The organism is Coraliomargarita sinensis, from assembly GCF_003185655.1.
GTDB classification, from domain to species: Bacteria; Verrucomicrobiota; Verrucomicrobiia; order Opitutales; family Coraliomargaritaceae; genus Coraliomargarita_B; species Coraliomargarita_B sinensis.
The window spans coordinates 1-57,409 of sequence record NZ_QHJQ01000004.1; the positions used below are offsets into that span (position 1 = coordinate 1).

A 57,409-nucleotide genomic window follows, 5' to 3' on the forward strand; every position below is an offset into this window, starting at 1 on the left:
CAAAGACGCGCATACGGCTTCAAAAACTTTGATAACTACCGACTCAGAGTCATCGCCCAGTGCGGTTAAATATGAACCAAGAAAATAGAAAGGAAATGCTCCGGTCCCCAAACTTTGGTGTAGACCCAGGCTTCAGTCCCCATACTTTGGTGTAGACCCTGCTTCGCTCCTGCGAAGGCTGGTGGTCAAGGCGGGACTTGAACCCGCACGCCTTTCGGCACAGCATCCTTAATGCTGCGTGTCTACCAATTCCACCACTCGACCAAGCGTGAACTGTGAAAATCACAGGGAAGATGTAGGTGATAGGGAGCAAAATAATGAATTCAACATAAATATTCGAAAAATCTCATCTTATAAAAAAGCTGCTCCCAGTGCTTGTCAGGGACACTATTTTACCCTAGCACAAAACATCCGTTAACCTTTTCTCACGTGCCCTTCTCTATGGGCTCGTTTCCAATAAATTATCATGGCTGAAGAAACAGCATCTCCTTCATCCGGGGCATCCAAGGATGCGCTCGACCTCAACTCACTCTCCGGACTCGATTTCGGGCCGGACTGGGCCGACGGAAAAGCGTCGAAATCCGCCAAGTCCAGAACTCCGGGCGGAGAAGGGCCGCACAAGGGCAAAGGTAAACGAAGCAGTCCACATGCATCGCGCGACAGGCGCGCCGGTGGCCGTCCGCAGAGAGGACGAGCGGATCAAGGTCAAACGCGTGGTGGACAAGGCAAGCGTGGTTTTGGACGGGGAAATTCCCGTCCGGATTTCGAGCCTGTTGTAAAGGTCGACCTCTACCCACAAGACGAGGCTTTTGATGCCCTGGTCAAACGCCTCCGGGCAAGTGCGCGTACTTACCAGCTTTTTGAGATCGCGCATCTTCTGCTGGAAAAACCGGAGCGTTATGTTGTTGTGGTCACTCCGAAACCAAAACGCAACAGCGGTGAAGACGCCAAGCCCCTACTCTATTATTCGGTGCCGGGGCACCTCCCCTTTGAATCTGAAGAAGAGGCGATCAATTATGTACTCAAGGAGCATATTGATCAGTTCTTTGAAATTGAGGAAATTGAAGTCGATCCCCCATCCGGTAATTTCCAAATGGTAAACCGCTGCGGTATTACCGGAGAACTCTTGGGGCCACCGAACTACCACCGCTATCAGGAATTCACTCAGCGTCACTACGCGGCCCGAATCAGCGGTATGTCTTTTGAGCGCTTCCAGTCAAAAATAGAGGCGAGCAAGGAGCAGGAGGATATTGATGCCTGGCTCGAATCGATGAAGAAAGGAGCCAGATATACGGTTAAGGAGCGCCAGGAAAATGAACCGGAGTCATTCGATACTCTCGAGGCGGCCCGCCATTTCCTCATTCACCACCGCAAAGATAAAGTTGTCGGTTCGGGAGAAAGCGTGCGGTTTGCCGGGCGCGACATCGAGCGCATGCCCAGAAGTAATATACGCCGCTCGGTGGAGACATACATCGAACAGCAAAAACACTTCCCCCTCGATTCGGCCAATAACATTCGCGGCAGACTCCGCCGTCATAAATTCGCCGTCTATAAAAAAGGCAGCAAAGGCGTCTCTTACGTTTGTGCGGTTAAAAGAAAATTTCGCGACAGTAAAACCGTGTTCACCGACTCGATAGGTGAGTTGATTGATTTTATCGAAAAGCACCCGGAGATTCCCGCATCAAAGCTTTCCAATGAATACATTGGTATCGATACGGAGAAACAAAAACCGGAAACCCTCAAGATGCAGGAGGCGGACCAAAAGGCCGCGAAAGAGACTGCAAATGAAGATGCCGCGGAGAGCGCAACCGAGCCGGACCAAACACCTGAGTCCGATGCGCCGGAAGCGAAGGAGGCCTCTACCCGGGCAACGCCCAAAGAGAGTTTGAGCGCCGACGAGCAAGAGAAGCTCAACCAACTCATGGTGGACCTCCGTTGGCTGATCACCGAAGGATATGTGACGGAATACGGCGATGGCCGCCTCTTTGCACCTCCGCCGCTTCCGGAACCCAAGAAGAAAACGGACGGGGAAAAAGCAAAGGTAAGTGAAAAGTCTTCTGAAGATCAGTCGGAAGAGCCTACAGTCGCTGAGACAAGTGAAGCGGAAAAGAAAAGCTCGGACATCGATACTTCTGCCTCGACTGATGCTCCGGCGAGCAACGAGCCCGACAAGAAGGAAGACAAACAAGAGCGCGGGGGCAGTGACTCAGTAAGCTGATTTTGGAGGTCGAAGTATCTGGACGGCCGTCTTAAACAAGATGAGCAGATCCAGCCAGATCGACCAACCGCGAATATATTGCAAGTCGTAGTGGACCCGCTCCTCGATAAGCCTGCGGTCGGTAATTTCGCCACGAAATCCTTTTGACTGAGCCAGGCCGGTAATGCCCGGTTTTACAAAATGCCTTGTACGGTAAATATTTACCTGTTGGCTGAACTGGTCGTCGTGTTCCAATAAATGCGGGCGCGGTCCCACCGTACTCATTTGCCCAAGGAGCACATTGATGAATTGGGGAAACTCATCAATGCTGGTTTTGCGCATGATTTGACCGAAAGGAAAGATTCGATCATCCCCCTCCTTCGCTTGCTCCCCCTCACGGGTACGATCCGTCCCCGCATCGCGCATGGAACGAAATTTGTAGATCTTAAAGCGCCGACCGCGTTGCCCTGAGCGTTCCTGCTTGAAAAAAAGTGGCCCGGGGGCTTGCCGCAATTGCATGCACTTCACCAGGAGACAGAGCAACGGCAAGACGAACAGAACGACCGGAAGTGAAACTACGATATCCAGAATACGCTTCATCGCCCGGTTAATCGGGTTTTCCAGTGGTTCCTCCTGTAGAGTGAAAAACGTGTGCCCCCCTAACTGCACAGGAAGAAGCTCCTGATCAAAATACTCTTCCCAGGGGTTAAAAATCAGGATCCGGCAACCGTGTTTCTCGCAGAGCTCAACCACGGGATCGATCCACCAGTCGGAATTACGTGTTTCCAGTAATACGATTTGATCCACCTTGTAGGCTTCCATGATCAATTCCATGTCCATAAACTCACCAATGATCGGCATTTTGAGTTTAAGATCGGTGGCCATTTCGTAAGTAATCAGGCCAAGAATATCGATACCGAAAAACGGCTGGCGCTCGGCCCACTGCTCCAGTCGACGTGCCGACTTGGCGCTGCCTAGAAATATTGTTCGAACGGAATTCCGGCCGCGAAACGCAAAACCGGCGATCCAATCGGGAACATAGCGGTTAATGATAATTAAGCTGAACCAGGCCGACAATATATACGAACCCACGAAAATACGGCTGATCGCTTTATCTTTTGTCGTAAAGACGATCGCAAAGATCAGAAGCGCGATGATTGCGGTTTGGTAATTTGATTTTCTGACCGCTGTAACCCAGAGGAAAGACTGCATCGTGGTTTGTTGAATCTTCTCCTCCTTGAATGGATAAGATAGCAAACCTGCGATAAATACACCCAAGAGATAAAGATGGAGGTTTACCTGCCCTTCGCTAACTCGTTCGAGGACGAAGATACTGTAAAAATGCATCCCCGCAAAGAGAGCCATGATGAAAACCACGACGAACCCGTGGCTCAATAACCTTAACCCTTGTGTGCGATTGCCGATCATCCAGATCTGAAAAAAAGGCCCGGGACGGTTAAATCACAAGTAAATAAGGGTTTGATACGAGGGCCAGACCTGTTCGGGCCTGATATATTTACCGTTGAAAGAAACCGGGGCCTGAATAACTTGCACAATTCATTATGGCCGCGATTAACAAAATAGATGTGCCAGGTGCCACATGCCACTGGCATTGCTTGCGGACGCAAACCAAGCGTGAGCACATTGCGGCCTCGATTCTCTCAAAAAACAAACGCGTGGAGGTATTTTGCCCAAGGATCAGCCAGGTCAAAAAAACCAGGGTGGGCAAAAAACGCTTCATTGAAGCGATGTTTCCGGGCTATATTTTTGCGAAGTTCAACTACAACGAGGAGCACCGTCTGATCATGCACAGTCAGGGGGTGACCAGAATTGTTGAACAAGGTGGCCGTAGAGTTGTACCGGAACAGGTCATTATAGAGCTCAAAGAAGCTCTTCCCGAGGGCATTATCGCGGCACCCGACCCAAGCCTTGAAGAAGGTGCGGAAGTAGAGCTGGTCTCGGGATCGCTGAAAGGACTCAATGGGAAGGTCCTGGCCCAGCTACCCTCAGGAGAGCGTGTACAGCTCCTGCTCGATTTCCTCGGACGGGAGGTTCAAATCGAGGCCAATGCTTCGGATATCATGCTGGCCCAGGACAAGCCTTAGCGGCTGCTCGGAACGATGCAGAAAGACCTTCCGACAGTCCGTATTCTGGGCATCGAATTTTATAACGGCAGCCTCGAAGGCGCTCTCGAAGTGGCGCGTGTCGAAGGCGGCTTGATCCTGGCGCCCTCGGGCCCGGGCTTGGCTGATCTGGGCAAGAATCCGCATTATGACGCCGCCTTGAAGGAAGCAGATCTGAACCTCATCGACAGCGGGTTTCTCGCCCTACTCTGGAATCGCCGGACCGGCCAGAAGTTGCAAAGACACTCGGGGTACAAGTTTATAAAAGCACTTACCGAGGATAAGGACTTTAGAAATTCAGATGACCAGCTTTGGGTCATGCCGAGTTCCGACGAAGCGGCATCGGTCCAGAGTTATCTGGGTGTAGAAGAAAGACGATTGGATGATAAGCATTTCTATGTAGCTCCCTACTACGATAAAGCGGATATTAAAGATCTAAATCTTTTCAAGGCCATACGGCGCAAAAAGCCCAAATACATCATTCTGGCAATTGCGGGAGGAAAGCAGGAAGTCCTCGGGCACTGGCTCCGCGAACAACTCGACTATAAGCCGGCCATTATATGTATTGGTGCGGCGATCGCCTTTCTTACCGGGCACCAAGCCAGCATCCCGTCCTGGGCGGACCGGATTTATATCGGCTGGCTTTTGCGTATTTTGAAAAACCCCAAAGTCTTTCTGCCACGTTATTGGAAGGCACGTAAACTTAAGAGGCTTTTGTCAGAATACGGAACAGAATTTCCCGCATGACCAGAGCTCGGGACGGTCAAGACTTCAACGAGGCTTTTGAACCCCCGGTTCTGCCCTGCTCATGACTAATTGGTTCTTCCAAAAAAAGACCTCAGGAGATAGAAAAAGAACGGAACGAGTACGGATTTGCGCTGGGCCTGCCTTGAATTGAGGAAGTCTGCCTCACCGTCATCGAGTTGAGCGAAGGCGAAATAACCACGAAAAACCCGGTGCATCAGGGCTTTAAAATAATCCCTGGGGAAATAAATCCCACTGACGGCCCGCTGTTCCAAATCCGTCAACTCCTGAACCGCTCTCGTTAACATCAGGTCCTCATCCGGTCCGTATTTCAAGATAGGGGCATCGTCCAGAGCGTCGAGTGTCAGGATCGCCCCGCGGCTGAGTGCATAAACCGGGCCCCAGATAAATTGCTTACCGTTCCAGGTAATATTCCTACCGGAATGGTCGCCCCGGCAAAGCGCCTTCAGGAAACGTTCTGGTTGGTCGATGAAGACGTCATCGTCCAATTTTATGAAGTAATCGAAATCCTCACGCTGGCTCATGTAGCGGATCATGGCGCATGTCTTCTGATCCAGATATTGGTACCCGCCCGGGACTGGCAGCCTGACGGAACCTGAGTCAGCCCCCTCAAAGGTGTCCTGATAAAAGTAGAGGATTTCGCAGCTCTCTTCCAGCGTTCTGAGCCAGCCTCCCTGCATGCGCTCAAGTCGCGCTCGGTTGGCTTCACAGGTGTTGATGCCAACAACAATCCTAATATCGCGAAACTCGTCCATTATCCCAGTCCTCTGGAGCTAGCGCAGAAGGCCGGCACCGGAACTCGATCCGAGGGGCGGCCCGGTGCGGCGCTTGTGTTCATCAAGGCCAACTTCTTTTACTTGCCGAATAACGGCTTTTTCAGGTATGAGCATAATAGATTACATGCACAATTACCGATGACTTTTGGTAATGCGAGCAAATGTGAATTTTCTCTGTGACTACCAAAGCAAAAAATCCAAGCTGCCTCGTATCCCACCCGACTGCCAATAAGGTCTCACGTTATGTTGCGGAAGCGCTTTACGATGCCAATTTACTCCATGGTTATCATAGCTGTCTCGCCGTAGGATTTGATTCGAAGAACCCGCTCTACCGTAAATGCTTCGCTCAAAGGTCCATACACATACCTGACCGGCTCATACAGAGGAAGATTTTCCGGGAATCCGTTCGCTTGCTGAGCGCTAAGCTGGACTTATTCTCTTCTTTGCACAAACGGGAAACCGCTCCCTTTTCGATCTTCCGTATTTATCAGGCTCTCGACCATTCCGTCGCATCCTCGATCAGACAGAGCCGGGAGGGTGAACTGTCGGCGGTTTATGCATTTGAAGACGGAGCACTGGCATCATTCGAAGCTGCTGGAGAAAAAGGCATCAAGCGTATTTACGACATGCCGATCGCCTATTGGGAAGCTGCGGCCAGATTATTAAACGAGGAAAAGGAACGCTATCCTGAGTGGTCTGTGACGATGCCGGGGCTGACGGACAGCCAGGAAAAGCTAGAGCGAAAAACGCGCGAGATCGAACTGGCGGATGCCGTCGTATGTCCGAGCCACTTTGTCATGGACTCGCTCCCCGAACAGATAAAAAGAACGAAAACGTGTGCCATTTCACACTTTGGCTGTCACCCCGACGATAAATGGACCGCGCGCAAAACACCTGAAAACGGGCCATTGCGCTTACTCTTCGTGGGCAGCCTGACCCAGCGTAAAGGATTGGCCGACATTTTTGAAGCGGTACGCCGGCTGAACTCCAGACAAATTGAATTGGTTGTGCTCGGATCCACCGTCGCTTCCATGGAGTTTTACCGCAATCAGGGAGTACCATTTACATATAAGTCACCCAGGTCGAATGAAGGAGTCCTCGAACTCATGAGTGCGTGTGATATCTTCATACTTCCTTCTATCGTGGAAGGCCGTGCCCTTGTCCAACTGGAAGCGCTCGGCGTGGGGCTCCCACTGATCATTACACCCAATACAGGCGGTGAAGATCTGATTGCGGACGACGGCAGCACTGGATTCTCCGTGCCAATACGGTCGCCGGAAGCAATTGCTGAAAAAATCGATTGGTTCCTGGGCAATCGTGATAAAATCGACGCAATGAAATCCGCCTCAAAAAAACGGGCCCAGATGATCACCTGGCCCAAATATCAGCAGACTTTGTTGCAGGTCATCAAAACTATCTTGGGCGAGCCATGAGTCGTGTGAAACGGATTGCATTTGTGTGCGGGCGCTTTGATGGCGGAGGTGTGAGTGATTATACACAGCGCTTGGCCCAAACACTCCATGGAATGGGCTGCGAATGCCTCTGCGTTTCGCTCAATGAGAAACAGGGCGAACAAGTGGCGGACAGGAACGGTGTCCGGATCGTTCGCTACAAGCGTGAGGCGGCACGCGATGCTATCGCTTATTTGAGAGAATGGAATCCGGATTGGATCAGTCTGCAGTTTGTGAGCTTTGCCTTTCACGAGAAGGGGCTTTTTCGCTACCTGATTCCCCTATTTCGCGAGTTGGGGCGGCGCTATAAGATTCACATCATGTTCCACGAGCTTTGGGTCCGGCCCGGTAAAGGCGCCCCGGCCAAGCATGTCCTGCTTGGCTGGCTACAAAAGCGGCTCATTCTCGCCGCGTTGAGGACTTGGCAGCCGAACATAGTGCAGACAAGTAATCCACTCTATCGTTTTATGCTTGGGGATGCCGGCATTCAGGCGGATGAACTGCCCCTCTTCGGAAATATTCCAATCGTAAACACGGATGCTCCCCTGATTGAGCCGGAAAGATCAGAAAGTCTTCGAAGAATTCTCCTGCCCTTTAGCCAATCGAAGAACTGGAACATTCGTGCCACCATGGAGATTCTCAAACAGTGCGCCGACAATGCCGGGGTGACTTTGGAGATCATACAGGTCGGGCTGGATCGTGATGGCGAACGTCATTGGAAATTTATTAAAGAGTTTTGCAGAAGCGCGGGATGGCAGTTTCGCCAACTCGGCCCCTTGAAGGCGGATGATTTGTCACGGTGTATGCTCACCGCTCACTTGGGGATGAACTCCATCCACAAAGAGATGGCGGGACGCAGTGGCGCGGTTGTCAGCATGCGAGAACATGGGTTGACGGTAATTTGCGCTGGCCCTCCCGCCTCAGAAAAAGAGTATCAGTTCAATGACCTGGACAACGGCACACTCAGCTTGTTCGAAGATACCGCCGCTTGTGTCGCAGAACTGAAAAAACCAAGCAAGAAGCCACCGGAGCCCAAACTGCCCCAAGTCGCCGAGCAATTTGTTAGAAGCCTGGAGAATCACACCTGATGGCTGAACCTGCAAATCAACCAATTCCAGATCGAGGAACACGGGTTCTTCGCTTACTGTGCCTGCTGTACCTGTTTCTCCTCGTGGTGGAAGGGGCACTCCGGAAGTGGGTTTTCCCCAGCCTATCCGACGCCCTGCTCTTGGTCAGGGATCCGATCGTGCTCTATGCTTACTTTCAAGCTCTGGTTCGCGGGCGCTTCCCGCATAACAATTTTGTCATATTCGGGTTTGTTCTCATCTCGCTCTGGGTCGCAGTGACTTTGTTCATCGGGCATGGAAATCTAATCGTGGCCGGATTCGGATTCCGAACCAATTTCTTTCATTTTCCGATGGCCTTTATCATGGGCACTGTTTTCTACCGCCGTGATGTCATTGAGCTTGGTAAATGGTGGCTCTTGGGGACCATCGGTATGACAGGCATCATCGCCATGCAGTTTTACATGCCCCAATCGGCGTGGATTAACCAGGGGGTCGGCGGAGTCGAAGGCGCCGGGTTCAGCGGGGCAATGGGCCGCTATCGCCCTCCGGGCACTTTCAGCTTCATCGTCGGTGTGGTTTGGTACTATGTCTTCGCCACTGCTTTTTTGGTCGGGGGCATCACACAGCACAAGAGATATCCAAAATGGCTGATTACCACCTCGGCAATTGCCATCATTATTGCGATTCCCGTCTCGATTAGCCGGTCACTCATTTTAGCCGCCGCATTGACTTTCGTAACAGGCTTACTGGTGTCGGGGCTGCAAAGGAATGCGCTTCGCCGCTATGGGCGGATCTTTGTTTTTGCAGTCATCGGCTTGATCGTGGCGGCACAATTCCCGGTCTTCGACGAGGCCAAGGAGGCCTTTTTCAGCAGATGGGAACACTCTACCCGTGATGACCTGGGAGGCGTCAAGGGCGCCATTGTGGGGCGCATCATTAATGATTTCATCGGCCCCTTTGTCGACGACAACGAAATCCCTATTCTCGGTGTGGGAATCGGCGCCGGCACCCAGGTCGGCAACAAATTACTCCGGGGGAGCCGTGATTTTCAACTCGGTGAGGGCGAGTGGTTCCGGATCACTGCCGAGGGAGGGATTATTTTCGGCAGCTTATACATTTTATGGCGTATCCTCCTGACCTGTACCTTGCTAAAATATTCCATGAGGTCTTATTTGGGTGGCAATGGGCTCGGCCTGATTTTTCTCTCTGCGACTGCATTCAACCTACTTGTCGGACAGATCGGGCAAAGCACGATTCTAGGGTTTACCATTATGGGGATAGGTTTGACGGTAGCATCAATGCGTGAACGAAAGTCGATAAACCTTTCATCCGATGAAGGGCAATCCGACAAAGCACCAGCTTCTCCATGCGAATCATCCTGATAGGTAATTACCCTCCCGATCAACAGTGGAGCATGCGGCGCTTTACCGGGCAATTGAAAGAGGGCGTGGAAGCGCTGGGCGCAAGTGTGGAGGTCTACCTTCCCCCAGTTATCGTTGGTAAACTTGGTGCCCGAGGATACGGGCTTGGAAAATGGCTGGGCTATGTCGACAAGTATTTAATCACACCGACCTTGCTTCGTAGGAAGCTCAGACGTGTGCCCCCAAATACCATCGTACATATTTGCGACCATTCCAACTCAATCTATGTCAAAGCGCTGGGCAAAAGACCCCACCTGATTACCTGCCATGACCTTCTGGCCATTCGGAGCGCTCACGGCGAGATCAGCCAAAACCAGACGAAATGGAGTGGTCGACTGCAGCAAAAAATGATCCTCAAGGGCTTGAAACGTAGTCGTCAGATCGTCTCTGTCTCGGAGGCGACACGCAGGGATGTCGCACGTCTGGTCGGCAATCGAAGCGAATTGCAATATCTGGTCCCCAATTCACTCAACGACGACTTCATCGAAGAGACACAGGCAGGCGGGAAGGACCGGGAGAAAAAAGGACCGCCGCGGAGGAACCTTTTTAATGGCATGCCCTATATCATACATATCGGGGGTGAGAAATGGTATAAAAACCGCAGTGCTGTTCTGGAGATTTTCGCGTCTCTACAGAAGGATGGCAACCAGTTGCAGCTCGTTGTGGTCGGGCCGCGGTTCTCCGATGCAGCACTGGAAAAGTCCGGCTGCCTTCAAATGAAGGAGAAAATTCACTATTTTAGTGGCATCAGCGATCATGACTTACGGGGGCTCTACAGGAATGCGGAACTGCTGCTTTTCCCTTCACTGATCGAAGGCTTCGGATGGCCTATTCTGGAAGCGCAGGCCTGCGGTTGTCCCGTAGCGACTTTTGCCATCGAACCCATGTCCTCCCTGAATGCGTTACCCGAACTAACCGCCGGTGACGGAACAGGCGGGAACGACGATATTATCAAACTTGTGGCGGCTTGCCAAAACCAGTTGGTTTTAAGCCACCGCGAGCGCTCCCCCCAGAAAGACAAAATCAGGCAATTCGCCGCAAAATTTTCCAACCAGGCATCGGCCGAAGCTTACATGGAAATTTACCGGGGCTTGCTTCTGAATGCCGGAGAATCATGAAAATTTTACGGGTGATACACAGTGTCCAAGCGAAATCGGGAGGTCCGGTTGAAGGCTTGAAGCAGGCTGCCAAAGTCATGAGCGAATTGGGGGTCGAGCTTGAAATTGCCTGTCTGGATGCCCCTGAAGCTATCGAACAAGAGCTGGAGGAATTCATCTGGCCACTCCATGCACTGGGGCCCGGCAAGCTGGGCAACTACGCTTATACGAGTAAGATGAAGGCGTGGCTCGAACATAACGTACCTCGCTTTGATGCTGTGATCATTCATGGAAACTGGCAGTACCACGGTCTAGCAGCATCCCGGTCCTGTCGCCGGCATAAGGTCCCCTACTTTATCTATCCGCATGGAATGTTGGATCCCTGGTTCAACGAAACCTACCCTCTGAAGAAAGTGAAAAAGCGGCTGTATTGGAATATTGGCGAACACCCGGTCCTGCACCACGCCAAGGCAGTGTTATTTACCTGCCAGGAAGAATGCCTCCGTGCGCGTCGTTGTTTTGCGCCCTATCATGTGAATGAAAAGGTTATCGGTTATGGCACCAATACTCCTGAATATGATATCGACTCGCTCCAAGCGTCCCGCCCTCATGAAGCACCCTACTTTCTCTTCATGTCACGAATCCAGGAGAAAAAGGGCCTGGACCTGCTGGTCGAGGCCTACTGCAAGCTAAGGAAAGAGTTACCCGACCTGCCGGACCTTGTGATTGCAGGTCCCGAGCAACAACCCGAGTATGCGGAAAACCTCAAAACCAACTATCCGCAAAATAGAATCCACTGGCTCAGTGAGGTCCGGGGTCTGGATAAATGGAAGCTATTGGCGAATGCGGAGGCCCTCGTCCTACCTTCTCATCAGGAGAATTTCGGCATCGTAGTGGCCGAAGCGCTTGCGACAGGAACCCCCGCCCTGATCTCGGACAAGGTAAATATCCATACCGAAGTCGCGCAATATGGCGCCGGATTCGTTGAACCTGACGATCTATCCGGCACAACCCGGCTCCTCAAAAGATGGCATGCCCTCTCCTCGTCAGAAAAAGATAGAATGGCCACCGCTGCAAAAAGCCTTTTTAACAAACACTTCGACATCCGCCAAGCGAGCGAAGATTTGATTCAATACATACAAGAAAGCATTCAGTCCGATGAAAGAGCCCCAGCACGATAGCTTTCAAATCAATCTGGCCGAATGCCGTACGGATTGGCCAGCGAGCACCAAGCTGAAGCGCGGACTCTGGCAGTGCCTCTGCAAGCCGGTTTATCGACTGATCCCTTTTCGTTTGAGCGGCATACGCATTGCCATTCTTCGGGTTTTCGGTGCCAGAATCGGCCACCATTGCAACATACAAAAACGGGTCGACATCCTGATGCCGTGGAACCTGGAGATGGGCGACTATGTGGCCCTCGCGCACGACACCGTGCTTCTTAATTTTGCCAGAATCCGCATCGAATCCATGTCTGTCGTCTCACAGCATTCTCATCTTTGCACCGGCAGCCACGACACTTCGGATCCTCACTTTAAGTTAATCTATGAACCGATCACAATCGAAGCTGAATCATGGATCGCCAGCGGAGCCTTTGTCGGCCCCGGCGTAAGGATCGGACGTGGTTGCGTCATCGCGGCTCGGTCCGTGGTCACGAAAGATCAACCTGCCTGGTCGATCTGCGGCGGTCACCCTTGTAAAAAATTGAAAGAACGAATCGTAAATAATAGCTGATGAAGGAAGCTCACGACGTAATCTGCACGCTATTTGAGGGCGACTACCATTACGGGGTGGCCGCATTGGTCAATTCGCTATCAGCCAAGGGGTACAAGGGAAAAGTTCTTGCGGGCTACAAAGGGGCCCCTCCCCCATGGTTTCAGTCAGATCGTGAGGCCAGAATTGGTGAGCTCAATACGGTCTACACCACGCAGGGAGATTTTGAGCTGCATTTCGTCAAGTTGGACACGGATTATCACCTGACCAACTATAAGCCCGATTTCATGTTAATGGTGGCTAGGTCCATACCGGACTGGAATACGATTTTCTACTTTGACCCCGATATTGTGATTGTGCGGAAGTGGCAATACTTCCGCGATTGGGCGCTGGCCGGGGTTTGCCTGTGCGAAGATGTCAACTCTCCTGTATATGAGCATAATCCAAAGCGGTCAGGCTGGCGCTCTTACTTTTCCAAATACGGAATCGAACTGAAATTCAAGTCACCGGTTTACGTCAATGGCGGCTGCGTCGGTATAACCAAAGAAAATATCAATTTTCTGGAGGAGTGGATCGAAATCCAGCTGGCGATGAGTGATGCGATTGGTGGCCTCTCGGTTTCGGACCTCGGCTTGCCAAAATCAACCGCACCCCGACTAGCTTATGATGTCACACAAATCTTCAAACTGACGGACCAGGACGCCTTGAATGCGACCCTGGAATACACCCGGTCGACGTGCAGTATTCTGGGACCTGAAGGGATGAGTTTTAAACATGGGAGCAACTGGATGACCCACGCCGTAGGCGGCAAGAAGCCCTGGCGAAAAAACTTTCTACTGGATATGTTCAAAGCCAAGCCCCCGACCCGGGCGGATAAGTCGTTCTGGTCTTCGCTTTCGGTGGGGATCCAGCCAACAAGTCATTCACGCCTGGTTCTTAAAAAAGTAACAGTAGCTCTGGCCGCTTTTGTGGGCCGCTTCTACAGGAGAGGTTGATCTCCGTGGAGTAATCCTATTCGCCAGCAGATTTAGTTCGTGCAAAGTCGCCAAAAATCAAACATGCGGACGTCGGTTTTCCCAAAAGCATTGAACTGGTTTAAACTGGTTTCGCTGACCGGTTCGACCCAGCTGGTTGTTCAGGCCATCGGCTTTATCTGCGGCATTCTGGTTGTTCGTCTGCTTCCCTCCAGCGAGTATGCATACTATACTCTGGCGAATACTATGCTGGGGACGATGACGCTCCTCGCGGACGGCGGCATCGCCAACGGTGTGATGGCCCAGGGAGGTAAGGTTTGGAAGGATAAGATGCGACTGGGTACCGTTTTAAGCACAGGAATCGTGTTACGAAAGAAATTTGCCGTTTTCAGTCTGTTGGTTGCGACCCCTGTCCTGTTGTGGTTATTACGAACGAACGATGCATCCTGGCTGATGTCGGTCATGATTACCCTGTCCGTGATACCGGCATTCATAAGTGCACTCACCGGAAAAATCATCCGGATCGGACCAAAACTGAATCAGGACATTCTACCGCTTCAAAAGATCACGGTTTTGCAAAACAGCGGCCGCCTCTTCCTGACAGCTATCTTTGTTTTTGCGTTCCCGTTTGCGGGAATTGCCATTTTGGCCACCGGCATCAGTGAAGTATATGCGAATTACCGCTTGCGCCGCATCTCACATAAATATGCTGATTTCTCCCAAAAGGAGGATCCGGAGGTGCGGTCAAAAATCCTCAATACGGTCAAACGCATCATGCCTGGAGCTGTTTACTACAGCATATCCAGCCAGATCACGATCTGGGTGATTTCGATCTTTGGGTCGACTCAAGCGTTGGCGGAAGTCGGCGCACTTACCCGCCTCGGCATGGTGCTCACTGTTTTCTCGATTACCTTTTCAACCCTGATAACGCCGCGTTTCGCGAGATTTCCCTTCGCTCCAAAAATACTCATCAGGTATTTCCTCGGCATCCAGCTCGCGCTCATTCTTCTGGCCTATGCGATTGTCACGACTGTGTGGCTATTTCCTGCCCAAGTTCTTTGGATACTTGGCGAGGGCTATGCCGGGCTGACCAGCGAAGTCGTATTGATGTCCGCTGGTTATGCCTTCGGCTTGGTAGGCGGATGCATGAGTCAGCTTTGCTCCTCCCGGGGTTACCTCTTCAAAGGTTACATTATGGTGGGATTCGGAGTCCTGCAAAATGCAATGATTCTACTGGTCGACTACGCCTCACTTGAGGGAATCTTGCTGTATTCTCTGCTGGTCTCACTGACAAGTATCGTCTACACAAATGCCCAGTTCTTGTTTAAATTGAAAGACAACGGTTCCTGAGCGGAATCGACACCACTTCGGCCGGATTCTGAAGAATGATGCAGTATTACTCTAATCCCCGCATGGATAGGTTTCTCAACTTTTATTGCCCACTGGTCGTCGCTTGGTTCCCCTGGTATTGGTTTTCAGGCGACGTCGCGCATCTGCGCAGGATGGCCGGTAAGATACAATGGAACAATGCAGAGGGAGGCATTAAGAAATCCATCCTGCTGGTGAAGACCCTGGTGTGGCCGCTGCACGCCCTGCCATCGATTTTTCTGGTTTATTACAGTCAAAAATCAAACGCATTGAGAGTGTCAGGACGTAGCGGTATCCGCCAACTCAAAGAATTATTTTACTTCACCTACTGCTGGGGTTTTGCGCCACAGGATTACTATGAAAGGCGTATGTACGTGGAGGAGCTTTCCTCCACCCTTCCCTTTTTTCTGTCCGAGAGAGAACTGACCGTTCTTAGTGTTTGGATTAATGATCGATGGGATGAGACGATTGTGAACAACAAAGCGTTATTCGCCGATAGTAGCCGTAAAATGGGGCTTCCCATCCCCGAAGAGTTTGCCCAGTTCAAGGACGGGCAAATCCTTATTCCGGTGGACGGACAAGTCAGTCTCCCGGGCAAGTCACTTTATTTGAAGCCTGTTTCTGAGTCGGTTGGTCGGGGCATCGAGCGCTGGACTTATGAATCGAGTAACAAGGCCTGGTGTTTCGGGAACGAGGAACTGAATGATAAGGAATTAATCGACCACGCGATCGAGCTTTCGCGTAAGGACATCTATGTGTTACAGGAAATGTTATCGAACCACCCATCAATCGAATGCTTTTCCGAGGGAGGCCTAATCACATTCAGGGTGGTGACAATTGGCGGCTACGAAAAAGAACCGGAAATATTGGCGGCTTACATGAGTGTCCCAATGGGAAATGCAATCGCCAACCACGAGAAGTATGGCGGTTTAAGAATCGAAATTGACCTGCAAACCAACCGGCTGAAGAAGGCATTCGCGAAACAACCACGACCGGCAATCTACACGACCCATCCCGTGACGGGTGTACAAATCGAGGGGGCCCGAATCGAAGAATGGTCCGGCATTGCGAAGCTTGCCTCTCGGGCGCAGCGTGCGTTTCCCGGAGTTTTTTTAATCGGTTGGGATGTGGCGCTGGCGCCGGACGGACCTAAGCTACTCGAAGGAAATACCCTATCAGGGTCCTTCCAGGGCTTTTTCCATGGCAGAACGACTTACCCGGAGCGGTATTTGAATGAATACCGTAGAAAAACGAATGACGCCGGTTCAACCCAGTAGCTTCCTCTTCGCCCGCTTATACAAGTGTTCCAGCGAGTTTAATCGGCTGAACTCTCTGAGATACTCCTTCAACATCTTTTTGTTTCGCGGCACATGACCCATGTAGGAAAGCTTCAACGGGTCGACGGCCCGCTTAAAGGAGTGCGGGCCGTAACCTGAATAATGCAAATGACTGATCTTACGCCCCGCCTGACCCGATTGGATTAATTTGAGCGGTGTTTTGTAATCCCCTGCCCATGAGCTGAGCCAATTGTTCGGAGGCTTGCAGAGGTTGAGGCAATTCCAGTCACCCAGCATTGCCGCCAAATGAAGCATTGTTTGATCATGAGCTTTACAAACGTCCTTGTTGGCCTCGATCCACTTAATCGCCCGACGCATCCCGGAAACTAACTTATCCGACTTCCTGGCAACAAAATGCCCGGCTGTGATGGCCTCTTCCAGTGCACCTTCACCGAAGCTTGTTTTTATGACATCAGGATTGTGGTAGTTGAACCTTCCCTTAGTCGTGTACTCCTCATCCGCATGCAAAAGGTCGTAGTTATCGAGCAGATCGAAGAGTACCTGCCAATTGGTAAGAGCAACTACATCATTGTCGGAGTAACAGAAGGTTTCGTAGGGGCCAAAAAAAGCGAGAAACCGCCTTAAAAATCCGTCTGGACAAAACGTCAGAGTTTGTGAGATCTCGGCAATGAACTCATTCGCTTCACCGGGGAAATCTTCCGGCTGCATCACCTCGACCTCTTTCAGTGCAAAATCATTGCTTACGGGGTCACCTCCGAAGGGAATCAAAATGATAGGCAGCTGACATCCGGATTCCCGGATCGAAAATACCAGGTTCACAAAGTCTGATTCACTTTGCTTATTCGCGACCAAATATATTGCTGCTTCACTCATTGATATGTTTCGGACAAGCTTCTGATTCTGGGATTACGGGTACCTGTCAACGACTGAGGATCATTTGCTTCAGTGCTCCGAGGCGCACACGAGTCCAACCAACAAGGTAGTTCAAAAACTGGGAAAGTGCCATGCGGGATTCACCGGGCGCACAGAAAAAGATGCGACTATTCGACCTGAAGGGAGAGGCCCCTCGCATTGCTGCCCAACCACTACCCTCGAGAATCAACTGCAGGCATTGAGGAAACACCCAAATGCAGGAGCTATTTATGCTTGTGCGACTTTCAAGAGCGGTATCACCACGAAGGCTCCTGAGGTAAGCATCTCCCAGGTCGACCCCGGCAAGATGTGCCACGGCCCCGGTGGGGACCAGACGACCAAAATGCGGGTCAATCAATACGATTGACCCGTCTTTCCGCCGCATCCAGTCAAACCCGGTCAAACCATCGACATGCCGGGAAACAACTGATATTGCATCATCAACACCCTTGGGCGTGAAAGGCTCACATACGGCGACAGGCCCGATTCCGCGTGAAGTGCAGTGCCGGTTCAGGAAGGAACAGGAGGCATAGAGCTGACCCTTACGTGCCACAAAAATAGCGGTGCCTACAGGCCCATCGATAAACTCCTGAACAAGCCAGCCCGTTTTTCCGGACATGGCACTGCATGCGGATGCCAGTTCCAGCTCGTCCCTGACGACAACAACCTCCTGCCCCCCCGCACCGGCAACACCTTTTAATACACAGGGAAATCCTATTTCAGAGGCTGCAGTCATGGTTTCCTCTTCCGAATTTGCAATTACGCTCCTAGGTACCGGTAAACTGTTCGAATGGCACCAATTGGAAAAAGCCTCCTTATCCACCGCAACACGCTCCCGAAGCATCCTCTTAGACAGCGGCAGATAAGCTTCCGGAATACCAGCTGAGCCCTTCGAATCCAGTAACATCGTCCTGGCTGGTTCATCCACACACAAAACATCGTCGTAGTGGACAGAACTCAAATGCTCGTTGAGGCGGTCGAGGAAATCTTCGTTCTTGCCTACCTTGATTTTAGACGCAACCCATGCGGATTTATGAATCAAGTGATCGGAATGGGCGATGACATCAACCCTCACCTCATCACCCTTGGAGAAAATCCAGGGGTAAGCCGTAAAGCTACTGCTATACATCCGGTAAATCAGCAGGATTCGAGGCTTGGCAGCGGTACGTTCCATTCGATGTTGAGGATTTCCAGTCGTTTTGTGTCTTAGTGGGGATTCACTGCGAGAATTGTTAAATCTGACTAAGATAACGAAAACGGGTCCCAAAAAGAGCAAGCATAACTTAAATCAATGTCCCCGTGGGATCGGCAATCCAGCGCAAAAAACGTAACATCCCCGAACCAGTCCGAGCCTGGAGGGTAACTTTGCCTTTGGACTATGCGCGAAACCTGAACCCATTCAACAAATGAAATTCAAGCTGTTCCACGTCGCTTCTAAAATTACACTGAATACCTTGGTTCTTAATGACTAGTTTACCACTATAGTAGAATGCCAACTGAAGTGAATAAAGAAGTACGGGCTCATCTCTTGAAACAAATAACCCAGCACGTAGTCAGAGATCGTTTTGTGCTCATGGCGGCTCTTTTGATTTGGCTCTGTCTCGAAGTAGCAATGATCGCGATTCATTTTATAAAGGGCGCATCCTTTTATAAAATGACCGGGGATGTAACGGCCATTTTTCAGGCGCCGCCATGGATAGGATTCTACTCCCAGGCCGGACTGTTGTTATGGTCGGCCGCCGCTTCTTTCTGCCTCTTGGCCTACAAGAGTTTACGAAGCAGATCGAACCATGCGACTTCATCACGCTTTCTGCTGGGCACCGGCTGTTTTACACTGCTTCTGCTGATCGACGACACTTACCTACTTCATGAAACAGTGCTACCGCACTATGGGATTCCGCAAATTTTAGTTCAGAGTGCTTATTTGGCTGGCTCGTTTATTTATCTTTGCTGCTTCCGCAAAGCACTCCTTGCCAGTAATTACGTCTTGTTACTGGCTGCCGGAACAGGTCTCGGGCTTTCCATTTTATCCGATACAGCCCACCTATGGTTACTGGACCGGCATTTATTCGAGGACAGTCTGAAACTTTTTGGAATCGCATTCTGGGCGGCGTATTGCTTCAGCATCTCAAAGAGCGCATTGACCGGCCCACTATCCAAGGATTAGGCATTCATAAAAGACGGCTCAAGCTTTCTGTCGGTCCGGAGCCTATTTGTTTTGCCCTGTGACCACCCGGCGTAAATGCCCGAGCATAACTCTTAACTGGCCGATTATCAGTGGTACGACCATTGCCCGAAAAAGCCTGCCCTCTTTCTTCCCGTACCAAAAGACGGATACTTTTGAAGAAAGCGGGTTGGCGCGCCGCAAGCCTTTAAAAAGCCAGCCCTGGAAAGTCAGAGAAATCGACTGCGGCATCATCCAAACGATTTTACCAGAGCCTTCCTGCGCTGGTTGAACCTCGCCATCGATAAGACTCGCATAAAAAGCTTCCCCCATGTCCACTCCGTCGCGGTCCGAAGCAACAACACTGGTCGTCCCGCGGCCAAGGTGAGGATCAATCACCTTGTAGCTACCCGGCCCCGCTTCCATCCAATCAAATCCGGTGATGCCGCTAATCTTACCCGCCTCCGCTACCGTGCGGGTAATTTGTTCCAGTGCAGTAGACGCGACAAATCGCCGGATTGAAGACGGGCCCAGCCCGCCCCGGAGCGAGATGTGCTTATAAGAAGAACAAGCCGCGTAAACCTTACCCTCACGCGCCACGAAGGAGGTGGACCCTACCTCGCCATGCACAAACTCCTGCACCAACCATTCCGCCTGCGAGGTCTCGGATTTAATGTGTTCCTCCAATTCTCTTTCATTCTCGACGATAAAAACGGCCAACCCCCGATTACCGAAAGACCCTTTTAAAATTAGAGGAAAGCCAATATCTTCGGCCGCGCTTATTGCCTCGCCTAATATTCGTACGATCCGGCTCTCAGGACAGGGGATCTCATTCGCGCGACACCACTCATGGAACAGAGTTTTTTGCATACAGGCTTCGTTTAAGGGAGATTCCACAGGAAACGGCATGTACGCAGCCAGTATCGGGTCGTGCCGATGCGGTAAGACCAGATTTCGTGTGGATTCGTCAATCATGAGCATCGCATCATAATTTCCACGCTCCAATCGTCCTTTCAATTGGGGTAAAAGCTCCTCTTCAGCATCAAACAAAATGTGCTCTCGGATCCATTTTGAAAGACCCACTGGATGATCGCGACGGGCTAAAACGTCAACCTTGCAGCGCCCACCACGCGCAAGCATCCAGGGATATGCGGTAAAACTGCTTGTCGACTTATTGAAGACCAGCAGAACGCTCTTCGGGTCTTCTGCCATCAGCTGTATAATCTAAACTACAACGGCTTGGCTTGAAAGTAGACCCGCCGCTTGAAGACTTCACCGTGCTGTAAAATCACGTCTTCAGGGGTGTCAAAACCAGTGCCCGCCCCTCCAACTGCTGGATCAGCAAACAGTGCCAGGATTTCCAAACCCTCGTCTGAGACAACAGTCAGAAAAATCTCCGCGGAAGTCGGACTCTCCTCTGACGAGTTGTTCCCGCCGTAAATGTAGTCGTCGCCCTGATCGATAATTCCGTTCTCGTCGATATCGTTTAGGATAATCTCTTCGCCGGCATCATCCTCTCCATAAACGTAGATTTTGAAATCAACAATGTTGCCCGCCAGGTAATTGTCGGACGCTATGATTGAACCATCCGCCCAAAAAGGCGCGGAATCACCAACTAACTCAAGTTGCCGGCCGTCGCCGGCAGGGCCGAGCAGGTCATCAAAAGTGTCCCTGGGGCCTTCCAATGAGCGAAAGAGCACAAATGAATTCGTTTTTGCTCCTGTGTATGCGGGCGCGTAAGCCAACCTGTAAGCGATGGCGCAAATATTGCCGGGTTCGTCCGGGCGATCCAAAGCAGGCGCAAAAAGCTTGAGCCCAACAGTTTGGCCAACCGTTGGATTCCCCACTGTATTTTCCGCTTCAACCCTCATCCATTGCTGTCCGTTATTAACCAACAAAGCGGTTTCGAGGTCGGAAGTTAAAAGTTCCATGGCGATGCGGGCTTCCGCATTGGCAGAAAGCTTGCCTACGGAACGATTCCATATCTTTAACACTTCACTCGTGATTTGAACCACCAAACCGATCATGATCACCGTGATGACCGCAGCCACCATGATTTCGATGAGCGTAAACGCAGAACGACGGCGGGGGGTAGACAACCTGTTGTTAAGCATCATAGAAGGCACTAGCGAACGATCGCTGTATTGAAGGTAAAGTCAGGTTCGACTTCACTCAGTAGTGTGAGGTCGGTTGTGGTATCAAAAGAATTGGGTGCTGGCCCGGGAGGGTCTTCGGCAAAGATACGAGCCTCAAGTGCAAGGTAACCCTCAGGATAGTTGTTTAAGCTCTGCGTCAAAGTGTAAACTCCGTTTACTCTGCTCGTTGTCCTGAGCGGAGGGTTTGTATTGTCAGGGGTAACCGATGAAGCTGTCAGAACCACACGATAAATCGGTCCCGCGGCATCGTTGAACAAATTCACATCCACGATTGAGTTCGTACCAACAAAATTTCCGTCGTCATTTTCGTTGGGCGAGAAGCCGGCCTCGAGGCTTATGGAATCAACAGAAGTGCCGTCGTAGTAACGAAAAACGAAAAGTGTTGCCTCTCCGCTACCGGCACTGGAAACAGCTTGATAGACCGAATCAAATTTCGACTGGGTTATCTCTCCGTTCGTGTCGCGAACGGGAATTTTGGGAGAACTTTGGAGGAAAGCGTTCACGGTATTCACAACCGAGGTGATCTCGTCGATTTTTTCGACCTCGTCGACCGATTTCAGCATGGGCGCGAGCAGACCAATCAGGGCCAGAATGGAAATAAAGAAGACGCCCAGTGCCAAAACGACCTCAATGAGAGTAAACGCTTTGCGGGAAGGGTTTGCATTAAAATGTACCATGGTGAAAACTAGTTTATCTCAGATGGGTCGGTGACCAGAGTGGTCGTCCCCACCCGGCGAAAGATGAGTGCAGCTTTTATGTTCTCTTTTTCCTCATCATCGAAATCAACGGCCAGTGTCCCGCCGTTGTCGGGCTTCAGCGTAGCAGCGCGAAGAACCAGCCAGGAGTTGACGAAATCCGGACTCGTTTCCATCGTACCGTTGGCGTTGAATTCATAGTAATAGTAATCGTCACCATTTCCCTCCTGCTGCAAGGACTGTCGCGGATACTCCAGACTAAAGGTAGTTCCCGGAAAAGCGTTTGAAGCGCTCATGCTCGGGTCAAAATAAATGCCCTCCGGCAGATAAGTTCCCTGGGTTGCCGCGACCCAGCCCTCGTTACCGCTGGAATCCTGTGACCGGTAAACAATACCGAAGTAACGGAGCAACTTCTCCGGGTCGCCGCCTGTGTTGGTGTCCGAATAAATGATCAAGCGTGTATCCGCATTTTTCAGCAGGGCTTGCCCTCTGGCACCTTGCGAGATACTGGCCACCACCCGTTGGGCGGAACTAAGTTTGAGACCGTCGCCTCCGTCTCGACCCCCTACAAACAGAATCGAAGTGGCAATCAGGATAATACTGATGACTACAAGCAGCTCAACCAGTGTAAAACCGGCCTTTTTGGATAACGAAATCATGGTGTACTATTCGTAGAGGTAGTAGTCTGGATTGGCACCATCCTGCTGCACATAAGCGGAAACCTTGGTACGGATGTCCTTTGTGACTCCCGGATTTTCGGGATCAGGAACGGATTCCAGGACCCCGTTCCCGTCCGCATCAATCAAGATGTAAATGTTTGTATTGTTAAATCGGTCGGCAATTTGGGCGGTCGTCGAATCACCCTGAAAAAAATCACTTTCCGTAAATTCATAGAATGGTATCTGCCGACGGTTCCCAGCTCCGGATGTCTTGGAATAGGACCCGTCTGTGGTACGAGCTGAAAGCGTCTCGATGAATGTCTGGCTGTTGCTCGCGTCACTGAGATCCAACCTTTCATCGTCGTCCAGCAAGCCAGCAAAGGGATAGTAGTTGTACTCGCCCTTGAACAAGTTGATCGCGTTCACATATCCGGATAACTGTGATTTTGAAGCGGCAATATTAGCATTTTCCTTAACACTGCCAACGACGGGAATCAAAATACCAGCCAGGATGCCGATGATGGCAATGACCATCAAAAGCTCAATCAAGGTAAAGCCAACTACTGCGCGTTTTTTGCGGTCAGACGTTTGAGACAAAGGCGAAGGGGGATAATAAACAGACATAATTTAATAAGCATCATAACATGCGCCGAATGCATCATTGTGTCAATACTGCGGAACCATAGGCCATCTATTGTTTGTGATGATCAATCGGTGACGGTATTTCCAGTTCAAGCGTGACAGGCCGGTGGTCGCTGACAAAGGAGCGAAGGACCTCGCAATCGGTGACCTTGTAGCTCGGGGGTATAAAAAAAAAGTCAAAACCGTGCGTTGGTAAAATCGAAGGAAAAGTCCGGGATTTGTTCTTGGGGAAAAGTTGGTACTCCAGGCTTTCAACTAAATACCGGAACAGGTGACGCACCGCATCCGTACGTTTTCCACGGCGGGCATTGAAATCACCACAAATAATTGGCGAGAGGTGTGGCTTCATGTCACTCGTATACTGTTTTTCCTCGAGAAACTTTATCAGCCGTTCGACCTGTTCGATACGCCGGAGGCGTGATTTAAAGTCGAGGTGAAGGTTAATCACGGGCAGTATGCCATGGTCCGTCTCCAGTTCGGCACACATAAATCCTTTCTCCCCAAGCGAAGCACGACCGAACGCCTGATGCTCGGCATGCCGTATGGAAAACTTGGTTAGCATACCATTCCCGTAAGCAAGCGGCAGGCGCCCCGCCCTTCGATTGTGCACCCCCAGATATCCCTCTTCATATCCCGCCCTCTCCTGCAGGACGTTGAGCAAGTGAATCCGTTTATTCCAGTGCGAGTCCTCGTCGACCTCCTGAAGTGCAACCACATCGGCATCAACGCGTCGAAGCAGATAGGCAATCCGATTTAAATTACGCTCGATCGATTTAGCACTGTGAAATCCCTGATAAGGGGACAGACCGCGACCATGCGCGATATTCAGAGTCATTAACCTGAAACTGCTTGGTCGTGGCATCCCTGATATTCTGCTACTTGGAAAAAGTCGTATAACTGGAGAGGTGCGCCCTATTCGGCGCCACCACCGGATTGATCTTTTACAGATTTCGCAAAATGCGAAACCGACTTAAAGAGCGCATCCGCGAATGAAGCAATGGTGACCAAAACCAGTTGTAGCTCCATGTCGTTGAAGGCAATCATGTCGCCCTCCCGGAAAACCTTCCTTTGGTCGACCAGCTTACCTTTCACTTGATCGCTTTCAGCGCCCCGGCTCAAGACTTTCAAGGCTTTCAGTTCGACGACCAGTTCCCCGTTTTCATCAGCCTGTGGTTCTTTCACCAAGCCCTTCTGGTGCAAGAGTGCCTGGAGACAGAAGCCGAGCGATGTGATACTATCTTCCAGTTCACACATGATCCCGTAATCCTGCTCCAGTTTATTGAACTTCTGGTCCAGCGGCGCAGACACGAAGGCTTGCTGCACTTTCTGGGCTTCCGCTTGCGCCTCTTGGCTGACCTGGCTCTTCGCATTGGTGGTTTTAACCAAAGCGAGAAAGAAATGGGCATTATTCAACACCGTCACGGTGAGATTCATCCCGTCGCCGATGACCTGACGCATTAATAAATCGCGGGCATACGCCTGCATCTGTTCGAAATTCTGATGCGTTTTAGCGGCCGGCATAATTTTAGGCGCATGGACCAATCTGTCATAGTCTTCTTCGGCCACCCGCTCGCGGGCAGCCAGATTAAACGCCAGCATATCGAAGTGACGCTGAAGCCCCACCATAAACTGCTGGGCAATTTGCTGTAGGTTCACCTGTTGTGGTTGTTGACCACTATTATCTGGTTGCGAAGAATCTGCCATAGAACTATCTGATTAGATCAGCTTGATATATTTTCCAATCACCAACATCCGCTGATAGTAATTTTATGATCTTCATCGGCATGGCACCAAAAACTAAAGTATTAGGCAGAAGAGCATGTGGGACTGGCTGAAAACTCATACAATCGACCCTATGGCCGAGCTATTGGGGGCCGGAATACTCTTTCTGCTGACGAACTTTTTCATTGTCCTCGGAATTATCTGCGCGGTCCTGATCCTCCGGCGCGTATCGGAAGAGAGACGGAGCCCGAGCAACACATTTGCCTGGCTGCTTCTGGTCCTGCTGATCCCTTTTTTGGGCGTGCCACTCTATCTTTTGTTTGGTGGCCGCAAAAGTCGGCGCAAGGCGCGCCTCAAGTCGGAAATAAGCCGCTATGCCGAATCGCTCTCGCTGCGGGAAACGCCCGCAGAAAATAAATTAGACCCGCTGGTCGCCGAAGCCGATGCACAATGTAGCCAGGGAAACCACTTTGAACTTTTGCCTGACGGCGCGAGCACCTACCAGCGCTTGCTGCATGAGATCGACGAGGCGGAACACACGATCCATATTGCAACCTACATTCTCGGGAATGACCGTAGCGGCCAGACCATTATTGATCGCCTGGCCAAGCGAGCCACCGAGGGAGTGACTGTTCGGGTGCTCCTGGATTCCCTCGGTAGTTGGAATAAAACACGCCTGGCCAGAGTGAAAATCCGTCAATGCGGAGGCGAGGTCGCCATGTTCATTCCCGTCTTACCGCTTCAATCGCAGACATCCGCCAATTTGCGCAACCACCGGAAAATAGCAATTTTCGACAATTATCGTGCCATTACTGGCGGCCAGAATCTGGATAACCGTTTTTTAGGAGACTGGCCGGATGAAGCGCGATTCACTGATTTCAGTGTGGTGACCCAGGGGCCAGCCGTTGCTGAGCTCTCCAGGACGTTTATCGCCGACTGGACATTCGCGGCCAAGCAAAGTCCGGCGCGTTATAAGGAGATTCTGCAATACATCCCCGAAGAAGCGGGAAACAGCACGGTGGAGGTGATTGCCAGTGGCCCGGATATACCGGACGATCCGCTCTGGGAGCAGGTTTTGCGTATCATACAGGAGTTCAAGCAGCACCTGACAATTGTCACTCCCTACTTTATTCCAGACGAGGTCTTGCTGCAATCACTGCTGGTCAAGGCGCATACAGGCCGCCGAATTCAGCTTATCCTACCCTTGCGCTCCAATCAGCGCATGGCCGACATCGCCCGTTTTCGCACGCTTGCCCAGCTGCATACCGCGGGTGTTGAAATTCTCTTTTACGAGCCAGGCATGCTACATGCGAAGCTTGTGCTCGCCGACGACATGATCGCCCTGACCGGATCTGCGAACATTGATGCACGTTCCCTTTTTGTGAATTTTGAAATCGCACTGGCGCACTACACTGCCGCTGACATCCGCACCCTATCCGACTGGGCCATCAATCTGAAAAAGGATTGTATCGATTACAAAACTGCCATGAGTGATGCGTCACGCATTCCCTCCAAGCTTAGTCAGGATGTGGTGCAACTACTGGTCCCTCTTTTATAATATTTTCCGGAGAAAGGCGTGGCCCCGTTGATTGTAGCTATGACACGCCAATACCATAGCTTGTCGAACGGAGGAAACCTGCGCCCTTGTCCCATCGGCAAATATTTCCGGGAAAATAGTAAGGCAGTTTAGCCTTCCGGAGTGGAAGCGACAAGACCAGCTCTGATAGAGTGAGGCCGGTTTCAAGAAGGTTTGTCCTCGTCGCGATCTTGCGCCAGCTAGGTCGATCGTTGTTTCTGATAATTAATCGACAGCACTCGCGTGCCATCGCTACGATCAAGCCATAAGGCGTAAAGGTCTTGTCAAATCGGGATTAGTTTGCTGGCAAGTCAGAGGCACAAAAAAGCCGCAACCGAGATGACAAGGGCCACCAGCGGTTGCGGCTGATTAAAGTTATTTGTTCTGTAACACGCCGGGAGGCGCCGAATACTACTTTTTGTCGACCCAGCGGCTGATCTTCAGGACTGTCCACTCCTCATCATTGCCACCAATACTGGTCGTCACCTTCGCTCCGCTCGCTTTACCCAGAAGCGCCTGCGCCAGTGGTGTCTTGTAGGAAAGGATATCATTGTCCGGATCACTGTCCCATGCCCCGAGGATGGAGTAAGTGTGGGTCTTGTCTGTCGAACCTTCCTTCAGTTCAACCACGCTGCCGATTCCGACATTTTCCTCCGTCACATCACTAAAGTCAGTGACCCGTGCACGGGAAAGATCGACTTCGAGCTCGTTCTTGCGGGAAAGCAAAATGTCCTGATCCTGACGCGCCATCTTGTACTCGGAGTTCTCCTTGAGGTCACCGTGTTCACGAGCCGTCGCAATCGCTTCCTTATTTTCAGGAATCTTCTTCTGGATGAGTTCTTCGTACTCCTCCTTGGCCGCGTCGAAACTTTCCTGGGAAACGATAAGTGCCTCCTCTTCAGGGGCTCCTGCAGACTCACCTTCAAGCAGGCTCTGTACGGTCGGGAATTGTTTGATGAAGCGGGCGAGAAGCGATTTCTTGGTCAGATCCTCAAAGCCCTGATTGAGTAGCAGTGTTTGGGCAAGGTCCCGGGCTGTCTCAACATTGGCATCGGCGAGCAAGTCCGGGATCAAGCCGGTGTCGTCGCTCAACAGGTCCGCCAGGGGAATACGGCGGGCACTCGCGTTTTGGAGGGCCTCGTAGTCAATCGCGTAGAACATCGCCGCAAGCAGGCGAGGCGTAATAAGTGGTTCGATAATGCTCGAATATTTCTTCGAAGCACGGTTCTTGACCACCCAGAAAAGAAGCGGCCCCTTGATGGTTTGCTCTTTAAGCCAACGATCCAGGCAATAGCTGATGCGGTCCTCCATCTCATGTTCGAGCATGAAGTTAATGCACTCGCTGGTAAATTTACCGCTGGAATTACGCAGCAAATCCTCGACCATCTGCTTCCACTTGTCCGGGTAGGTACGGCTGATCAGATCGAGGTAGCGTTTGTAATACTGCGCGGGCAAGTCGTCCGCCAATTCCGAGTAGTCATTGGTCGAATCGAGAATGGAAGCGGAAGATGGCTGCAGGGCCTCCACATCCTCGTGCAGGTCGCGCGCAAGGTTGTTACGCACCCAGACCCCGTGAAGTCGGTCGGCCTGGCTGAGACTCTTCGCATTCGCGATGGCATCAGTCAGTTCCGCCAGAATTTCCGGCAATTCTTCACGAATGACAGAAATATTTTCGGAAAGCGCATAGAGCTTCTCCCCGAGTTCGATCTTTTGCTTGGGGTTCTTTGTGCCGTGAAACTGCTCTAGAATTTCGTCCTCCGGCTTGACCGGCTCGTCACGGTAAATGTAAGGGTCCGTCTTCTTAAGTGGCACCCCGATCCGTGGGTCCTTGGCCAGGACCTTCTTGGTCGCCGTCCACCACTTCTTGTATTTGATTGGTCCGATCACGCGGGCGAGCGAACGCTCAAGCTCGGAAGTGGTCATGGCCTTGTCTTCAGTCGCCCCGATGATTTCACAAATCAAGTCGGCAGGTTGCTTCTTGATCATCTCGTTGATGACATCCGGCTCTGTGCGGGAACGAACCAAAATATCGTCCGGCATGAGGATATCGAGTTTATCGACACAGAAGGCTGGTGCCATGGCGTGGCCCTTTTTACCCTCCTCGAAATCGATGATGAGACGATCCTGCGCCTCGTCGTAATCGACAATTTTACCGAAGCCCCAGGCGCGATGCAGGCAGTAATTGCCGGGCACCATGGCTTCAAGCTTCGGACGGTGCGAAGCTAAATTAGGTTTCTTTTCAATGAGTGCGTCTATTGCCGCTGAATTCATAATTGATTGCTTATCTGATTCGTAAACGGTCTAACATGAATAAATCTTAGACCAATGAGAAGTATTAAGTTTAGTTTATCGAAAAAGCCAGTAAATGCGTGGGACGCTGCCGTTCTGCTGGTCGAGGCTTATTTTTCGGCTAAACTAAAGTCGGATCAGGTTTTGGACCTGCTGCCTAATGATTTTATAGGACAACGCCGCGCGAGCTGCCAATCACTTTTTCTCGGGGCGCTTCGCCACGGACACCGTAGCCGGGCCGCCTTTAAGCCCATGCTGCGAAAAACGCCCAGGCCGATTGTCGAAGCAATCTTGCTCGTCGCCGGATATGAATTCTATTCCGAGCCGAGCGAGCGACACCCGAAAATCGTGCACCACGCCGTCGAGCGCAGCAAGAAACTTGTCAACCGTTTCGAGCAGGGTTTCCTCAATGCAGTTCTTAGAAAACTGCCTGCTGCGATTGAAAAAATCGACCCGGATTCGTCGACTGCCGACTTTTACAGCCATCCGGATTGGCTCGTGAACCATTGGAGCCAAAGTTTCGGGGAAGACGCGACCCGGGAGCTCCTGGAGTGGAATCAGCAAATACCGGAGCAAACCATACGCATCTACGATCCCCCCAAGAGACTCCCCGAGTTTTTGACTCCGACCCCATGGGACGGCTTTTACCGTATCTCCAGATCTGTGGACTGGCAGCATCAAGTTGCGCCACTTCTTGATGGAAGCGCTGCCTACATCAAGGATCCGTCGACACGGCTGGCCTCTGCCCTGCTCGGCCCAAGCTCCGGAATGGACGTGCTGGATCTCTGCGCCGCACCCGGCGGTAAAAGCTACGACATGGCCCACCAAATGCACCACAGCGGGCGGATTGTCGCGGTGGACCTCCCGGGGAGCCGTGTGCCAAGACTGCGCGAAAATTTCAGTAAACTAACTGCACTTGGTCTTGAAGCGGAAGCAGTCGAATGCGACGTCCTTCAACTCAACAAAGCTATATTGGAAGAGCGCAACCTGCCAACGCGATACGATGGCGTGATGTTGGACGCCCCCTGCTCTAATACCGGGGTCATCCAGCGCCGCACGGATGTCAAGTGGCGCCTGCGGCCCAAAGACATCCAAGAGTGCGCACAACTACAGCTGGAATTGCTCATCGCCGCCTCCGGTTTTGTCAAAGACGGCGGACGCCTTGTTTACAGTACCTGCAGCATCGAAGAAGAAGAAAACCGGTCGGTCGTTGATCACTTCCTGCACACGGAGGCAGGCAGTCAGTTCCGGCTCGAAGATCAGTCAATCAGCCTGCCTTGGGAAACCGGGCACGATGGCGCCGGCGCTTTTCTTCTGATCCGGACTAACTAGTTGAACGAACGCCCACACCCACAGGTGCTGCTCGCATTCGGATTTTTTACCTCAAAGCCTTTTCCGGAGAGCCCATCGTCAAAATCAACAACACTACCGTCCAGGTAGTCGAAGCTGGTGGGGTCGACTAAAAAGGACACCCCCTGATCTTCAAGTGTGCGGTCGTCCGGTTTCTTTTCGTCAAAGGACATCCCGTATTCAAATCCCGAGCAACCGCCCGGTTCGACGAAAATACGCAGAAGCTGCTCCGGGGTCGCCTTTTCCGCGCGCAGAGCCTCAATTTTGGTGGCAGCACTTTTGGTTAGTGTGATCATACACGAAACAAAATCCCCTCCTGACTCCTATGTCAAACCGCTGCCGGGAAAGAATTCGTAAGCAATTTCCGTGCTAGTTGTAAAACAACTTGCGAATAATTTGGACCTCCACTTGGATAGGCGGCGTGGAAGGCCTGAAACATATCTTCAACGAATTGCATCTGGAGATCGTGCGAACGATTGCCGAGGGCGGCATGGGCGTTGTTTACGAGGGCCGGCAAAAAGGCGTGGGGCAATTTGAAAAACGCGTCGCCATTAAGCTGATCCGTGAAGAGTACTCCAAGATCGAAGAATTTCGCAATAATTTCATCGGCGAAGCCCGTTTGGTTGCGGATTTGATTCACACCAACATCGTGCAGACCTATCATCTCGGTGTAATCAGTGGTCAGTATTTCATGACCATGGAGTATGTCGAAGGGATCACCCTGGATGATTTCATACAGCGCCATATCGATACCCGGCAAAAGATCCCGGCTGACATCGGCGCATTTATCATCTCTAGAATTTGTCGCGGACTGAACCATGCGCACCAACGCTGTGATGCCAGTGGTCGCAATCTTGGCATCGTGCACCGCGACGTAAATCCCCGCAATATCATGCTGGGCAGTGAGGGCGATGTGAAGCTGACCGACTTCGGCATCGCGAAGGCGCTGGACCTGATGTACAACGAGGAAGGTGAAGTGATTGCCGGGAAGGATGCCTACCTTTCTCCGGAGCAGGCATTGCGCGAAGTGACGGATGCCCGGGCCGATCTTTTTTCATGCGCCATCGTTCTCTCGGAAATGTTGCTCGGGGAAAATATATTCGAAGCCAAGGACGAGGAACACACGCGCGCCAATATTCTCAAACTGACAATTCCCGACTTTACCAAATTGCGAAGCGATATCGATGTGAAGCTCGATGATATTCTGCAATGCGCCTTGAAACGTGACCGCGAAAAGCGCTATCAATCCGCGCAACAGATGCTTACCGCGCTGGAATTATTCCTCTACGGCGATGGCTATGGCCCCACCAATGAGAAGCTGGCGGCCTACACCAAAGACCTCTACAGCCAAAGCGGTGATGAAGCCGCCTCTCGTTGGGCGGAAGGCATCACTCCCGGTATCGAGCAGGATAACCCAGTATAGGGACTTCTTCGGAGACACCTATGGCGATACAAGGATTTCAGCAGACACAGAAACAGACACAAAGTCTGGTGCTGGCACCGCAGTTGCGGCACTCCCTGAAGATACTTCAGGCTCCGGCCATGGAGCTGCGCACCTCTATCCTCGAGGAGTTACAAGCCAACCCGCTGCTGGAGGAATTACCCACCGAAAGCGTGCTTTCCGTCGAAGAAAACACGGAAAGCATCAACGAAAATGAGCGTGAGCCCGACGAAGAAATCGATTTCGACGCCGAAGACTTTTCAGTTTTTGAACGAATGAGCGAAGATCTGCGTGAGCAGTATGCTCTGGAGAATACCGGACAAAGCTACACTCCCGAAGATGAAGAGCGGCGCGATCACTTCATGAATTCGCTCACGGAGAGCGTGTCCCTGCAGCAACATCTTATCGAACAGGCGAAACTGGCCGATACCGACGATGCCGAGCGCGAGGCACTTTTTTACCTTATCGGTTCCCTGAACGATAGCGGCTACCTGACCGACACTGTATCCAACATCGCCCTGACTTCCCGCATCCCCTACTTCACGGTCAAAAAAGCGGTCGATACCCTGAAGACTTTTGATCCGCCGGGGATCGGGACAGACAGCCTGCAGGATTGCCTGATTACACAGCTTGAACTACTTGGTCGGGGTGATTCCCTGGCGGCACGGATACTGCGTGACCATTTCCAACTTCTCGTGCGCCGGCGCGTACCGGACCTAAAGCGAAGGACGGGCGCCAGTACGGAAGAGATCGAACGGGCGATCGAAGAGATCGGCGCCCTCGAACCGGCACCCGGTCGCCGCTTTGCCGCAGACTCCAATACGGTCATCGAACCGGACGTCACCGTCTATCAGGATGAGTACAACAACTGGCAGATCGTTCTGAATAACGATTACATCCCTCGGCTGCGCATCAACGCCACCTACAAGAACCTGCTGGCCAAGGGTAGCCTGAACAAAAAAGAAAAACACTACCTCCTCGAGCACATTCGCTCAGGAAAATTCCTGATTAATTCGATCGAGCAGCGCCAACAGACCATCGAACGAATTACTCAGGAAATACTCAAGGTGCAGCGCGAATTCTTTGAAGAAGGCGTCTCCAAGCTGCGCCCGCTCACGATGAATACGATCGCCGAGATTGTCGGTGTCCACGAGACGACAGTCTCACGCGCGATCGCCAATAAATACATTCGAACCCCGCACGGCGTCTTTCCGTTTAAATACTTTTTCACCCCCGGCTTCACCGCAGCCAATGGCGAGTCCGTCTCAAACAAGACGATTAAGGACAACATCGCTCAAATCATTGCCCACGAGAATCCGGCCAAGCCTCTCTCCGACCAAAGTATCGTCAACCAGCTCAAGGAGAAAGATATCAAAATCGCTCGCCGCACAGTGGCCAAGTATCGCGAAGAGCTGGGCATCCTGCCGACAAACCTGCGTCGCAGGTATGATTAATTCAGGGGCCGGCAGAGTAACCTCTGCTAATATGTAAAAATACTGTAACTTATGACGCAGTAGCCCGATCAATTAACATCGATTGTGTTAATATTTTCAGGAATGTAACCAGTCACCATAGTCTCATACACCTGTCATGTCGGATAAGAGTAACAACCCCTACGACCCGGATAAACGCAGCTTGCACTCCGCAAGCCAGTTTGGAAAACCCAGCCGCGCACCATTTCCCGAGCCCGGCAAGGAAGAGCGTGACGACGCCATGTCCGCCTTAATGGAGCGCTTGAAACAGCTCAATGATGAGACGATTAAGCGATCTGACTAGGTCGCATCCATTGCCTCGATGACTTCGCTACCGATTGCATCGGCCAGAAGCTTCCCTTTTCCCGAGAGCCGGTAATTAGCGGCTTCCTTGTACAAGAGCTTCTCTCTGACCAGCCGGTCTACTAAGCAGTGTAATTTTTCCATGTTTCCTGCGCCGGGGAATCGTCCGGACAACTTTTCCAAGTGAATCCCCTCATCCATACGCAAACCGAATACCACGCTGTCGGTGAACAGAATACGATCATCCAAGATAAGCTTTTCCTCCTTTAAGGGGTCACCGGAAAGCATACCGTTAATCCAGTGATCCAAATTTGCCGGCCGCTGATAGCGCTCACCTTCGTACTGGCTGGCGGAAGAGGGGCCGCAACCGATCCATTCCTGCATACGCCATGTGTTGAGGTTATGTAGGCAGGCACTACCGGGACGGGCGAAATTTGAAATCTCGTATTGCTGGTAACCGAGCGATTCCAGTTGTTGCCAGCCATTTTCATAAAACCGGACTTCACGCTCTTCGTCGATGCGGATCTGACCTTTGGCCAGCTTGACATAGAGCGCGGTGTCCTCCTCGAAGGTCAGACAGTAGGTTGAAATATGATTCGGCCCGAGATCTGCCGCCTTATTAATATCCTGCTCCCATTGCTCAAGCGACTGGTTAGGAATCGCGAAAATCAAATCCAGATTCGTCTGAGGGAATCCGGCTTCTTGAATAAGCTCCCATGCTTTGTAGATCTGTTTCGGGTTATGCAGCCGGCCAAGCGAATCCAATAACCCGGGATGAAAACTCTGCACCCCCATTGAAATGCGCGTCACTCCCATGTCCTTCAAGACAGCCAGCTTGTCTGCCTTCACCGTGGAAGGCGCCATTTCAATCGACCATTCTACAGGTGGTTGAACGAGTCGATCCAACATGTTGCGTCCTAGTCGCTCAAGGTCTTTTGCCGCCAGCAAGCCCGGCGTACCTCCGCCCCAAAATACGGTTTCCACAGCCCGGTCTTTCGGCAATAAAGCAAACTCCAAGTTCATCGCATCCAAATAACGATCCAGATCCCCGCGGCGCGGCTTCTCCTGATAGAAGGCACAAAAGTCACAGGTGGAGGCGCAAAACGGTACGTGGCAGTAAAGCCCGAGCGATGTAGAGTTGTTCGACATTAAAAAAAGCGGCCCGTAGGCCGCTTGTTCAAAAGACTATCACAATTCGGACTAATCGCCGGCGTTTTGCATGGATTCGCCCATGGCTTCAAAGTCCTCGCCGATTCCTTTCACGGTGTTGCAACCGGACAGTGCGAAGAGAGCTAGTGTCAATAAAGCAGTCAGTGTGAGTTTTGTGGATTTGCTCATAAGACTTTTAACATGGAGGAAATTATTCGTGAGCGCAAGCCAGCTATTTTACCCCGGCGATACCGCAAATAATCTCCTCAAAAGCTGCCGTGGCGTTTTCCATGATCGATAGGTCAAAACTTTCATCCGGGGCATGGAGATTATCCAAGGGGGTAAAGAGGCCCACCATGAGCGAGTCCAGACCAGCGCGGTTTTTAAAATCAGCAATTACCGGAATACTTCCCCCTTCCCGGAGATAGATGGGCGGCTTGCCGAAGGCCTTTGCGATTGAAGCTTCCGCCGATTCGAAGGCTCGGGCCAGTGGCTCAGGCTGATCGGCGGGCGTGTTCGGGCAGCCCGGTGGCACCACCATGTAGGGCTCGCCGCTGCCACCCCTGCGGATTTCCAGTTTCAGCGCATCCGGGCAGCGTGCTTCGATTGCAGCAATGACCGCTTCCTGAATTTTAGCTGGGTTCTGATTGGCCACGAGCCGACAGGTGATCTTGGCAAATGCCTCGCTCGGAATAACTGTTTTACTCCCCTCGCCCTGGTAACCGCCGCCGATACCATTGAATTCCAGAGTCGGGCCGAAACGAACCGCTTCCAGCGGGCTGAGCCCGTTGGCGGGGAAAAAGCCCGGCACCCCGAGCATGTCGCGGTAGCTTTCGACCGTTTCGGGATATCGTGCCAATTGTTCACGTTCCCAATCATGGATGGGTAAAACGTCGTCATAAAAGCCGGGTACATTGACACTCCCGTCCGGATTATGGAGCGAGGCACAAATTTCAGACAGGGCCTGGAGTGGGTTGTAAACTGCCCCGCCGTGTATGCCCGAATGAAGGTCGGACTTGGCACCCTTCAGTTTGATCTCCAGGTCCACCAGTCCCCGTATTGCCGTCGTCACCACGATCTGTTCGGCATTGGGACTGCCTGTATCGGAGACCAAAAGAAAGTCGGCTTTGCTGAGGCGTTCTCCATGACTGTCGAAAAATTTCGCCATGCTGGGGCTGCCGATTTCCTCTTCGCCCTCGATGACATAGCTAAGATTCAGCTGAAGATCCGGAAACTTTTCCAGGACCCGTGAGAGGGCCGAAATATGAACAACCGTCGGCCCTTTGTTGTCCGCGGTGCCCCGGCCATATACTCGGCCGTCTCGAACCTGCGGATCAAATGGTTCACTCGTCCAAAGGTTCAGAGGATCGGCCGGTTGCACGTCATAGTGCCCGTAAAGTACGACATGAGGCCAATCCGGATTGCGGATTCGCTCGGCATAAAGAACCGGGTGCAAGTCTGTCTCGACCGTTTCCACATTGAAACCGAGTTGCTCCAGCAAGCTGGTCGCATAATCACGGGCACCCTTCATGCCTTCGGCAAAGGCGGGATCGGTGGAAACCGATGGAAAACGAACGTAAGACTTTAGCGTTTCGAGAGGATCGATCATAAATTACAAAAGACTGAACGGCAGCTGCGCAGGTGCGAGCCCCAACATTAATCATGGACAAACCGGAACTCCGGTCATCTATCGATTTTGATAGATCTGAACCGCCCGTGGCATCAGCGCATTTAGCTTCCGCATCCGCGTACTGTCCGAAGGGTGCGTGGAAAGCAATTCCGGTGGAGAAATTTGTTTTTGTGCTTCCATGCGCTGCCAGAACGGGATGGCAGCTCTGGGGTCGTAGCCCGCCTTGGCGGCATAAATCAGTCCGATCTCGTCGGCCTCCGATTCGTGCAGCCGACTGTAAGGCAACATTACACCAACCGTGGCGCCGGCCCCGTATGCGGCCATTAAAATCTGCTTCTCGCTGCTGCTCAGTTCGGCCTGATTGGCTCCGATTTGCAGCGCCAGAGCCCCGCCCGCAGCCAGCATTTGCTGGGAGACCCGCTCCGCACTGTGCCCGGCCACCACGTGTGCAATTTCATGCCCCATCACGATGGCCAGATCTGCTTCGGACTGCACCACTTTAAAGAGACCGGAATACACCGCAACCTTCCCGCCCGGCATGGCGAATGCGTTGATCTGGTCATCATCGAAAACAACAAACTCCCAGTTGGCATTCGGCAAATCCGGCGCCGCAACATAGGCGATACGATCCCCCACCCGCTGCACCATGCTGTTGAGCTTTGGGTCGCGTGAGATCGGCGTCTTCTGTTTGATCTCACCGAACTGCGCCGCAGCGGTGGAAGCAAGGGCATCCGGCGAGACCAGATGGAATGCTGAACGCCCCGTTTGAGGCACCGTGGTGCAACCTGCTAGAAAAAGTCCCAGCAGCAAAGCGGAAAGTAGGTGGGCCAACTTTGATTTCATAGCAAACAAACTGTTATTGAGAGGCACAACTGGCAAACCTTGTTCCCGAAAAGGCAGTGATTTTGTCAATACGGCCTAGTGTTTGAAGTGGCGCTTCCCGGTAAAGATCATAGCCATGTCACGTTCGTCGGCCGCGGCGATCACTTCCTCGTCACGGACAGAGCCACCCGGCTGGATAGCTGCGACCGCGCCGGCTTCAGCAGCCGCGATCAGGCCATCGGCGAAGGGGAAGAAGGCATCTGAGCAGACGACCGAGCCGTTCAAGGAAAGACCGGCTTCGCCCGCCTTCCAGACTGCGATCTTGGAACTGTCCACCCGAGACATCTGGCCGGCCCCCACGCCGATCGTATGCTCGCAACCGGCATAGACGATCGCATTGGACTTGACGTGCTTGACCACATTCCAGCCGAACACCATGGCCCGCATTTCTTCATCGGTGGGCTGGCGCTTGGTCACAACCTTCCAGTCACTGGGCCGGTCGGGCATGGTGTCGCGATCCTGCATCAGAATGCCGCCGACTACGGAGCGCACCTCGCGCAGTGAGTCCGCAGGCAAGCTGTCCTTCACCGTCATCAGCCGGAGGTTCTTCTTCTTAGCAAAGACTTCGCGGGCCGCATCGGTAAAGTCGGGCGCGATAATCACCTCGCAGAAAATCTTGGCGATGATCTCGGCCAGGTCGGTATCTATGGTCTGATTAGCGACAATAATCCCGCCAAAAGGTGCCTGCTGATCGGTCGCAAAAGCCTGCTCCCAGGCAGTCACGAGGTTTTCGGCAGAAGCCACGCCGCAAGGATTGGTGTGCTTCAGGATCGCCACGGTCGGCTTTTGGAACTCGCCGATCAGGTAGGTGGCGGCCGTGATGTCGATGATGTTGTTGAAACTGAGTTCCTTGCCCTGTAGCTGTTCAAAGCAGTCGAAGAAGCTGCCGTAAAGCGCAGCCTGCTGGTGGGGATTTTCACCGTAGCGAAGAACCTTGGCCTGTGGAAGTTGAACATCCAATTCGGCAGGTATCCCGGAGATATCCCCCAGGCTCGGCTCCTCTTGAGTCTGTTCGCCCAGGTATTTGGCAATGGCACCGTCATAAGCGGAGGTGCGTTGAAAGACCTTCAATGCGAGTTCACGACGGAGCTTGGACAGTGCTGCCGTATCGTCCATCGCGGAGAGAACACGGTCGTAGTCGGCCACATCCACAACCACGGAGACCGACGCGTGGTTCTTGGCCGCACTGCGCAACATAGAAGGACCACCGATATCGATGTTCTCGATCGCCAGTTCGAAGGTCACGTCGGGTTTGGCGACGGTTTCCTCAAAGGGATAAAGGTTCACCACCACCAGGTCGATCATGTCGATCCCATGCTCGGAGGCCGCAGTCATGTGGTCTTCCTTATCACGTCGGGCCAGCAAACCTCCGTGAATCTTCGGGTGAAGGGTCTTGACCCGCCCCTCCATCATTTCAGGGAACCCGGTGTAATCACTGACTTCCGTTACCGGAATACCCTCGCTCTCGAGGAGCTTGGCGGTACCGCCTGTGGAAAGGAGTCTGTAGCCGTGTTGCTCGACCAGAGCTTTGGCAAAGGGAACGAGCCCGGTTTTATCGCTTACGGAAAGAAGTGCTGTTTTTGACATATCGCGTGTTAAGTTCGTGAAAAGGGGCCGATTAAAGATTCTGCTGATTATCCGCCAAGCCTTGAATTCACCGGAAAATAGAATATTCCTGATTTATGTCTTACAAAACTATTCCTGCGGATCAGCTCCCGCCCCTAATTGAGGAGGAGCACATCGTCATCGATGTGCGCACACCGGCCGAATACCGGGCCGAACACGTTGTGGGTGCTCAGTTGCACCCTCTTGATCAACTCGATGCGGAAGCATTTTGCCGGCAATACAACCCCGACACACCCATCTACGTACTTTGCCAGAGTGGTAAACGCGCCTCCATGGCGGCGGAGAAGCTCATTGCCGCCGGGCACCAAAATGTCCACGTGGTCGAAGGCGGTACCAATGCGGCGAAAACCACAGGTGTCGCCATGAACCGGGGCAAAGGTGCGATCTCAATCGAACGCCAGGTGCGAATTGGCGCGGGTGCGCTGGTGGTCCTCGGCACCATCGCCGGCCTCACGATTCACGCAGGGTTTCTTGCCGTCCCTCTCTTTGTCGGCAGCGGACTCATATTTGCCGGCGTGACCGACATCTGCGGGATGGGGGCAGTCCTGGCAAAAATGCCCTGGAATCGATGACTAATAAGAACGCCCGTCCCGATTCTCGTAATAATTGATGTAAGCCTGGTTGAGCACGGCCTTCCCCCCCGGAGTAGGGTAATTACCGGTAAAGTACCAGTCCCCATTGTGGACCGGGATTGCTTCACGCATCTTTTCAACCGTGAGAAAGACGATTTCGAGTTCTCCCTTCCATGGGATGTTCTTCGGGTAAACCAGTTCGGCGATTTTTTTGGAAATCTGATCGTCCGTGTAGCGGTCGTAGAGCCGTTTCACATGGTTGACCATCTGATCGGCAGGCCGATCGGATTGTTCGACGCAGTCCTGATAGACTTCCTGCAGAAGATCGGCACTGCCGTCTTCTTTGATGAGCTCGACAGTCGCCTTGAAGGCGATGAACTTACCCAGTTCCGACATGTCGATCCCGTAGCAATCGGGGTAGCGGATTTGCGGCGCCGTTGAGGCCACCACGATCTTGCGGGGATTGGTGCGGCTTAGGATTTTGAGAATCGACTCTTTCAGAGTGGTCCCGCGCACGATAGAGTCGTCGATACAAACGAGGCAGTCGTCCTTCTGAACCACACCATAGGTGATATCGTAAACATGCGAGACCAGCTGCGCGCGGCCTGATTCCTGCGAAATAAAGGTGCGCAGCTTGATATCCTTGTGCGCAATCTTCTCGCCGCGGGGCCAGTTGTTCATAATCAGCTCGTCCAGCATCTGCTCGTCGAGCTTGCCTTCGTCGTTCGCTTTCAGAATCGCTGCCTTCACTTCCTTTCTGCGGTGCCGCCTGACCGATTCCAGCAGGCCGTGGTAAGCAACCTCGGCCGTGTTGGGCACAAAACTGAAGACGCTACCGGCAAAGTTGTTGTCGACAGCTTTCACCACCTGATCAAGCAGCGCACCGCCCAGCGCTTTTCGCTCCCGGTAAATATCCGGATCATTTCCCCGCGAGAAATAGATACGTTCAAAAGAACAGGGCTTTAATTCACGCTGTTCGGTAAAGCGTTCGCAGTAGATGTGCCCGTCACTCTTGACCACAGTCGCCGTACCGGGCTCGAGCTCGCAGACATTTTCGATCGGCTGGTTGAAGATGGTCATCAACGCAACCCGCTCGGAGGCAAAGGCGATAACCTCATCATTCTGGAAGTAATAGCAGGGCCGGATGCCCTGAGGGTCCCGCATGACGAAGGTGTCCCCGTTCCCGATCAGGCCGGCAATGGCATAGCCTCCGTCCCAGCCGTCTGCGGCGCTCTTGAGGATCCGGACCGGGTCGAGCTCTTTACTGATGATGCCGGGGATCTTGGTACCCTCAACGTTCTGATCACGCATTCGGTGGTAAATCGCATCGTGCGCTTCATCAAGATGAAAGCCGATCTGCTCGAGAACCGCCTGCGTGTCGGTGCCAAAAATCGGGTGCTGCCCACGATTGATCAGCCCTTCGTTGAGATCCTTCTCATTGGTGATGGTAAAGTTTCCCGCCAGCATCAGGTTCTTGGTCGGCCAGTTTGACTCCCGCACGTAGGGGTGGCAATTCTCCTGGTTATAGAGCCCCGAGGTGGCATAGCGGAGGTGCCCGAGGAGGATTTCGCCCCCGAATTGAAAGTTGTCTTTTACCGTCTGCGGAAATTCGGGATGTATGGTCCCCTTATCCACCATTTTCTGGTAGGCCTTCAGCTGCCGCTTGAAGATTCTTGAAAGCGAATTCGGCTTGGTCGTGCGTTCCCGGGCCATATAGGGCTTACCGGGGTCGACATCCAGTTTTACGCAACCCATGCCCGCGCCGTCCTGGCCACGGTTGTGTTGTTTTTCCATGAGCAGAAACAACTGGTTAAAGCCATAGAGAGGCGTCCCGTACTTCTCCTGATAATAAGAAATCGGCTTGCGTAAGCGGATCAGGGCGATACCGCATTCGTGCTTCAAAAAGTCGCTCATGAATAAATAAATTTCGCCGGTGAAAATTGCCGGGTGACCAGCATCGCGGGCGCTTATGTTTCAAGTGCGTTAAACTATGCCAGACAAGCAATAATTCCAATATGGGGCGGATTTACCAACTTTAAGAGAAATCACCGCTTTTTTTACCGCCAGTTGACGACATAATGACCCAGATTTTCGTGATTTGAGTTTAGGGATTTATTCAGGGACTTCACCGAATACCATCGCAAGGGTATCAAAATTTGAACGATTCGCGGATTGTGACCCTGTCCGGAAGCTGCGTAACTGAGTACGCCTTCAGCCTATCGACCACCACCTGCATGACCCGACAATGAACTTTTATGATTTAAACCGTCACGGCGAAATCGGAGCCAATTCCATCTACCTACAGATCGGCCCCTTCAATATACTTGTGGATGCCGGCCTGCACCCGAAGAAGATGGGCTATGACGCTCTGCCCGACTTTGAGCCCATTGAGGACGTTGATCTGGACCTCATCATTCTGACCCACTGCCATCTGGACCACCTCGGGGCCCTTCCCGTCGTGTCGGCCCACAACCCCACCACCCCGGTGATTACGACCGCACCAAACGAGATGCTCGCCCCGCGAATGCTACGCAACTCGATCAATGTGATGAAACGACAGCGGCAGGAACACGGGATCAGTGAGTACCCGCTTTTTCTCCACCGTGACGTCGCACAGCTCAGCAAACAGATCACCGTGCAACGCTTTGAGCGGGGCGAGATCTACCTTAAGGGCAAGGAGCAGATTGAAGTCATCCTGCACCCGGCAGGCCATGTCGCGGGAGCTGCTGCAGTCGAACTGGTTTACAAGCATCGGCGTATCGTTTTCTCCGGGGATGTACTCTTCGATGCCCAGCGGACTCTGCCAGGGGCCCATCTTCCGCAGGGACCGGTTGACACCCTCTTTCTTGAGACCACCCGTGGTGCCAAAGGTCGCGAATCCGGTCGAAGCCGTTCGACCGAAGTCGATCGGCTTATCGATAAAGTCGGGCAAATTCTCGATCGCGACGGAAGTTGTTTGATCCCCGTTTTTGCCCTGGGTCGTATGCAGGAGCTCTTTAAAATCATCTATGAGGCCCGAAATTTCGGCCGACTACCAAACTCGCCGATCTACGCGGCAGGTCTGGGAATGGATATCTGTAATTATTTTGATAAGATCCGCCGCCGTACCCAATTAATCGACTTCGACGCTTCGATTCTGGAGAAAATGAAAGTGAAGCCACCGGAACCAAAGATGCGCCCAGGCCGGGATTTGGCGAAAAAGGGAATTTATCTGGTGAGCAGTGGGATGATGGTCGAATACACCCCCTCGTATAATGTGGCCGCTTCCCTGCTCCCACACTCCTCGAACGGCATCTGTTTCGTGGGCTACTGCGATCCGGATACCCCTGGCGGACAGCTGCTGCAATCAAAGGATGAAGAAAGCTACTTCTTCAATGCACTCGACTACAACGCCCCGATTCGTGCCTCGATCGACCGATTTGATCTCAGTGGTCATGCCGACCGTGAAGAACTCGTCGAATATGCGCAGACTACGGACGCCCGTGCAATCGTGCTGACCCATGGCGATCAAAGTGCGCGGGAATGGTTTAAAAATGAACTTTCCAAGCGCATGAATCATTCTGTAGTATTGGATCCGGAAACGTTGGTATGTCATAAAATATAAGTTCTTTAAACTCCCACACTCGAATGAATTACGAGATTAAGTTTTATCCACAGTACAGTCTGGTGGTCGAACGGATTGAGGGAGAAATTACTTTGGATAGCCTTCAAAAAAAGACGCAAAGCCTACTTTCCGATCCGGATTTTAAGGATTGCCTATCCGGCGCCATCGATTTGCGCAATGCACATACTCAAATGTCGAAGCCTGAACTTCAGAGCTACGCACAACTCATGGATGAGTCCGAAGCATTCAAAACCACAAAGTGGGCGATCATTGGCAATGACCCCATGGTGATTGCGTTAAGTCAGGTTTTTCAGCAGCAAATGAGCGACAGCGAATTGATCGGAGTATTCGGTAGTGTCGCAAAAGCTGCCCAGTTTTTGAGTAAGCCGGAACTACTGCATTTCCTGAACGACTGAGCGAACTTGGACTTGCGCTTAGTTTTGCATCCGGGAACGGGAGAAACGCCCCCTACGGCTGGCCCCAAAGCAAGCCAGGAAATCCTGTCCTTCTTGAGTCTTGGCCTTCGTGTGCTGCGCCAATTTAGCGGGATCACCGGCCTTCATGTAAACTGATTTGTAACAGGCCCGAAGGTCGGAAATCGCCTCTCTTTGCAAGTTGCGCTTTAATCCGATCAGGTTGAGTCCGGTGACGACACTGCGCTCAGCAACCATCAGGTAAGACGGCACATCATAAGTGACAGAGGCATTTCCAGCGACCATCACCAGCTTTCCGATGTTCACAAACTGATGTATGCCACAGCCCCCGCCCAGAACCGAACTGTCCCCGACATGCACATGTCCGGCTAACATCGCATTGTTCACAAGGATGACACCATTACCCAGTTGGCAGTCATGGGCCACGTGCGCATTGGCCATCAGTAAGCATTTTTCCCCCACCCGGGTCGCGGCGCCCTCTTCCGTGGAACGATGTATGGTCACTGCCTCACGAATCACCGAGTTTTTCCCGATATGGACACTCGATTTGGTCGAGGGTGAAAAGGATAGATCCTGCGGCAGCCCACCGATCACGGCAAAGCTGTCGATGGTGACACCTTCTTCCACATTACTATACTGCCGCACGATTGCATGCGCCGCGATACGACAGCCCGAGGCGATCGAAACATCCGCTTCGATTACGGCGTATGGACCGATCTCGACATCATCCGCGAGTTGCGCCTTTGCGTCTACAATGGCAGTCGGATGGATGGACTGACTCATGATCGGCGCCGATGCTTACTGGCAGGGTAAATACGAAGGGGGCATGCTAGGATGCGACCGGTTGATCCTGCTCGAAGCGTAGGGACTTTTCATCCTTAGCAACCGATACTTTGATCGGTTCGCCGGGCTTGATCTCTCCAGAGAGAATGGCTTCGGCCAGTGAATCCTCCAGATACTGTTCGACGGCACGTCGCAGGGGGCGTGCACCGTACTTCTCGTCGTATCCCTTCTCGATAAGGAAATCCTTACACTCCTGGGAGAATTCAAAGATCAGCTCACGCTCCTTGAGTCGATCGGCGACATTTCGCAACTCAAGTTCGACAATGGACTGCATATCCTCGCGCCCAAGCGATTTGAAAATCACAAGGTCATTAAGACGGTTGAGAAACTCCGGCTTGAAGACGCGTTTGGTCTCGTCGAGAATCTTCTCACGAATTTTCTCATATTCGTTCTCCGCCGTGTTTTCGACTCCGAAGCCCATCGACGTATTACGCTGAAGGATGTCGGCCCCGACGTTGGAGGTCATGATTAGGATGGTATTTCGGAAGTCGACCTTCCGTCCCAGACTGTCGGTCAGGCGGCCTTCTTCGAGAACCTGCAACAGCAGCTGCACCACATCGGGGTGTGCTTTCTCAATCTCGTCAAAGAGCACCACGGAATAGGGCTTACGGCGAACCGCTTCAGTAAGCTGCCCGCCTTCTTCGTAGCCCACATAGCCGGGGGGTGAACCGACCAGGCGCGACACAGCGAACTTCTCCATATATTCGGACATGTCGATTTGAATGACAGCCTCCTTGTCGCCGAACATCTCTTCCGCCAGAACCTTGGCCAGAAGCGTCTTACCGACACCCGTCGGCCCGAGGAACATGAAGGAACCGATCGGACGCTTGGGATCCTTGAGGTCGGCACGGGAACGACGCAGCGCTTTGGAAATCACCTCGGTCGCGATGTTTTGACCGATCACCTCGCTCTGTAATTCAGCTTCAAGATTGAGCAGCTTTTTGCTCTCCTTTTGCTCCATACGTGAGAGCGGAATACCGGTCCAGTCGGCTACGACCTGCAGCATATCCTCCTCACCCACGTTAATCCTGTTTTCTTCGCGGGACTTCTTCCAGGACTCGACGAGATCGGTTTGCTTCTTGCGCAGCTGCTTCTCCTCGTCCCTGAACTTGGCTGCATCCTCAAAGCGCTGCCTGGAAATAGCTTCCTCCTTCTTGGAGCAAACTTCCTCAATGGTATCGGTCATCTCTTCGATTTCCGGCGGCTGTTTTAGGGACTCAATACGTGCGCGGGCGCCGGCTTCGTCCAGAATGTCGATGGCCTTATCCGGGAGGAAACGGGCCGTGATGTAGCGTTCGGACAGTTTGGCCGAGGCTTCCAGGGCCTCATCCGAAAATGTGCACTTGTGGTGGTCCTCGTATTTACCGCGAATCCCCTTAAGGATTTGAATAGTATCCTCCACCGAGGGCGCATCGACCTTCACGGACTGGAAGCGTCGGTCGAGGGCACTGTCCTTCTCAATGTATTTACGATACTCGGCCAGCGTCGTCGCTCCGATGCATTGCAGCTCACCACGACTGAGCGCGGGCTTAAAGATATTGGAAGCGTCCATGGCACCTTCGGCGGCACCTGCGCCAACGATAGTATGGAGTTCATCGATGAAAATAATGATGTTCTTCGCCCGGCGAATCTCATCCATGACCGCTTTGATCCGCTCCTCGAACTGACCACGGTATTTCGTCCCCGCCACCATCAGCGCAAGGTCCAGCGTGATCACTTTTTTATCCATGAGGATTTCCGGAACAATTCCGGATGCAATTTCCTGAGCCAGTCCTTCGACAATGGCCGTCTTCCCCACACCGGCTTCACCGATCAAAACCGGATTGTTCTTGGTGCGGCGGCAGAGAATTTGCACGACCCGGCGAATCTCATCCTTACGGCCTACCACAGGATCCATTTCCCCCTTCTTGGCCAGCTCAGTAAGATCGCGACCAAAAGCTTTCAAGGCCGGTGTCTTGCTCTCTTTCTTTTCATCCGGATTTCCCTGGGACCCCCCGGCAGTCGCCTCCTCCGGTTCGCTGGAAAAATTGGGATCCAACTCGGCGAGAATTTCGTTCCGGCAGCGTTCGATGTCCACGTCGAGTGACTTCAGCACGCGGGCTGCGACCCCCTCGCCTTCACGGAGCAAGCCGAGCAGAATGTGTTCGGTACCGACGTAGGAATGGTTCAGGGACTTCGCCTCCTTGCCAGCCAGCGCGAGAACCTTTTTAACGCGCGGCGTGTAGGGTATATTGCCCGAAGGTTTGCTTTCCGGACCGGTGCCGACCTGCTTCTCCACTGCGGAACGAACTGTTTGCAGGTCGAGCCCCATCTTCATGAGCACGTTGACCGCAACACCCTGGCCAAGATTAATCAGCCCCAACAGCAAGTGCTCCGTCCCGACGTAATTATGGTGAAAACGATCAGCCTCTTTGCGCGCCAGAGCGAGCACCTGTTGAGCACGTGGGGTAAAATTGTTCATCGGTTCCATATGTAGTAAAGTTATTAAGTCAGATCAGCGAGCTTGTCAAAGTCCAGAGCAGGAAGAGAGCCTAATTCTTCGCGAAGTTTTTTCGCGCGGCAGACGTCGCGCTCATCCGGCTCGATTTCCGATTTGGTGGCATGTTGAATGTGCCCCGGTTGGCACTCGATAAAGAAGCGGTCAATCTCCGCGCGGTTCGACTCCGGCAGCATCTCGAAATCAACCGCCAGCCGCAGCAGCGAGAGCATGTTCATCGCCTCAGCCGAATTGACTACGTGGGCATTCCGCAGAACCCCATAAGCGCGACCGATCTGGTCGAGCACCTTCGAGCGACTGTCCTCCAAGCACTTGAAGCGAGCATTCACCTCATGATCGATGACGGTCTTCAATACGTTGCCGAGGCGGTCAATGATATCACCCTCCTGCTCGCCCAGAGTTTGTTGGTTGGATATTTGAAAAACGTGTCCGGTCGCATCAGAACCCTCGCCGAACAGCCCGCGCACGGTAATGCCGAGTTGATTCACGGCTCGAATAACCCGCTCCATTTGATCGGAAAGCACGAGACCGGGCAGATGCATCATCACCGAAGCACGAAGTCCCGTGCCCAGATTCGTCGGACAGGCCGTCAGATATCCGAATTCCGAGTCGTATGCGATGTCGAGATGTTCCTCCAGTTCCGTGTCGAAGCGATCAATCTGCTTCCAGACATTCTTCAAATGAAAGCCTGTTTTGAGGAACTGGATACGCAAATGATCCTCCTCGTTGATCATGACCGAGCAGGTCTGCGCTTTGTTGATATAAACGCCTGAACCTTGCTGCGATTCGCAAAGCTCGCGGCTGATCAAGTGCCGCTCGACGAGGACCTGTTTTTCCAGATCCGATAATTCGGAAATTTCAAAAAAACTCCCCTTTTTCATCTTTCCCAGGCCGGACAGATGGTCGGAGCATTTGGACAAAATGTCACTACGCTGTGCCAAACTTGCGCGCTCCGGGAAAGGCGTGCCCAGTAAATTACGCGCCAGCCGCAAGCGGGTGCTGAGTACCACGGGAGTCGCCTTCTGCGTATTGTGGGTGAGCTCCGCGTCTTTACAATTGAGCAGAGGTTCAATCATGACTGGCTGTATTCGTAGTTCTCCGCTTCTTCTTTCAGCGACTTGATTTGGTCGCGATACTTGGCCGCATCCTCGTAGGCCTCCTCGTCAATCGCTTTGGCCAAAGCCTTTTCCAGCTTGTCGAGTTGAACCGTGATCGACTGGCGGCTGAGTGCGACATCCGGCGTTTTGCCCTTGTGGCAGGTGCCCACGTGCATGTCTTCCAACACAGGACGCAGTAGTGATGCGAACACCGTAAAACAGGACGAGCAACCCAGACGACCGGTGCGACGAAAGTCCGCCGTCGTCAGCCCGCAATCGGGGCACTGTAAGGAGCTATCCTCCTCATGTGTCGGCACATGTGACTTGTTCAGGAGGTCGGCCAAAGAAAAGCCTTCCGGATCGGTCACACCCTTTGCCTGCGCACAGGACTCGCACAAATCCACCTTGATAATCTTGTTGTTGATGATCTGAGTCAGGTGGACCGTGGCCTGATTGTCGCAGTTGCTGCACTTTAAATTTTCACCCATGGTAGTAAAATAGTGGTTTGTTCGCGGATCGCAAAACCAAATCAACATTACCTTTTCCGAAGAAATCGGCTGAAGCAATGCCCTTCGGCAAATCATAATTGGCATGAAGCGTGCCAATTAAAACACCGGGCCGACTGCTTGGATTAAAAAGGACTAGAGCATGGTTCCCTCACGGGAGACCAACTCACGGAAACGCTCGAGGAACTTTGCCGTGATCGGGCCGGGCTTGCCGTCCCCTATCGGGCGGGCATCGACCTTCACAATCGGAATGATCTCGGCTGCCGTACCGGTCAGGAATAGCTCTTCCGCCACCCAGATGTCATAGCGCGTCAGGTTCGCCTCCCGCCAGGGCACTCCCAGATCTTCTGAAATTCCCAGGGCGGTATCGCGGGTGATCCCCTTCAGTGCCCCCGCGCTGGCCGAGGGCGTAATGAGCTCACCCTTGTGGATGACGAAAACATTATCCCCGGTGCACTCGGCAACGTGACCCTGGTCGTTCAGCATGATGGCCTCATGGTAGCCCAGATGCTGGGCCTCGATTTTGGCGAGGATGTTGTTGAGGTAGTTGAGCGACTTGACTGTCGGCGGCAGAGCTGCCGGATTGATGCGGCGGGTCGGCACCGTAATGATCTCCAGTCCCTTTTCGTAAAATTCCTGCGGATAGAGCTGAATCTTGTCCGCAATTATGATCAGTTGCGGCTTGTCGCAGTTTTTGATCGAGAGGCCAAGACTCCCCTCTCCACGCGTCACGACCAGACGGATATAACCATCTTTCAGGCCATTGGCCCGACAGGTCTCGCAGACCGCATCGGAAATCTCCTGGCGTGACCAGGGCAGCTCCAGCATGATCGCTTTGGCCGAATACTCCAGGCGCTCCAGATGCTCCTCCAGCTTAAAGACACAACTATCGTAGAGCCGGATACCCTCGAAAATGCCGTCGCCGTACAGTAAACCATGGTCGAAGACCGAGACCTTCGCCTCAGCTTGGTCGACCAACTTATCGTTCATAAAAATCTTCATAAAGCTCGTAGACAATGGAGGCTTTGTGCGGTTTGTCTAGTCCTCAACACCTCTCATCCAAAATGCATGATGACGCATCGGAGGCACCCCGCGTCAAAGATGTGTGTATGCCAGAGCGCGCCGAATCGGCGGAGGGCTCAGGCATCCGCAAACAAGGCGCAAAGGCACGGCCGAAGCCGTGCCTTGACCTCGAATTATGCCTCTTCGTATTGGCGCTGCAGCTCTTCAACCACACTCGGATCGGCCAGCGTAGTCGTGTTGCCCAGTTCCTTGCCTTCGGCGATATCCCGCAGCAAGCGGCGCATGATTTTACCGGAGCGGGTCTTGGGCAGATCGCTGGAAAAGAGAATTCGTTCGGGACGGGCAAACTTGCCGATACTCTTGTCAATCATCTCAACCAGCTCCTTACGTAGATGGTCGTCATGCTCGCGGCCCTGAATCACCGTCACAAAGGCGATCAAGCCCTGACCTTTGATTTCATGCGGCACACCAACGACGGCGGACTCGGCCACGTCCTTGTGCTCGACGAAGACACTTTCCAGTTCCGCCGTGCCGATTCGGTGACCGGACACATTGACCACATCGTCGACGCGCCCCAGAATCCAGATATAGCCATCCTTATCGCGGCGGGCCCCGTCACCGGGGAAGTAATATTTGCCGTCCCACTTACACCAGTAGGTATCCTTGAAACGTTCCGGATCACCGTAGATCCCGCGCAGAATACCGGGCCACGGTTTCTTGATCGCCAGGATGCCGGCGTCGACTTCCTCGCCCTCGTCGGTCAGGATGGCCGGCTCGATGCCGAAGAAAGGCACGGTGGCGCAACCGGGCTTGGTCGCAGTCGCACCGGGAATCGGTGTCAGCATATGGCCGCCGGTTTCGGTCTGCCACCAGGTATCGACAATCGGGCAACGCTCCGCACCCACTTGCTTGTGATACCAGATCCAGGCTTCGGGGTTAATGGGTTCACCCACAGTACCCAGCAGGCGAAGACTCGAGAGGTCGTGCTTCTCCAGCCACTTGTCACCCCATTTCATGAAGGCGCGAATCGCGGTCGGTGCGGTGTAAAAGATCGTAGCGCGGTATTTTTCCACGATCTCCCAGAAGCGTCCTTCGTCCGGTGTGTTGGGCGCACCCTCATACATGATCTGGGTCGCAGCATTCTGCATGGGGCCGTAAACGATGTAGCTGTGCCCGGTAATCCAACCCACGTCGGCCGTGCACCAGAAAACGTCGTCCGGCTTGAGGTCGAAAATGTATTTCGTGGTCAGGTAGGTATAGAGCATGTAACCGGCCGTGGTATGGATAATACCCTTCGGCTTACCTGTCGTGCCACTGGTATAGAGCAGGAAGAGCATGTCTTCCGCATCCATTTCCTCACAGGGGCAATCAATCGGCTGATCCTGCACCAGGCGGTGATACCAATGATCACGCCCCTCCTTGTAGTGGCAGGGAAACGGATCGCCGTGGGCACGCTTGACCACGACCACGTTGCTCACGCTGTCCACGCCCTCCAGGGCTTCGTCGACGGTGTTTTTCAGTGAGAGTACCCGCTCGCGGCGCCATCCGCCGTCGGCCGTAATCACGCAAGTTGCTCCGCAGTCATTGATCCGGTCACGGATCGATTCCGCCGAGAAGCCGGCAAAAATCACGGTATGCACCGCACCGATGCGCGCGCAGGCCAGAACCGCCAGGGTCAGTTCGGGAATCATGGGCAGATAAATCGCCACCCGATCTCCTTTTTTAACGCCGATTTGTTTGAGCCCGTTGGCGAACTTGCACACTTCACGGTGCACATCCTGGTAAGTCAGCACACGGGTGTCGCCGGGTTCGCCCTCCCAAATCAGAGCCGCCTTGTTGCGGTTCGGCCCCTTCAGGTGACGGTCCACGCAATTGTAGCATAAATTGGTCTTGGCTCCCGGGAACCACTTGAAGAACGGAGCCTCCGACTCATCCAGGACCTTGTCCCACTTTTTAAACCAGTCCAGTTCTTCGGCCGCTTCCGCCCAGAAGGCCTCCGGGTCAGCGATACTTTTTTCGTAAAGTTCCCGATACGCTTCGGGGCTACCGATGTAGGCATCCTTAGCAAAATCAGGATGTGGCTCGAATTTGCGGTTCTCGTGTGAGACCGACTCCATTGAGGAACTTTCTTGGGGCATATTTTGTTAGTTTATATAATTCTTAAGATAACGAACATTAATGAGAATGCTTCAGCCAAGTATTCGCAAGATCATGGTCAACGTATTTCGTCTGAAAAAGCTTGCCCGCAGGCTATTGATGTAAGCTATTGACAAGCATTCAGAGCAGACGCAAAAAAACTGGCTTCTCGCCGCTTGGCAAAGTGCCGTATTATAAAACATGGAAAATTTCGCAGATCAATGCCTAGACATGGCCCAATCGATCCTGAGTGAGAATCTCGGGGCAATTGGTGAACAGGGAACGATCTCCCCGATCGAGGGAGAAAACAGCCGCTTGGACGAACCGGGCCACGCCGCTCTCGCAATCGGCGAGTATTATCGCGCGACCAGTGAGACGCAGCTCGGCGACTTTGACCTGATCGACCTCTCGGCCCGCTGCATCACGGCCCAGGCCTTTGCACCGGAGCCTCAGGAGAACGGCATGGCCTACGCCGCACTCGGCTTGCTCTCGTTCAGTCCCGCCAAGGACCGTAATCCGGTCTGGGAGCGTCTGATGGACCCGACTCGCGAGCAACTGGACAAGCTCCTGCTCGAGCGCAGCGATTATCATAATCATTACCAGGCCTTCAACATCGCCAAGGCCGTCACCCGTTTCAGTCTGGGGCTGTCCAAAAAGGATGAAACCGGCCAGCTGATCGACCGCTTCCTTGAGCGCATCGACGCCAAGTCATCCACCGGTTACTTCGATGACGCCGGCGGCGAAGAAGATTCCAAGTTGCACGGCAGCTTTGATATCTACGGCGTGCTCAGTTTTGTCTTCATCCGCCAGGCCCTGCAGCTCCACGCCAATATTCATCTCCGCGAGCGCAAGCTCCCCAGCCTGCGCACCTACTCGGAGAAATACCTCAAGCTCATTCCGGACATCGCCCGTCAGGACGGTACGGCCTGGGCCTACGGTCGCTCGCTTGGCGCCTACGGACAAATGCACTGCATCAGCCTTGCCCTGCAGGCTTTGCGTGACGGCTGGGTCGCTGAGAACCAGCGCGACCTTTATGTGGATGCGATCCGCCGCATGTTCATGAATTTCTTCGTCACTTACCTGGACCAGGAACACGGCTACCTCGTCATTCGCGACGGGGAACGCACGACCGTGCCCTACCACACCACCCGGATGGCGAACTTTGATGCGGCCCGCTACCTTTGCCAGTGGTCCCGTCTCGCACGTTCCGCCGGTGGCAGCGCCGCCCCGAAAAACCCGGTGCCAGCCCGCAAGGTGGCCCGCTACGTCAGCTTCGACAAAACGCACAAAAAGGAGCAGGGCCTCTTCGTTTATCAGGACCCCGACTCCGGCCTCGCATTCCAGTTGCCGCTGCTCGCTTCCAGCAAGCTGGGTAAAGGCACCTCCGGCTATCTCGCCTTCCCGCACTCGCCGGGCATCTTCGACTGGCCGGTCGATAAATACCTGCCCATCATGCAGCCGGAACTTACTTTTGGCGACAAGGTGATCGTACCGTCCTACTACGGAAAGAACGTCACCACCAGTATCGGCCTGCGCAACGCGCTGAACTTTAAATACGACCAGCCCGAGCTCATCACCAAGGACGAGGAGTTCGTCAACGGGCTGGGCAGCTGCAAGGTCACCTGGTCGTTCAGCCGCGGCAAGATCACCTGCGAATACAATTTCTCCGTCAAGCAGCAGGTCCAGCTCGACAAGATGCGCTATGTCCTCGCCATTGCCTCGCCGCACAGCCGCTACCGCGTGGGCACCGCCTTTACGCTTGGCCAGGAGGGGCACCGCACCGAAGTCACCAAGGACGACTTCCAGGCAGAATGGAAGGAGTTGGAAACCGTGACCGAGAACGAAGAATACCGCACTTATTACGGAAACATGCACTACCTGCAGATTCTCGAGCGCGACCGCCCGCTGGTCATGCGCCCGGGCCAGCAGTATCGCATCGCCCTCTCCTTCGAGCCGGACATCGCCTTCGCGGATGAGTGATGCACGTTGTTCGTTGAGGCTTGATCGTTGAACGCTTTTGCGAAACCACTCAGCGGGCAACATTCAACAACCAACAACCAACGAACAACACCATGCTTTCCGTTCGTATCATTCCCTGCCTCGATGTCCACGCGGGACGCGTGGTCAAGGGCGTCAATTTCGTCAACCTGATCGACGCGGGGGACCCCGTGGAACAGGCTAAAGCTTACGAGCAGCAAGGAGCCGACGAATTGGTCTTTCTCGACATCACCGCCTCCAGCGATGAGCGCAATACCATGATCGACGTGGTCGAGCGCACCGCCTCGGAGTGTTTCATGCCGCTCACCGTCGGTGGCGGTCTGCGTAACGTCGGCAACATCCGCGACATGCTCAATGCCGGTGCGGACAAACTGAGTCTCAACACCGCCGCCGTCCTTGACCCGGATCTCATCTCCAAGTCCTCCAGCAAATTCGGCAACCAGTGCATTGTCGTCGCCATCGACGCCAAAAAAGTCGAAGGCGAGAACCGCTGGGAGGTCTTTACCCACGGGGGGCGCAAGCCCACCGGCCGCGATGCCGTGGAATGGGCCAAGGAAGTCGTGGCCCGTGGCGCGGGGGAAATCCTCCTCACCAGTATGGATGCCGATGGCACCAAGGCGGGCTATGACAACGAACTGAACCGCGCCATCACCGATTCCGTTGGTGTGCCCGTCATCGCCTCCGGCGGGGCCGGCACCCTCGACCACCTCGCCGACGCCCTCAAGGAAGGCCACGCCAGCGCCGTGCTCGCCGCCTCCATCTTTCACTTCGGGACCTACACCATAAGGGAAGCCAAGGAACATCTGCGCGACTGCGGCCTGCCGGTCCGGCTCTGAAAAATCTGAATCCGTCTCCGCTTAAAATTACGTTTAAGATTCTGGATTTCCACTCATGGACTGGGACAAGGCCAACTTCCAAAAGATTAACCAGCGCAAAGCCGAAGCCCGGCGCTGGGAAAAACGCGACGAGGAAAGCACAAAGAAGTCTCCGCGCAAGGGCAGTCACCGCCCGGCCTCGAAAAGAAAAAAGCGCGGCAAGAAGTAGTCCATGCGAGCCTAACGGGTCAATCGTGCACGTGGTTCTCGGGTTTTTCGGGGGATGCATTTCCCTGTCTTTTACGATCCACTGTAGAGGCTGCGCTTGCGCATGCCACGATCGTCTTGCGGCCGAAGGTCAAGCCGAGCCTCATCGCGCTATGCGGGTAAAGCTGACCTCTTCGCCAGATTAGGTTTCACAGATTTTAATCTTTCCGGTCCGGATACTGGCATGCGCAAGCGCAGCCGCTACTTATTCCGTTTCGATTTAACTCTGGTGGGAAAGTAAGATCTTTTGTTGGCTCAGGTTCGATGATAATGCCAGTAAAGGTCAGTGGATGGTATTACACTGGGTTATTCTTTTTACCACCCACTCACCCGCTGAGCGGGTTCGTTGGAGACACTAGGGCACTGAGTTTTGGTTTTCTCTTCTCTGTAACTCGGTGGTCTCCAGCGCAGCAGGTGGGAAAAATCTCTCCACCGTGATGGATTCTATTTCTACATCAGAAAATTATAAGATAACCTTGGGCCTACCTCGCTTCGAATTCATAATGAGCTATCGTGGCATACTTGTCGCCATGACAGCATGCCTCGGCGTAATCCAATGAAGAACGGGTCCTCTGCCATCGAGGAACGGTAACTAGGCATAGCTGTAGCCATGGCAGTCCTCTGCCATCGAGGAACATAGTCGTAGCCATCGAGGACCGCTCAAAACAAGGGAGCCAGAGGACCGGCTCGGCTACATCAATTCAATTCTTCCAGATATCGGCCTCACCCCAGGATTCCGCGCAGCTTTGCCACATCCGCTTTCCGGTCCGTCCTCAATTCCAATAGCCTGACACCCGACTCCGGTGAAAGCGAGAGTTCGGCTTTGAATTGGTCCCAACTTTCAATTTGGCGATAACTGATGCTGTGCGCCGCACAAAGTTGTTCGACATCGACGGCCTGCGGGGTGGCAAAGTGGCTTTCAAACACCTCCTTCTGATCGGAAACCGGCAGATATTCGAAAATCCCGCTGCCCGAATTATTGATCAGCAGCACCGTCAAACTGCCCTGCATCTCTTTTTTGGCCAGAAGCCCGTTGCTGTCGTGCAGGAAGGCCAGATCACCGGTGAGCAGAATCGTCGGCTTGCCACGGTGCGCAACCCCCATAGCCGTGCTCAGGGTACCGTCGATACCGTTGGCCCCGCGATTGCAATAGATTGATATGGCACGGTTGCCGGGCCGCCAAAAGTATTCGCCGTAGCGCACACTCATGCTGTTGGCCAGAAAGACGGAAGCATCAATCGGGGCATATTGAGAGAGCAGCCAGGCAACCTTTCCTTCAAAAAGTTCGTCCATGGCATCGAGTGCCTCGTCTAATCGCTTATGGGTCTTCGATTCCACCGATTGCCACTGTTCGATCCAGGCAGACTCCGCCTTCTGATGGGGCAGAAATTCCGCGAGCGCATGCGCGTCTCCATAAAGCGGTGTCGCCACCCGATGCAGCGGATCCGTATTGTCCGAGAGCCGGGTGAGAAGAAAGGAGCTGGCATCGAGATCGCCCAGCCATTGCCGGAGGACTTTACTCGTCGGCAGGTTCCCGATCTGCAGGATTGCCGTCGGCTCCAGTGCTTGCGCCGTTGAGGTATCGCGGAGCAAGGCATCGTAGCTACTGACCAAGGCCTCATTCTCTCCGGCGTGATTGCGCAAAGGGTTCAGCACGTCGGCCAGCACCGGCCAGCCGAGCTTGTGCGAGAGCATGACCACGGCATCGGCAAAGACGTCGTCGCCACAGGGTGGATTCTCCGTGCCCACGACGATGATTCCCTTGGAATGGCTCATCAGACGCTCGACCGCTACGGTGTCGAAACCCTGGCTCGCCGCAACCGCTTCGGTCGGCCGTGTGATTAACGTGGCCGCAGCTTCAAGGTCCCCACCGGAACAAACCGGCTTCGCCCCTGCATCGGGAGCCAGTGGGTCGCGAAATGAGAAATTCAAGTGCACGGGCCCGGGCACCGGTTGGAGGGATTGCGCCACAGCATGCACCAGCGTCTGCCGTAAATATCCGAACAGCTCTGTCTCGGGTAAGGCCAGCTGATGAAAGCGGCGAACGTAGTCGCCGTAAAACTTGAGCTGGTCGATGGTTTGCCCGGAGTGGCAGTCCTGCAACTCCGGTGGACGGTCGGCCGTGAGTAAAAGCAAAGGCGTGCCGCTCATCGAGGCCTCCACGACAGCAGGCATGTAGTTCGCCAAAGCCGAACCGGAGGTGCAGACCAGCGCTACCGGCCGATGGGTCCGCTTGGCCAGGCCCAGGGCAAAGAAACCCGCCGAGCGCTCGTCGAGAATGGTCAGGGCCTCCAGCTTGGGGTTCCGTACTGCGGCCACCGTCAACGGGGTCGACCGGGAGCCCGGCGAGGTCAACACCGTCTGCACGCCCAGGCGCGCGAGAACCTCCATGCTCAAGGCCCCCCAGGCCGAGTTCACATTCGAACGCGACAGGTCGTCGAAAACCTCTGCACTACTCTGCTTCATACTGATTTGTGATACATCAAGAAATACGCGAAAGCAGGCAAGGACAAGTGCACGATGTGATAAACGGGCAGAACGCGCCAACTACCTGGCGCAATCAACCTGACAAATGCTTCAACCCGGCCAGTAAGGCGTCCGCATCGGGCGAATCGGAATGCACGCAAAAGGTGTCGGCCTCGAGCTTGATTGCGCCACCATCGATGGTATCCAGTAATTGACTACGCTGCCAGTTCTCAAAT

51 protein-coding genes and 1 tRNA gene (1 of these 52 cut by a window edge) are annotated in these 57,409 nt (G+C 53.1%); 24 read left to right on the forward strand and 28 right to left on the reverse strand.

The annotated features are described in order from the left end of the window. Positions 1–179: 179 nt before the first annotated feature. A tRNA-Leu gene (locus tag DDZ13_RS06630) sits at positions 180–264 on the reverse strand. Positions 265–466: 202 nt separating this feature from the next. Between DDZ13_RS06630 and DDZ13_RS06635 the strand changes: the two genes are divergently transcribed. Next, positions 467–2,218 (forward strand): prolipoprotein diacylglyceryl transferase, encoded by a 1,752-nt coding sequence (locus tag DDZ13_RS06635; RefSeq protein WP_110130665.1) that lies wholly within the window; start codon positions 467–469, stop codon positions 2,216–2,218. Here the strand turns inward: DDZ13_RS06635 and DDZ13_RS06640 are convergent. Further along, positions 2,207–3,592: an exopolysaccharide biosynthesis polyprenyl glycosylphosphotransferase gene (locus DDZ13_RS06640; RefSeq protein ID WP_158279825.1), complete on the reverse strand. Its 1,386-nt coding sequence runs from the start codon at positions 3,590–3,592 to the stop codon at positions 2,207–2,209. The genes DDZ13_RS06635 and DDZ13_RS06640 overlap by 12 nt on opposite strands. 167 nt (positions 3,593–3,759) lie before the next feature. Between DDZ13_RS06640 and nusG the strand changes: the two genes are divergently transcribed. After that, positions 3,760–4,302 carry a transcription termination/antitermination protein NusG gene (gene nusG, locus DDZ13_RS06645; RefSeq protein ID WP_110130667.1) on the forward strand — a complete coding sequence of 181 codons (543 nt, stop codon included), beginning with the start codon at positions 3,760–3,762 and terminating at the stop codon, positions 4,300–4,302. A 15-nt stretch (positions 4,303–4,317) separates the two neighbouring features. Further along, a complete protein-coding gene (locus DDZ13_RS06650) occupies positions 4,318–5,067 on the forward strand; it encodes a WecB/TagA/CpsF family glycosyltransferase (RefSeq protein WP_110130668.1) in 750 nt (249 codons plus the stop codon). A gap of 65 nt (positions 5,068–5,132) precedes the next feature. Here DDZ13_RS06650 and DDZ13_RS06655 read toward each other — a convergent pair whose 3' ends face one another. Continuing rightward, positions 5,133–5,840, reverse strand: a complete 708-nt coding sequence (locus tag DDZ13_RS06655) for a glycosyltransferase family protein (RefSeq protein WP_110130669.1) — start codon at positions 5,838–5,840, stop codon at positions 5,133–5,135. Positions 5,841–6,037: 197 nt separating this feature from the next. Here DDZ13_RS06655 and DDZ13_RS06660 point away from each other — a divergent pair, with 197 nt between their 5' ends. From DDZ13_RS06660 to DDZ13_RS06700, 9 genes are all read left to right on the forward strand, one after another. After that, positions 6,038–7,294 carry a glycosyltransferase family 4 protein gene (locus DDZ13_RS06660; RefSeq protein ID WP_233246105.1) on the forward strand — a complete coding sequence of 419 codons (1,257 nt, stop codon included), beginning with the start codon at positions 6,038–6,040 and terminating at the stop codon, positions 7,292–7,294. Between the two features lie 50 nt (positions 7,295–7,344). Beyond that, a complete protein-coding gene (locus DDZ13_RS06665) occupies positions 7,345–8,400 on the forward strand; it encodes a hypothetical protein (protein WP_146209280.1) in 1,056 nt (351 codons plus the stop codon). Further along, positions 8,400–9,761, forward strand: coding sequence for a hypothetical protein (locus DDZ13_RS06670; RefSeq protein WP_110130672.1), 1,362 nt, complete (start codon positions 8,400–8,402; stop codon positions 9,759–9,761). Before DDZ13_RS06665 ends, DDZ13_RS06670 begins: the two co-directional genes overlap by 1 nt. Further along, on the forward strand, positions 9,746–10,918 hold the full coding sequence (locus DDZ13_RS06675; protein ID WP_110130673.1) for a glycosyltransferase family 4 protein: 1,173 nt from the start codon (positions 9,746–9,748) through the stop codon (positions 10,916–10,918). The genes DDZ13_RS06670 and DDZ13_RS06675 overlap by 16 nt, the downstream gene beginning before the upstream one ends. After that, positions 10,915–12,078 carry a glycosyltransferase gene (locus DDZ13_RS06680; RefSeq protein ID WP_110130674.1) on the forward strand — a complete coding sequence of 388 codons (1,164 nt, stop codon included), beginning with the start codon at positions 10,915–10,917 and terminating at the stop codon, positions 12,076–12,078. The genes DDZ13_RS06675 and DDZ13_RS06680 overlap by 4 nt, the downstream gene beginning before the upstream one ends. Further along, positions 12,056–12,628 carry an LbetaH domain-containing protein gene (locus tag DDZ13_RS06685; RefSeq protein ID WP_110130675.1) on the forward strand — a complete coding sequence of 191 codons (573 nt, stop codon included), beginning with the start codon at positions 12,056–12,058 and terminating at the stop codon, positions 12,626–12,628. The genes DDZ13_RS06680 and DDZ13_RS06685 overlap by 23 nt, the downstream gene beginning before the upstream one ends. Continuing rightward, positions 12,628–13,602 carry a hypothetical protein gene (locus tag DDZ13_RS06690; protein ID WP_110130676.1) on the forward strand — a complete coding sequence of 325 codons (975 nt, stop codon included), beginning with the start codon at positions 12,628–12,630 and terminating at the stop codon, positions 13,600–13,602. Before DDZ13_RS06685 ends, DDZ13_RS06690 begins: the two co-directional genes overlap by 1 nt. Before the next feature lie 90 nt (positions 13,603–13,692). Continuing rightward, positions 13,693–14,931, forward strand: coding sequence for an MATE family efflux transporter (locus DDZ13_RS06695; protein ID WP_199221069.1), 1,239 nt, complete (start codon positions 13,693–13,695; stop codon positions 14,929–14,931). A gap of 62 nt (positions 14,932–14,993) precedes the next feature. Continuing rightward, positions 14,994–16,226 carry a sugar-transfer associated ATP-grasp domain-containing protein gene (locus DDZ13_RS06700; RefSeq protein WP_158279826.1) on the forward strand — a complete coding sequence of 411 codons (1,233 nt, stop codon included), beginning with the start codon at positions 14,994–14,996 and terminating at the stop codon, positions 16,224–16,226. Here DDZ13_RS06700 and DDZ13_RS06705 read toward each other — a convergent pair. Both DDZ13_RS06705 and DDZ13_RS06710 read right to left on the reverse strand, forming a co-directional pair. Continuing rightward, positions 16,215–16,955, reverse strand: coding sequence for a glycosyltransferase family protein (locus DDZ13_RS06705; RefSeq protein ID WP_146209281.1), 741 nt, complete (start codon positions 16,953–16,955; stop codon positions 16,215–16,217). The two genes, DDZ13_RS06700 and DDZ13_RS06705, sit on opposite strands and share 12 nt — an antisense overlap. 211 nt (positions 16,956–17,166) lie before the next feature. Beyond that, positions 17,167–18,333 (reverse strand): ATP-grasp domain-containing protein, encoded by a 1,167-nt coding sequence (locus DDZ13_RS06710; RefSeq protein WP_110130679.1) that lies wholly within the window; start codon positions 18,331–18,333, stop codon positions 17,167–17,169. A gap of 327 nt (positions 18,334–18,660) precedes the next feature. Here DDZ13_RS06710 and DDZ13_RS06715 point away from each other — a divergent pair, with 327 nt between their 5' ends. Next, positions 18,661–19,326 carry a hypothetical protein gene (locus DDZ13_RS06715; protein ID WP_158279827.1) on the forward strand — a complete coding sequence of 222 codons (666 nt, stop codon included), beginning with the start codon at positions 18,661–18,663 and terminating at the stop codon, positions 19,324–19,326. Between the two features lie 42 nt (positions 19,327–19,368). Here DDZ13_RS06715 and DDZ13_RS06720 read toward each other — a convergent pair whose 3' ends face one another. The 7 genes from DDZ13_RS06720 to DDZ13_RS06750 form a co-directional block, all read right to left on the reverse strand. Then, positions 19,369–20,535, reverse strand: a complete 1,167-nt coding sequence (locus tag DDZ13_RS06720; protein ID WP_110130681.1) for an ATP-grasp domain-containing protein — start codon at positions 20,533–20,535, stop codon at positions 19,369–19,371. Between the two features lie 17 nt (positions 20,536–20,552). After that, on the reverse strand, positions 20,553–21,422 hold the full coding sequence (locus DDZ13_RS06725) for a PilW family protein (protein ID WP_233246106.1): 870 nt from the start codon (positions 21,420–21,422) through the stop codon (positions 20,553–20,555). Between the two features lie 26 nt (positions 21,423–21,448). Further along, positions 21,449–22,156, reverse strand: coding sequence for a type IV pilus modification PilV family protein (locus DDZ13_RS06730; protein ID WP_110130683.1), 708 nt, complete (start codon positions 22,154–22,156; stop codon positions 21,449–21,451). A gap of 8 nt (positions 22,157–22,164) precedes the next feature. Continuing rightward, a complete protein-coding gene (locus DDZ13_RS06735) occupies positions 22,165–22,833 on the reverse strand; it encodes a prepilin-type N-terminal cleavage/methylation domain-containing protein (RefSeq protein ID WP_110130684.1) in 669 nt (222 codons plus the stop codon). A gap of 6 nt (positions 22,834–22,839) precedes the next feature. Next, positions 22,840–23,382, reverse strand: a complete 543-nt coding sequence (locus DDZ13_RS15985; protein ID WP_199221070.1) for a hypothetical protein — start codon at positions 23,380–23,382, stop codon at positions 22,840–22,842. Between the two features lie 142 nt (positions 23,383–23,524). Further along, entirely contained in the window at positions 23,525–24,310 is a 786-nt protein-coding gene (locus DDZ13_RS06745; RefSeq protein ID WP_158279828.1) for an endonuclease/exonuclease/phosphatase family protein, read from the reverse strand. 77 nt (positions 24,311–24,387) lie between these two features. Continuing rightward, positions 24,388–25,179, reverse strand: a complete 792-nt coding sequence (locus DDZ13_RS06750) for a hypothetical protein (RefSeq protein ID WP_146209282.1) — start codon at positions 25,177–25,179, stop codon at positions 24,388–24,390. Between the two features lie 151 nt (positions 25,180–25,330). Between DDZ13_RS06750 and DDZ13_RS06755 the strand changes: the two genes are divergently transcribed. Continuing rightward, a complete protein-coding gene (locus DDZ13_RS06755; protein ID WP_158279829.1) occupies positions 25,331–26,755 on the forward strand; it encodes a phospholipase D-like domain-containing protein in 1,425 nt (474 codons plus the stop codon). Positions 26,756–27,184: 429 nt separating this feature from the next. Here DDZ13_RS06755 and greA read toward each other — a convergent pair whose 3' ends face one another. Further along, positions 27,185–29,044 carry a transcription elongation factor GreA gene (gene greA, locus DDZ13_RS06760; protein WP_110130688.1) on the reverse strand — a complete coding sequence of 620 codons (1,860 nt, stop codon included), beginning with the start codon at positions 29,042–29,044 and terminating at the stop codon, positions 27,185–27,187. A gap of 54 nt (positions 29,045–29,098) precedes the next feature. Between greA and DDZ13_RS06765 the strand changes: the two genes are divergently transcribed. Further along, positions 29,099–30,394, forward strand: a complete 1,296-nt coding sequence (locus tag DDZ13_RS06765) for an RsmB/NOP family class I SAM-dependent RNA methyltransferase (RefSeq protein WP_110130689.1) — start codon at positions 29,099–29,101, stop codon at positions 30,392–30,394. On the opposite strand, the gene erpA is transcribed toward DDZ13_RS06765, so the two are convergent. Then, a complete protein-coding gene (gene erpA, locus DDZ13_RS06770; RefSeq protein WP_110130690.1) occupies positions 30,391–30,708 on the reverse strand; it encodes an iron-sulfur cluster insertion protein ErpA in 318 nt (105 codons plus the stop codon). The genes DDZ13_RS06765 and erpA overlap by 4 nt on opposite strands. Positions 30,709–30,797: 89 nt before the next feature. Here erpA and DDZ13_RS06775 point away from each other — a divergent pair, with 89 nt between their 5' ends. The 3 genes from DDZ13_RS06775 (at position 30,798) to DDZ13_RS06785 (ending at position 33,629) form a co-directional block, all read left to right on the forward strand. After that, entirely contained in the window at positions 30,798–31,835 is a 1,038-nt protein-coding gene (locus DDZ13_RS06775; protein ID WP_233246107.1) for a serine/threonine protein kinase, read from the forward strand. 20 nt (positions 31,836–31,855) lie between these two features. Next, positions 31,856–33,307: an RNA polymerase factor sigma-54 gene (rpoN, locus tag DDZ13_RS06780; RefSeq protein ID WP_110130692.1), complete on the forward strand. Its 1,452-nt coding sequence runs from the start codon at positions 31,856–31,858 to the stop codon at positions 33,305–33,307. A 136-nt stretch (positions 33,308–33,443) separates the two neighbouring features. After that, a complete protein-coding gene (locus DDZ13_RS06785) occupies positions 33,444–33,629 on the forward strand; it encodes a hypothetical protein (RefSeq protein ID WP_110130693.1) in 186 nt (61 codons plus the stop codon). On the opposite strand, the gene hemW is transcribed toward DDZ13_RS06785, so the two are convergent. From hemW to purH, 5 genes are all read right to left on the reverse strand, one after another. Next, positions 33,626–34,777, reverse strand: coding sequence for a radical SAM family heme chaperone HemW (hemW, locus tag DDZ13_RS06790; RefSeq protein ID WP_110130694.1), 1,152 nt, complete (start codon positions 34,775–34,777; stop codon positions 33,626–33,628). The two genes, DDZ13_RS06785 and hemW, sit on opposite strands and share 4 nt — an antisense overlap. 51 nt (positions 34,778–34,828) lie before the next feature. Further along, the gene (locus DDZ13_RS15620) at positions 34,829–34,966 is read right to left on the reverse strand and encodes an entericidin A (protein ID WP_199221071.1); all 138 of its coding nucleotides are present in this window, start codon (positions 34,964–34,966) and stop codon (positions 34,829–34,831) included. A gap of 43 nt (positions 34,967–35,009) precedes the next feature. Beyond that, positions 35,010–36,386, reverse strand: a complete 1,377-nt coding sequence (locus DDZ13_RS06795) for a M20/M25/M40 family metallo-hydrolase (protein WP_110130695.1) — start codon at positions 36,384–36,386, stop codon at positions 35,010–35,012. A gap of 78 nt (positions 36,387–36,464) precedes the next feature. Beyond that, positions 36,465–37,250: a M48 family metallopeptidase gene (locus DDZ13_RS06800; protein ID WP_110130696.1), complete on the reverse strand. Its 786-nt coding sequence runs from the start codon at positions 37,248–37,250 to the stop codon at positions 36,465–36,467. Between the two features lie 75 nt (positions 37,251–37,325). Next, a complete protein-coding gene (gene purH, locus DDZ13_RS06805) occupies positions 37,326–38,876 on the reverse strand; it encodes a bifunctional phosphoribosylaminoimidazolecarboxamide formyltransferase/IMP cyclohydrolase (protein WP_110130697.1) in 1,551 nt (516 codons plus the stop codon). Between the two features lie 95 nt (positions 38,877–38,971). Here purH and DDZ13_RS06810 point away from each other — a divergent pair, with 95 nt between their 5' ends. Then, positions 38,972–39,487, forward strand: coding sequence for a rhodanese-like domain-containing protein (locus DDZ13_RS06810; RefSeq protein WP_110130698.1), 516 nt, complete (start codon positions 38,972–38,974; stop codon positions 39,485–39,487). Here DDZ13_RS06810 and DDZ13_RS06815 read toward each other — a convergent pair whose 3' ends face one another. Then, on the reverse strand, positions 39,488–41,401 hold the full coding sequence (locus tag DDZ13_RS06815) for an amidophosphoribosyltransferase (RefSeq protein ID WP_110130699.1): 1,914 nt from the start codon (positions 41,399–41,401) through the stop codon (positions 39,488–39,490). 331 nt (positions 41,402–41,732) lie between these two features. Between DDZ13_RS06815 and DDZ13_RS06820 the strand changes: the two genes are divergently transcribed. Together DDZ13_RS06820 and DDZ13_RS06825 are read left to right on the forward strand one after the other, a co-directional pair. After that, positions 41,733–43,091 carry an MBL fold metallo-hydrolase gene (locus DDZ13_RS06820; RefSeq protein ID WP_110130700.1) on the forward strand — a complete coding sequence of 453 codons (1,359 nt, stop codon included), beginning with the start codon at positions 41,733–41,735 and terminating at the stop codon, positions 43,089–43,091. A gap of 23 nt (positions 43,092–43,114) precedes the next feature. Next, positions 43,115–43,507, forward strand: coding sequence for a hypothetical protein (locus tag DDZ13_RS06825; RefSeq protein WP_110130701.1), 393 nt, complete (start codon positions 43,115–43,117; stop codon positions 43,505–43,507). An 18-nt stretch (positions 43,508–43,525) separates the two neighbouring features. On the opposite strand, the gene lpxA is transcribed toward DDZ13_RS06825, so the two are convergent. The 6 genes from lpxA to acs all read right to left on the reverse strand — a co-directional run bounded on the left by lpxA (position 43,526) and on the right by acs (position 51,629). Then, on the reverse strand, positions 43,526–44,308 hold the full coding sequence (gene lpxA, locus DDZ13_RS06830; RefSeq protein WP_110130702.1) for an acyl-ACP--UDP-N-acetylglucosamine O-acyltransferase: 783 nt from the start codon (positions 44,306–44,308) through the stop codon (positions 43,526–43,528). Between the two features lie 46 nt (positions 44,309–44,354). Next, on the reverse strand, positions 44,355–46,838 hold the full coding sequence (locus DDZ13_RS06835) for an ATP-dependent Clp protease ATP-binding subunit (RefSeq protein ID WP_110130703.1): 2,484 nt from the start codon (positions 46,836–46,838) through the stop codon (positions 44,355–44,357). A 14-nt stretch (positions 46,839–46,852) separates the two neighbouring features. Then, positions 46,853–47,941 (reverse strand): protein arginine kinase, encoded by a 1,089-nt coding sequence (locus tag DDZ13_RS06840; protein ID WP_110130704.1) that lies wholly within the window; start codon positions 47,939–47,941, stop codon positions 46,853–46,855. Beyond that, positions 47,938–48,450: a UvrB/UvrC motif-containing protein gene (locus DDZ13_RS06845; protein ID WP_110130915.1), complete on the reverse strand. Its 513-nt coding sequence runs from the start codon at positions 48,448–48,450 to the stop codon at positions 47,938–47,940. Before DDZ13_RS06845 ends, DDZ13_RS06840 begins: the two co-directional genes overlap by 4 nt. Positions 48,451–48,603: 153 nt before the next feature. Next, on the reverse strand, positions 48,604–49,470 hold the full coding sequence (gene ilvE, locus DDZ13_RS06850; protein WP_110130705.1) for a branched-chain-amino-acid transaminase: 867 nt from the start codon (positions 49,468–49,470) through the stop codon (positions 48,604–48,606). 194 nt (positions 49,471–49,664) lie between these two features. Further along, positions 49,665–51,629, reverse strand: coding sequence for an acetate--CoA ligase (gene acs, locus DDZ13_RS06855; RefSeq protein ID WP_233246108.1), 1,965 nt, complete (start codon positions 51,627–51,629; stop codon positions 49,665–49,667). A gap of 229 nt (positions 51,630–51,858) precedes the next feature. Here acs and DDZ13_RS06860 point away from each other — a divergent pair, with 229 nt between their 5' ends. The 3 genes from DDZ13_RS06860 to DDZ13_RS15485 all read left to right on the forward strand — a co-directional run bounded on the left by DDZ13_RS06860 (position 51,859) and on the right by DDZ13_RS15485 (position 54,669). Next, the gene (locus tag DDZ13_RS06860) at positions 51,859–53,607 is read left to right on the forward strand and encodes a hypothetical protein (protein ID WP_110130706.1); all 1,749 of its coding nucleotides are present in this window, start codon (positions 51,859–51,861) and stop codon (positions 53,605–53,607) included. 92 nt (positions 53,608–53,699) lie between these two features. Beyond that, positions 53,700–54,461 (forward strand): imidazole glycerol phosphate synthase subunit HisF, encoded by a 762-nt coding sequence (gene hisF / locus DDZ13_RS06865; RefSeq protein ID WP_110130917.1) that lies wholly within the window; start codon positions 53,700–53,702, stop codon positions 54,459–54,461. A gap of 55 nt (positions 54,462–54,516) precedes the next feature. Further along, the gene (locus DDZ13_RS15485; RefSeq protein WP_158279830.1) at positions 54,517–54,669 is read left to right on the forward strand and encodes a hypothetical protein; all 153 of its coding nucleotides are present in this window, start codon (positions 54,517–54,519) and stop codon (positions 54,667–54,669) included. Positions 54,670–55,430: 761 nt separating this feature from the next. On the opposite strand, the gene menD is transcribed toward DDZ13_RS15485, so the two are convergent. Next, positions 55,431–57,173, reverse strand: coding sequence for a 2-succinyl-5-enolpyruvyl-6-hydroxy-3-cyclohexene-1-carboxylic-acid synthase (gene menD, locus DDZ13_RS06870; RefSeq protein WP_110130707.1), 1,743 nt, complete (start codon positions 57,171–57,173; stop codon positions 55,431–55,433). A gap of 94 nt (positions 57,174–57,267) precedes the next feature. After that, positions 57,268–57,409: the end of a LamB/YcsF family protein gene (locus tag DDZ13_RS06875; protein WP_110130708.1), read on the reverse strand. The gene runs 569 nt beyond the window's last position; the window shows 142 of its 711 coding nt (coding positions 570–711); the start codon falls outside the window, past its right edge; the stop codon is at positions 57,268–57,270.

What these genes read in the sequence shown, in the direction of transcription:
- DDZ13_RS06635 (WP_110130665.1), top strand. Translation starts at nt 467, where the DNA reads ATGGCTGAAGAAACAGCATCTCCTTCATCCGGGGCATCCAAGGATGCG.
- nusG (WP_110130667.1), top strand. Translation starts at nt 3,760, where the DNA reads ATGGCCGCGATTAACAAAATAGATGTGCCAGGTGCCACATGCCACTGG.
- DDZ13_RS06650 (WP_110130668.1), top strand. Translation starts at nt 4,318, where the DNA reads ATGCAGAAAGACCTTCCGACAGTCCGTATTCTGGGCATCGAATTTTAT.
- DDZ13_RS06655 (WP_110130669.1), bottom strand. Translation starts at nt 5,840, where the DNA reads ATGGACGAGTTTCGCGATATTAGGATTGTTGTTGGCATCAACACCTGT.
- DDZ13_RS06670 (WP_110130672.1), top strand. Translation starts at nt 8,400, where the DNA reads ATGGCTGAACCTGCAAATCAACCAATTCCAGATCGAGGAACACGGGTT.
- DDZ13_RS06675 (WP_110130673.1), top strand. Translation starts at nt 9,746, where the DNA reads ATGCGAATCATCCTGATAGGTAATTACCCTCCCGATCAACAGTGGAGC.
- DDZ13_RS06680 (WP_110130674.1), top strand. Translation starts at nt 10,915, where the DNA reads ATGAAAATTTTACGGGTGATACACAGTGTCCAAGCGAAATCGGGAGGT.
- DDZ13_RS06685 (WP_110130675.1), top strand. Translation starts at nt 12,056, where the DNA reads ATGAAAGAGCCCCAGCACGATAGCTTTCAAATCAATCTGGCCGAATGC.
- DDZ13_RS06690 (WP_110130676.1), top strand. Translation starts at nt 12,628, where the DNA reads ATGAAGGAAGCTCACGACGTAATCTGCACGCTATTTGAGGGCGACTAC.
- DDZ13_RS06700 (WP_158279826.1), top strand. Translation starts at nt 14,994, where the DNA reads ATGGATAGGTTTCTCAACTTTTATTGCCCACTGGTCGTCGCTTGGTTC.
- DDZ13_RS06705 (WP_146209281.1), bottom strand. Translation starts at nt 16,955, where the DNA reads ATGCAGCCGGAAGATTTCCCCGGTGAAGCGAATGAGTTCATTGCCGAG.
- DDZ13_RS06710 (WP_110130679.1), bottom strand. Translation starts at nt 18,333, where the DNA reads ATGGAACGTACCGCTGCCAAGCCTCGAATCCTGCTGATTTACCGGATG.
- DDZ13_RS06720 (WP_110130681.1), bottom strand. Translation starts at nt 20,535, where the DNA reads ATGGCAGAAGACCCGAAGAGCGTTCTGCTGGTCTTCAATAAGTCGACA.
- DDZ13_RS06730 (WP_110130683.1), bottom strand. Translation starts at nt 22,156, where the DNA reads ATGGTACATTTTAATGCAAACCCTTCCCGCAAAGCGTTTACTCTCATT.
- DDZ13_RS06735 (WP_110130684.1), bottom strand. Translation starts at nt 22,833, where the DNA reads ATGATTTCGTTATCCAAAAAGGCCGGTTTTACACTGGTTGAGCTGCTT.
- DDZ13_RS06745 (WP_158279828.1), bottom strand. Translation starts at nt 24,310, where the DNA reads ATGACTCTGAATATCGCGCATGGTCGCGGTCTGTCCCCTTATCAGGGA.
- DDZ13_RS06750 (WP_146209282.1), bottom strand. Translation starts at nt 25,179, where the DNA reads ATGGCAGATTCTTCGCAACCAGATAATAGTGGTCAACAACCACAACAG.
- DDZ13_RS06755 (WP_158279829.1), top strand. Translation starts at nt 25,331, where the DNA reads ATGGCCGAGCTATTGGGGGCCGGAATACTCTTTCTGCTGACGAACTTT.
- greA (WP_110130688.1), bottom strand. Translation starts at nt 29,044, where the DNA reads ATGAATTCAGCGGCAATAGACGCACTCATTGAAAAGAAACCTAATTTA.
- DDZ13_RS06765 (WP_110130689.1), top strand. Translation starts at nt 29,099, where the DNA reads ATGAGAAGTATTAAGTTTAGTTTATCGAAAAAGCCAGTAAATGCGTGG.
- erpA (WP_110130690.1), bottom strand. Translation starts at nt 30,708, where the DNA reads ATGATCACACTAACCAAAAGTGCTGCCACCAAAATTGAGGCTCTGCGC.
- rpoN (WP_110130692.1), top strand. Translation starts at nt 31,856, where the DNA reads ATGGCGATACAAGGATTTCAGCAGACACAGAAACAGACACAAAGTCTG.
- DDZ13_RS06785 (WP_110130693.1), top strand. Translation starts at nt 33,444, where the DNA reads ATGTCGGATAAGAGTAACAACCCCTACGACCCGGATAAACGCAGCTTG.
- hemW (WP_110130694.1), bottom strand. Translation starts at nt 34,777, where the DNA reads ATGTCGAACAACTCTACATCGCTCGGGCTTTACTGCCACGTACCGTTT.
- DDZ13_RS15620 (WP_199221071.1), bottom strand. Translation starts at nt 34,966, where the DNA reads ATGAGCAAATCCACAAAACTCACACTGACTGCTTTATTGACACTAGCT.
- DDZ13_RS06795 (WP_110130695.1), bottom strand. Translation starts at nt 36,386, where the DNA reads ATGATCGATCCTCTCGAAACGCTAAAGTCTTACGTTCGTTTTCCATCG.
- DDZ13_RS06800 (WP_110130696.1), bottom strand. Translation starts at nt 37,250, where the DNA reads ATGAAATCAAAGTTGGCCCACCTACTTTCCGCTTTGCTGCTGGGACTT.
- purH (WP_110130697.1), bottom strand. Translation starts at nt 38,876, where the DNA reads ATGTCAAAAACAGCACTTCTTTCCGTAAGCGATAAAACCGGGCTCGTT.
- DDZ13_RS06810 (WP_110130698.1), top strand. Translation starts at nt 38,972, where the DNA reads ATGTCTTACAAAACTATTCCTGCGGATCAGCTCCCGCCCCTAATTGAG.
- DDZ13_RS06815 (WP_110130699.1), bottom strand. Translation starts at nt 41,401, where the DNA reads ATGAGCGACTTTTTGAAGCACGAATGCGGTATCGCCCTGATCCGCTTA.
- DDZ13_RS06820 (WP_110130700.1), top strand. Translation starts at nt 41,733, where the DNA reads ATGAACTTTTATGATTTAAACCGTCACGGCGAAATCGGAGCCAATTCC.
- DDZ13_RS06825 (WP_110130701.1), top strand. Translation starts at nt 43,115, where the DNA reads ATGAATTACGAGATTAAGTTTTATCCACAGTACAGTCTGGTGGTCGAA.
- lpxA (WP_110130702.1), bottom strand. Translation starts at nt 44,308, where the DNA reads ATGAGTCAGTCCATCCATCCGACTGCCATTGTAGACGCAAAGGCGCAA.
- DDZ13_RS06835 (WP_110130703.1), bottom strand. Translation starts at nt 46,838, where the DNA reads ATGGAACCGATGAACAATTTTACCCCACGTGCTCAACAGGTGCTCGCT.
- DDZ13_RS06840 (WP_110130704.1), bottom strand. Translation starts at nt 47,941, where the DNA reads ATGATTGAACCTCTGCTCAATTGTAAAGACGCGGAGCTCACCCACAAT.
- DDZ13_RS06845 (WP_110130915.1), bottom strand. Translation starts at nt 48,450, where the DNA reads ATGGGTGAAAATTTAAAGTGCAGCAACTGCGACAATCAGGCCACGGTC.
- ilvE (WP_110130705.1), bottom strand. Translation starts at nt 49,470, where the DNA reads ATGAAGATTTTTATGAACGATAAGTTGGTCGACCAAGCTGAGGCGAAG.
- acs (WP_233246108.1), bottom strand. Translation starts at nt 51,629, where the DNA reads ATGCCCCAAGAAAGTTCCTCAATGGAGTCGGTCTCACACGAGAACCGC.
- DDZ13_RS06860 (WP_110130706.1), top strand. Translation starts at nt 51,859, where the DNA reads ATGGCCCAATCGATCCTGAGTGAGAATCTCGGGGCAATTGGTGAACAG.
- hisF (WP_110130917.1), top strand. Translation starts at nt 53,700, where the DNA reads ATGCTTTCCGTTCGTATCATTCCCTGCCTCGATGTCCACGCGGGACGC.
- DDZ13_RS15485 (WP_158279830.1), top strand. Translation starts at nt 54,517, where the DNA reads ATGGACTGGGACAAGGCCAACTTCCAAAAGATTAACCAGCGCAAAGCC.
- menD (WP_110130707.1), bottom strand. Translation starts at nt 57,173, where the DNA reads ATGAAGCAGAGTAGTGCAGAGGTTTTCGACGACCTGTCGCGTTCGAAT.